General features: G+C 60.4%; 47 protein-coding genes and 1 tRNA gene. 16 read left to right on the forward strand and 32 right to left on the reverse strand.

Annotated elements, in window-relative coordinates; genetic code table 11:
* From acs to BMZ42_RS13440, 6 genes are all read right to left on the reverse strand, one after another.
* Positions 1–1,949: acetate--CoA ligase (gene acs / locus BMZ42_RS13415; RefSeq protein ID WP_091523342.1), on the reverse strand; the 1,949-nt coding region annotated here is incomplete at its 3' end.
* Between the two features lie 107 nt (positions 1,950–2,056).
* Positions 2,057–2,806 (reverse strand): ABC transporter ATP-binding protein, encoded by a 750-nt coding sequence (locus tag BMZ42_RS13420; RefSeq protein WP_175556728.1) that lies wholly within the window; start codon positions 2,804–2,806, stop codon positions 2,057–2,059.
* A gap of 8 nt (positions 2,807–2,814) precedes the next feature.
* A complete protein-coding gene (locus BMZ42_RS13425; protein WP_091523346.1) occupies positions 2,815–3,588 on the reverse strand; it encodes an ABC transporter ATP-binding protein in 774 nt (257 codons plus the stop codon).
* A 12-nt stretch (positions 3,589–3,600) separates the two neighbouring features.
* Entirely contained in the window at positions 3,601–4,743 is a 1,143-nt protein-coding gene (locus BMZ42_RS13430; RefSeq protein WP_091523349.1) for a branched-chain amino acid ABC transporter permease, read from the reverse strand.
* 6 nt (positions 4,744–4,749) lie between these two features.
* Entirely contained in the window at positions 4,750–5,778 is a 1,029-nt protein-coding gene (locus tag BMZ42_RS13435; RefSeq protein ID WP_091523352.1) for a branched-chain amino acid ABC transporter permease, read from the reverse strand.
* A gap of 89 nt (positions 5,779–5,867) precedes the next feature.
* The gene (locus BMZ42_RS13440; RefSeq protein WP_091523354.1) at positions 5,868–7,214 is read right to left on the reverse strand and encodes a substrate-binding protein; all 1,347 of its coding nucleotides are present in this window, start codon (positions 7,212–7,214) and stop codon (positions 5,868–5,870) included.
* A 155-nt stretch (positions 7,215–7,369) separates the two neighbouring features.
* Between BMZ42_RS13440 and BMZ42_RS13445 the strand changes: the two genes are divergently transcribed.
* The gene (locus tag BMZ42_RS13445; RefSeq protein ID WP_091523356.1) at positions 7,370–8,899 is read left to right on the forward strand and encodes a helix-turn-helix domain-containing protein; all 1,530 of its coding nucleotides are present in this window, start codon (positions 7,370–7,372) and stop codon (positions 8,897–8,899) included.
* On the opposite strand, the gene BMZ42_RS13450 is transcribed toward BMZ42_RS13445, so the two are convergent.
* The 9 genes from BMZ42_RS13450 to BMZ42_RS13500 all read right to left on the reverse strand — a co-directional run bounded on the left by BMZ42_RS13450 (position 8,881) and on the right by BMZ42_RS13500 (position 18,820).
* Entirely contained in the window at positions 8,881–11,619 is a 2,739-nt protein-coding gene (locus tag BMZ42_RS13450; RefSeq protein ID WP_091523359.1) for an ATP-binding protein, read from the reverse strand. The genes BMZ42_RS13445 and BMZ42_RS13450 overlap by 19 nt on opposite strands.
* A complete protein-coding gene (locus BMZ42_RS13455; RefSeq protein ID WP_091523361.1) occupies positions 11,619–11,903 on the reverse strand; it encodes a hypothetical protein in 285 nt (94 codons plus the stop codon). The genes BMZ42_RS13450 and BMZ42_RS13455 overlap by 1 nt, the downstream gene beginning before the upstream one ends.
* On the reverse strand, positions 11,896–12,270 hold the full coding sequence (locus BMZ42_RS13460; RefSeq protein ID WP_091523363.1) for a response regulator transcription factor: 375 nt from the start codon (positions 12,268–12,270) through the stop codon (positions 11,896–11,898). Before BMZ42_RS13460 ends, BMZ42_RS13455 begins: the two co-directional genes overlap by 8 nt.
* A gap of 790 nt (positions 12,271–13,060) precedes the next feature.
* The gene (locus tag BMZ42_RS13475) at positions 13,061–14,335 is read right to left on the reverse strand and encodes a TRAP transporter large permease (protein ID WP_091523371.1); all 1,275 of its coding nucleotides are present in this window, start codon (positions 14,333–14,335) and stop codon (positions 13,061–13,063) included.
* Positions 14,336–14,346: 11 nt separating this feature from the next.
* Positions 14,347–14,856, reverse strand: a complete 510-nt coding sequence (locus BMZ42_RS13480) for a TRAP transporter small permease (protein WP_091523372.1) — start codon at positions 14,854–14,856, stop codon at positions 14,347–14,349.
* 22 nt (positions 14,857–14,878) lie between these two features.
* Positions 14,879–15,862 (reverse strand): TRAP transporter substrate-binding protein, encoded by a 984-nt coding sequence (locus tag BMZ42_RS13485; protein WP_091523375.1) that lies wholly within the window; start codon positions 15,860–15,862, stop codon positions 14,879–14,881.
* Positions 15,863–15,882: 20 nt separating this feature from the next.
* Entirely contained in the window at positions 15,883–17,268 is a 1,386-nt protein-coding gene (locus BMZ42_RS13490) for an amidase (protein WP_091523377.1), read from the reverse strand.
* A gap of 198 nt (positions 17,269–17,466) precedes the next feature.
* A complete protein-coding gene (locus tag BMZ42_RS13495; RefSeq protein WP_091523378.1) occupies positions 17,467–18,477 on the reverse strand; it encodes a LysR family transcriptional regulator in 1,011 nt (336 codons plus the stop codon).
* A 157-nt stretch (positions 18,478–18,634) separates the two neighbouring features.
* On the reverse strand, positions 18,635–18,820 hold the full coding sequence (locus tag BMZ42_RS13500) for a DUF3008 family protein (protein ID WP_091523381.1): 186 nt from the start codon (positions 18,818–18,820) through the stop codon (positions 18,635–18,637).
* Between the two features lie 232 nt (positions 18,821–19,052).
* Between BMZ42_RS13500 and BMZ42_RS13505 the strand changes: the two genes are divergently transcribed.
* Together BMZ42_RS13505 and BMZ42_RS13510 are read left to right on the forward strand one after the other, a co-directional pair.
* Complete coding sequence (locus BMZ42_RS13505; RefSeq protein WP_478209663.1) at positions 19,053–20,993, forward strand: autotransporter assembly complex protein TamA; 1,941 nt, start codon at positions 19,053–19,055, stop codon at positions 20,991–20,993.
* Positions 20,993–25,606 (forward strand): translocation/assembly module TamB domain-containing protein, encoded by a 4,614-nt coding sequence (locus tag BMZ42_RS13510; protein ID WP_175556721.1) that lies wholly within the window; start codon positions 20,993–20,995, stop codon positions 25,604–25,606. The genes BMZ42_RS13505 and BMZ42_RS13510 overlap by 1 nt, the downstream gene beginning before the upstream one ends.
* Here BMZ42_RS13510 and BMZ42_RS18445 read toward each other — a convergent pair.
* Positions 25,600–25,959 carry a hypothetical protein gene (locus tag BMZ42_RS18445; RefSeq protein WP_342028955.1) on the reverse strand — a complete coding sequence of 120 codons (360 nt, stop codon included), beginning with the start codon at positions 25,957–25,959 and terminating at the stop codon, positions 25,600–25,602. The genes BMZ42_RS13510 and BMZ42_RS18445 overlap by 7 nt on opposite strands.
* 310 nt (positions 25,960–26,269) lie before the next feature.
* On the opposite strand from BMZ42_RS18445, the gene BMZ42_RS13520 reads away from it, so the two are divergent.
* The 6 genes from BMZ42_RS13520 (at position 26,270) to BMZ42_RS13545 (ending at position 33,265) form a co-directional block, all read left to right on the forward strand.
* The gene (locus BMZ42_RS13520; RefSeq protein ID WP_175556722.1) at positions 26,270–27,619 is read left to right on the forward strand and encodes a GGDEF domain-containing protein; all 1,350 of its coding nucleotides are present in this window, start codon (positions 26,270–26,272) and stop codon (positions 27,617–27,619) included.
* Between the two features lie 177 nt (positions 27,620–27,796).
* Positions 27,797–27,872, forward strand: a tRNA-Lys gene (locus tag BMZ42_RS13525).
* 496 nt (positions 27,873–28,368) lie between these two features.
* On the forward strand, positions 28,369–29,769 hold the full coding sequence (locus tag BMZ42_RS13530) for a cadherin domain-containing protein (RefSeq protein ID WP_091523385.1): 1,401 nt from the start codon (positions 28,369–28,371) through the stop codon (positions 29,767–29,769).
* 210 nt (positions 29,770–29,979) lie between these two features.
* Positions 29,980–31,347: an efflux RND transporter periplasmic adaptor subunit gene (locus tag BMZ42_RS13535; RefSeq protein ID WP_091523387.1), complete on the forward strand. Its 1,368-nt coding sequence runs from the start codon at positions 29,980–29,982 to the stop codon at positions 31,345–31,347.
* The gene (locus BMZ42_RS13540) at positions 31,344–32,057 is read left to right on the forward strand and encodes an ABC transporter ATP-binding protein (RefSeq protein WP_091523389.1); all 714 of its coding nucleotides are present in this window, start codon (positions 31,344–31,346) and stop codon (positions 32,055–32,057) included. Before BMZ42_RS13535 ends, BMZ42_RS13540 begins: the two co-directional genes overlap by 4 nt.
* On the forward strand, positions 32,057–33,265 hold the full coding sequence (locus BMZ42_RS13545; protein ID WP_091523391.1) for an ABC transporter permease: 1,209 nt from the start codon (positions 32,057–32,059) through the stop codon (positions 33,263–33,265). The genes BMZ42_RS13540 and BMZ42_RS13545 overlap by 1 nt, the downstream gene beginning before the upstream one ends.
* Positions 33,266–33,370: 105 nt before the next feature.
* Here the strand turns inward: BMZ42_RS13545 and BMZ42_RS13550 are convergent, their stop codons facing one another.
* Positions 33,371–34,093, reverse strand: coding sequence for a hypothetical protein (locus tag BMZ42_RS13550; RefSeq protein ID WP_091523393.1), 723 nt, complete (start codon positions 34,091–34,093; stop codon positions 33,371–33,373).
* Positions 34,090–35,202 (reverse strand): endonuclease/exonuclease/phosphatase family protein, encoded by a 1,113-nt coding sequence (locus BMZ42_RS13555; protein ID WP_091523395.1) that lies wholly within the window; start codon positions 35,200–35,202, stop codon positions 34,090–34,092. Before BMZ42_RS13555 ends, BMZ42_RS13550 begins: the two co-directional genes overlap by 4 nt.
* Before the next feature lie 197 nt (positions 35,203–35,399).
* On the opposite strand from BMZ42_RS13555, the gene BMZ42_RS13560 reads away from it, so the two are divergent.
* The gene (locus tag BMZ42_RS13560; RefSeq protein WP_091523397.1) at positions 35,400–35,891 is read left to right on the forward strand and encodes a BA14K family protein; all 492 of its coding nucleotides are present in this window, start codon (positions 35,400–35,402) and stop codon (positions 35,889–35,891) included.
* Positions 35,892–35,977: 86 nt separating this feature from the next.
* Here BMZ42_RS13560 and ilvC read toward each other — a convergent pair whose 3' ends face one another.
* The 4 genes from ilvC to BMZ42_RS13580 form a co-directional block, all read right to left on the reverse strand.
* Positions 35,978–36,997, reverse strand: coding sequence for a ketol-acid reductoisomerase (gene ilvC / locus BMZ42_RS13565; RefSeq protein ID WP_091523399.1), 1,020 nt, complete (start codon positions 36,995–36,997; stop codon positions 35,978–35,980).
* A gap of 42 nt (positions 36,998–37,039) precedes the next feature.
* On the reverse strand, positions 37,040–37,693 hold the full coding sequence (locus BMZ42_RS13570) for a TetR/AcrR family transcriptional regulator (RefSeq protein ID WP_091523512.1): 654 nt from the start codon (positions 37,691–37,693) through the stop codon (positions 37,040–37,042).
* Positions 37,694–37,796: 103 nt separating this feature from the next.
* Positions 37,797–39,725 (reverse strand): potassium transporter Kup, encoded by a 1,929-nt coding sequence (locus tag BMZ42_RS13575; protein WP_091523401.1) that lies wholly within the window; start codon positions 39,723–39,725, stop codon positions 37,797–37,799.
* Positions 39,726–39,901: 176 nt separating this feature from the next.
* On the reverse strand, positions 39,902–40,642 hold the full coding sequence (locus BMZ42_RS13580; protein WP_091523515.1) for a pyridoxine 5'-phosphate synthase: 741 nt from the start codon (positions 40,640–40,642) through the stop codon (positions 39,902–39,904).
* 114 nt (positions 40,643–40,756) lie between these two features.
* Between BMZ42_RS13580 and BMZ42_RS18035 the strand changes: the two genes are divergently transcribed.
* Entirely contained in the window at positions 40,757–41,155 is a 399-nt protein-coding gene (locus tag BMZ42_RS18035) for a SpoIIAA family protein (protein WP_175556723.1), read from the forward strand.
* Between the two features lie 3 nt (positions 41,156–41,158).
* Here the strand turns inward: BMZ42_RS18035 and BMZ42_RS13590 are convergent, their stop codons facing one another.
* The 7 genes from BMZ42_RS13590 to BMZ42_RS13620 all read right to left on the reverse strand — a co-directional run bounded on the left by BMZ42_RS13590 (position 41,159) and on the right by BMZ42_RS13620 (position 46,746).
* Positions 41,159–42,286: an ATP-dependent DNA helicase gene (locus BMZ42_RS13590; protein ID WP_091523403.1), complete on the reverse strand. Its 1,128-nt coding sequence runs from the start codon at positions 42,284–42,286 to the stop codon at positions 41,159–41,161.
* 44 nt (positions 42,287–42,330) lie between these two features.
* Complete coding sequence (locus BMZ42_RS13595) at positions 42,331–42,543, reverse strand: type II toxin-antitoxin system VapC family toxin (protein WP_139207928.1); 213 nt, start codon at positions 42,541–42,543, stop codon at positions 42,331–42,333.
* A 181-nt stretch (positions 42,544–42,724) separates the two neighbouring features.
* Positions 42,725–42,970, reverse strand: a complete 246-nt coding sequence (locus BMZ42_RS13600) for a type II toxin-antitoxin system VapB family antitoxin (protein ID WP_091523407.1) — start codon at positions 42,968–42,970, stop codon at positions 42,725–42,727.
* Positions 42,971–43,073: 103 nt separating this feature from the next.
* The gene (locus tag BMZ42_RS13605; RefSeq protein WP_091523410.1) at positions 43,074–43,571 is read right to left on the reverse strand and encodes a hypothetical protein; all 498 of its coding nucleotides are present in this window, start codon (positions 43,569–43,571) and stop codon (positions 43,074–43,076) included.
* A gap of 36 nt (positions 43,572–43,607) precedes the next feature.
* Complete coding sequence (locus tag BMZ42_RS13610) at positions 43,608–44,204, reverse strand: LysE family translocator (protein ID WP_091523413.1); 597 nt, start codon at positions 44,202–44,204, stop codon at positions 43,608–43,610.
* Between the two features lie 125 nt (positions 44,205–44,329).
* Positions 44,330–44,902 (reverse strand): acetolactate synthase small subunit, encoded by a 573-nt coding sequence (gene ilvN, locus BMZ42_RS13615; RefSeq protein ID WP_091523415.1) that lies wholly within the window; start codon positions 44,900–44,902, stop codon positions 44,330–44,332.
* A 56-nt stretch (positions 44,903–44,958) separates the two neighbouring features.
* A complete protein-coding gene (locus tag BMZ42_RS13620; protein ID WP_091523417.1) occupies positions 44,959–46,746 on the reverse strand; it encodes an acetolactate synthase 3 large subunit in 1,788 nt (595 codons plus the stop codon).
* Positions 46,747–47,102: 356 nt separating this feature from the next.
* On the opposite strand from BMZ42_RS13620, the gene BMZ42_RS13625 reads away from it, so the two are divergent.
* From BMZ42_RS13625 to BMZ42_RS13635, 3 genes are read left to right on the forward strand one after another with little or no spacing between them, the layout of a single operon-like run.
* Complete coding sequence (locus BMZ42_RS13625) at positions 47,103–47,642, forward strand: SspB family protein (RefSeq protein WP_091523419.1); 540 nt, start codon at positions 47,103–47,105, stop codon at positions 47,640–47,642.
* Positions 47,643–47,651: 9 nt separating this feature from the next.
* Positions 47,652–47,846 carry a DUF4169 family protein gene (locus BMZ42_RS13630; protein ID WP_091523421.1) on the forward strand — a complete coding sequence of 65 codons (195 nt, stop codon included), beginning with the start codon at positions 47,652–47,654 and terminating at the stop codon, positions 47,844–47,846.
* Positions 47,843–48,061 (forward strand): ribbon-helix-helix domain-containing protein, encoded by a 219-nt coding sequence (locus BMZ42_RS13635; protein ID WP_091523424.1) that lies wholly within the window; start codon positions 47,843–47,845, stop codon positions 48,059–48,061. The genes BMZ42_RS13630 and BMZ42_RS13635 overlap by 4 nt, the downstream gene beginning before the upstream one ends.
* Positions 48,062–48,133: 72 nt before the next feature.
* Here the strand turns inward: BMZ42_RS13635 and BMZ42_RS13640 are convergent, their stop codons facing one another.
* Both BMZ42_RS13640 and BMZ42_RS13645 read right to left on the reverse strand, forming a co-directional pair.
* On the reverse strand, positions 48,134–52,048 hold the full coding sequence (locus BMZ42_RS13640; protein WP_244523263.1) for an AsmA-like C-terminal region-containing protein: 3,915 nt from the start codon (positions 52,046–52,048) through the stop codon (positions 48,134–48,136).
* 151 nt (positions 52,049–52,199) lie between these two features.
* Positions 52,200–53,618 (reverse strand): FAD-binding oxidoreductase, encoded by a 1,419-nt coding sequence (locus BMZ42_RS13645; protein WP_091523426.1) that lies wholly within the window; start codon positions 53,616–53,618, stop codon positions 52,200–52,202.
* A gap of 133 nt (positions 53,619–53,751) precedes the next feature.
* Between BMZ42_RS13645 and BMZ42_RS13650 the strand changes: the two genes are divergently transcribed.
* The gene (locus BMZ42_RS13650) at positions 53,752–54,240 is read left to right on the forward strand and encodes a thioesterase family protein (protein WP_091523522.1); all 489 of its coding nucleotides are present in this window, start codon (positions 53,752–53,754) and stop codon (positions 54,238–54,240) included.
* Positions 54,241–54,339: 99 nt separating this feature from the next.
* Here BMZ42_RS13650 and BMZ42_RS13655 read toward each other — a convergent pair whose 3' ends face one another.
* Positions 54,340–54,885 carry a glyoxalase superfamily protein gene (locus tag BMZ42_RS13655; RefSeq protein WP_091523429.1) on the reverse strand — a complete coding sequence of 182 codons (546 nt, stop codon included), beginning with the start codon at positions 54,883–54,885 and terminating at the stop codon, positions 54,340–54,342.
* A 208-nt stretch (positions 54,886–55,093) separates the two neighbouring features.
* Between BMZ42_RS13655 and BMZ42_RS13660 the strand changes: the two genes are divergently transcribed.
* Positions 55,094–57,622, forward strand: coding sequence for an ATP-dependent helicase (locus BMZ42_RS13660; RefSeq protein WP_091523430.1), 2,529 nt, complete (start codon positions 55,094–55,096; stop codon positions 57,620–57,622).
* The last annotated feature ends 49 nt before the right edge of the window (positions 57,623–57,671 follow it).

The raw sequence follows: 57,671 nt of genomic DNA on the forward strand, positions 1-57,671 counted from the left end.
CGCTTGTTCTGGCGATGTTCGACGAGGTCGTCGACGACGGTGGGGTCGGCGAGGGTTGAGGTGTCACCGAGCGCGCCGAAATCGTCCTCGGCGATCTTGCGCAGGATGCGGCGCATGATCTTGCCCGAGCGGGTTTTCGGCAGGCCGGGCGCGAACTGCAACAGGTCAGGCGTGGCGATCGGGCCGATCTCCTGGCGCACATGCGCAATCAGCTCCTTGCGCAGCGCGTCGCTTGGCTCCTCGCCCTCCATCAGCGTGACATAGCAATAAATGCCCTGCCCCTTGATGTCGTGCGGATAGCCGACGACGGCGGCTTCCGACACCTTGTCATGCGCCACCAGCGCCGATTCGACTTCCGCCGTGCCCATCCGGTGCCCGGAGACGTTGAGCACGTCATCGACGCGGCCGGTGATCCAGTAATAGCCATCCTCATCGCGCCGGCAGCCATCGCCGGAAAAGTAGAGGCCCGGATAGGTAGCGAAATAGGTCTCGATGAAGCGCTTGTGATCGCCATAGACGGTGCGCATCATGCCGGGCCAAGGTTCGGCGATACACAGATTGCCATCGGCAACGCCGTCGAGCACCTTGCCGTCATTGTCGACCAGCACCGGCTCGACGCCGAAGAATGGCCGTGTCGCCGAGCCCGGTTTCAGGTCGGTCGCGCCGGGCAGTGGCGAGATCAGGATGCCGCCATTTTCGGTCTGCCACCAGGTGTCGACAATCGGGATCTTCTTGTCGCCGACCTTGTCGAAATACCATTCCCAGGCTTCCGGATTGATCGGCTCGCCGACCGAACCGAGCAGCTTCAGGCTCTGGCGTGACGACCGCTTGACCCACTCCTCGCCCGCGCCCATCAGCGCGCGGATAGCGGTCGGGGCGGTGTAGAAGATGTTGACCTTGTGCTTGTCGACGACATCCCAGAACCGGCCGGCATCGGGATAGTTCGGCACGCCCTCGAACATCAGCGTCGTCGCGCCATTGGCGAGCGGGCCATAGACGATGTAGCTGTGGCCGGTGACCCAGCCCACATCCGCGGTGCACCAGTAGATGTCGCCATCATGGTAGTCGAAGACATATTGATGCGTCATCGACGCATAGACGAGATAGCCGCCGGTGGTGTGCAGCACCCCCTTCGGCTTGCCGGTCGAGCCGGAGGTGTAAAGGATGAACAGCGGGTCTTCCGCATTCATCTTTTCGGGTTCGCACACAGGTTCGACCGCGCGCACTTCGGCATGATACCAAAGATCGCGCCCCTCGACCCAGCCGATCTTGCCGCCGGTGCGGCGCACCACCAGCACATTCCTGACCGTGATGCCGTCACGGGCGGCAATGTCGACGGCCTTGTCGGCATTGACCTTAAGCGGAATTCCCTTGCCGCCGCGCAGGCCTTCATCGGCAGTGATGACGAAGGTGGATTTGCAATCGACGATCCGTCCGGCGAGCGCGTCGGGCGAAAAGCCGCCAAACACGATCGAATGGACCGCGCCGATGCGGGTGCAGGCCAGCATCGCATAGGCAGCTTCAGGGATCATCGGCATGTAGATGGTGACACGGTCGCCCTTCTTGACGCCGTGCTTCTTCATCACATTGGCAAGCCGGCAGACATGCTCGTGCAGCTCTCTATAGGTGATCTTCTTGTCGTCGAACGGATTGTCGCCTTCCCAGATGATCGCGGTCTGGTTGCCGCGCTTTTCCAGATGACGGTCGATGCAATTGTAGGAAACGTTGGTCTCGCCGTCCTCGAACCATTTGATCGAGACATCACCCTCAAACGAGGCGTTCTTCACCTTGGTGTAAGGCTTGAACCAGTCGATCCGCTTGCCATGCTCACCCCAGAACGCATCCGGATCGGCAACACTTGCTGCATACCAATTCAGATACGTCTCGTTGTCGACCAGGGCGTTCTCTTTCCAAGACGGCTGAACGTGATGAACAACTGGACCGGTCATGCTTCGTTTCCTTCCATATCGATAAAGCAGTGCGCATCGCAGCTTGCTTGAGCGAGCGATGCGCACTTCATAGACGCGCTTGCGACAGCGCCGCTGACATCATCCGGTCAGATGGCGAGATACTCGTTTCGCAATTCCGCGTTGTCGAGAAGCTCTTTCGCCGTACCGGTGAACACGATCTGCCCGGTATCCATGATCACAGCGCGATCCGACAGCCGCAACGCAGCCACCGCATTCTGCTCCACGATGATTGTCGTGATGCCGCGCGCCTTGATGCTCTGCACAATGCGCTCGATCTCCTGCACGATCACCGGCGCAAGCCCTTCATAAGGCTCATCCAGCAAAAGCAGCTTGACCTCACGCGCCAGAGCACGCGCCACGGCGAGCATCTGCTGCTCTCCGCCAGACATCGTCACTGCTTCCTGGGTACGCCGTTCCGCAAGCCGGGGAAAATGTTCGTAGAGTTCTTCGATGGACATGCCGTGACCGGGAGCCACCTGCGCCAGGACGAGGTTCTCTTCGACCGTCATGCCCGGAATGATCCGGCGATCTTCGGGCACAAGCTGAATGCCTGCACGCGAGGCCTGCCACGACTTCTGGTTATGGAGTGGATTACCTTCCAGCCAGATTTCGCCCGACTTGAGCTCCGGATTGTCCATCCGGGCGATTGCCCTGAGTGTCGACGTCTTTCCAGCACCATTGCGGCCCAGAAGCGCGAGGATCTCGCCCTTGTTCACATCGAGGCTGACGCCCTGCACGATGTAGCTCTCACCGTAATAGGCGTGAATATCCCTGACCGCAAAGAACTCGGCTGCCGCTGCAGAGCCTGCTGGCGTCCCCGCTGCAGGATGGCCCATGATGACACTCATTCCACGCTCCCGCCCAGATAGGCTTCTTTCACACGGGGATCTTCCTTGATCTCCTGCGGCAGTCCGGTTGCGATGATGCGCCCCTGCGCCAGAACCGAGATCTTGTCCGCCAACGAAAACACGACATGCATGTCATGTTCGATGATGACTTTCGTCATCCCACGCGACTTGATCTTCTTCAGAAGGTCGATGGTCGTGTTGGTATCATGACGGCTCATGCCGGCGGTCGGCTCGTCCAGCAACAGCAGGCGCGGTCGCTGGATGAGGCACATGGCAAGTTCGAGGCGTCGCTTGTCACCGCGCGAGAGCGCGCCGGCAGTATGGTCCAGACGATCGACCAGGCCGATATCCTCAAGCAGGCTCAGCGCCTCATCGCGGATCTCGACTTCTGAATCCACCGACCGGAACATATTGGCCTTGAATGCGCCATCCCGGCGGGCGAATGCCGGCGCCATCACGTTCTGCAACACTGACAGGTCCGGAAAGATCTCTGGCGTCTGAAATACGCGAGAAATGCCCAGCTGATTGATCTCATGCGGCGCTTTTCCGGTGAGAACCGCGCCGTCGAAGATGACTGCCCCGCTGCTGGGGGGCAGTCTGCCGATGATGACATTCAGCAAGGTCGACTTACCGGCACCATTCGGCCCGATAATAGCATGCGTCTTGCCCTCTTCGATCTGCAGATCGATGTCCGACAGCGCGCGCAGGCCCCCGAAATTCTTCTGAATGTCTGCGGCGTGAAGGATGATGTTTGGTACAGCCTGTATCATGGTTCAATCATCCTATTCTGCTGGTTGCGGCGCGCGCGCCGGTCCGGCATTCGGTTTTTTCACCCTGCTGAACTTCGTGAACAGACGCTTTGCTCCCTCCACCAATCCACCCGGCAGGAAGACGACGATCAGCACGAACATCAGGCCCAGCGTCAGATGCCACCCCTCGCCGACAAACTTGGACGAGATCGTCACCATCACCGACTGCAGCCAATCCGGCAGGAAGGAAAAGAAGTTATTGAGCATGTTGGTGTTGATCGCCGAGAAAATGTTCTCGAAATACTTGATCAGCCACGCTCCGATGATCGGCCCGAACAATGTGCCCACGCCACCCAGGATCGTCATCAGCACGACGTTGCCGGATTCGGTCCATCTCATGCGCTCCGTTCCGGCAAGCGGATCGGTCACCGAAAGCAGCGCGCCTGCGAGGCCCGCAATCATGCCCGAGACGACGAATGCCGCGAGCGTATATGGCTTGGGATTGAAACCCGTGTACATCATCCGTGTCTGATTGGACTTGATGCCACGCAGGGCCATGCCGAAAGGCGACGCAAAGATCTTCTGCGACAGGAAGAATACTGCGATCAGAATGACCGCCGTCAGATAGAATCCGCCGTACCCACCCAGAACATTTCCAAAAAGTGTCGGCTGCGGCAATCCCGAGCCGTAAGTGACGCCAAACAGCTTGTCGAAGTAGCGTAGATCATTGCCGGCCAGCAGCAGACCGGTTTCGCCATTCGTCAGCGGTGTCAGCACAGAATAAGCCAGACTGTAGCTCATCTGCGCGAACGCCAGCGTCAGAATGGAGAAATAGATCCCGGTCCGGCGCAAACTGAAATAGCCAATGATCAGGGCGAACAGCCCAGAGATGATGACGGCAAAGACGATCGCCGGCAGAATATCCATCGTCAGCAGCTTGAACGACCAGACCGCGGTGTAGGAGCCGACCCCCACGAACGCTGCATGGCCAAAGGAGAGGTAGCCGGTCAGTCCGAACAGAATATTGAAGCCGATGGCGAAGATTGCGTAGATTGCGAATTTCTGCATCAGCCCTGGATAGGCCGCTCCAAAGGGAGCGAGCCAGATCGGCATGGTCAGGACGACCGCCGAAAGCACCAGAAGCGAGATGAGATCCTTGCGAGATATTGAGAACATGGTGGATCAGCTCTCCATGACGCCGCGACGTCCCATCAGGCCGCGCGGAAGCACGAGCAGGATGACGACTGCCACAAGATAGATAACGACTTGGTCGATGCCGGGTATCAGGGATTTCACCTCGGTCATTGACGCAATGGACTGGAGAATTCCAAGCAGGAATCCTGCCACCACGGCGCCCGGCAAAGACCCCATACCGCCGACAACCACGACGACAAAGCTCAGCACCAGGAAGTCCATGCCAAGATGATAGTTGGGCGGCAGCAGCGGCGTGTACATCACGCCGGCGACACCTGCCACGACGGCAGCAAGGCCGAAGACGATAGTGAACCGCCGGTCGATATCGATCCCCATGAGCCCGACCGTCTCACGGTCTGCCATGCCGGCGCGAACCACCATGCCAAAGGTGGTAAATTGCAGGAACGCAAACACCGCGCCTATGACAAACAGCGAGAATGCCAGATAGACCAGACGCCACCAGGGATAGGTCAACATATGCGGATCCATCCCCAGCCAGACGCCGATATCGGCCGCGCTGCGCAGGTCGGATGGGATCGGCTGCGGATATGGATTCGCCCCGAAAAACGCCTTCACCACCTCCTGCAGGACGATCGCGAGACCGAAGGTCACCAGGATCTGTTCCGCGTGAGTTCTCTTGTAGAAATGCTTGATAAGACCGCGCTCCATGGCGATGCCAATGAGAAGCATGGTCGGCACGGCAAATAGCAGCGAGATCGGAACGGAGTAATCAACGATGATCGCTCCGAAATCTCCGAACCAGTTCTGAACCAGTGGCGTCCTCACCTCGACCGGCGCGCCCCACGGCGTCAGCTTGGTCGGATCGACAGTCACTGTTTCGATCGTGATGAGATATCTGAAAGCCACGGCACAGAAGCAACCGAGCATGAACAGCGCGCCATGCGCAAAATTCACGACTCCGAGCGTGCCGAACACAAGTGTGAGGCCAAGAGCGATGAGCGCATAAGCGCCGCCCTTATCCAGCCCATTCAGCAACTGGGCTAAAAACGCGGTCATTGATTTTTCCCCGATACGAGTTGCGACGCTCAGGCGTCGGACGTGCGGTTCAACCCGGCGACCTCGTGGCCGCCGGGTGAACTCTCACATCAGCACTGATTGGGCTCGTAAGGGCCGAGTTCCCCTTCAAAGATCGACGGGTCGTAGGTAACCTCTTCACGCGGCGTCTTGCCGATGAGGTTGAGCACGTCGAAGCGGCTGGTCGGGTTCTCATTGCCACGCACCACCAGAACTTCCTTGATGCACTGGTGATCGTCGGCGCGGTACAGCGTCGGGCCGTTACCCATTCCGTCGAACTCAAAGCCTTCGAGGGCCTTGATGACTTCCGGCGGGTAGAAGGTGCCGGCACGCTCGACAGCGTCTGCATAAAGCAGCGCCTGGACGTAACCGGTGTGAGCGGACTGCGACGGCGGGACACCGTATTCTTCACCATAGGACTTGGTGAACGCCTTGCTGCCCTCATCCTCGAGCTGCCAGTTCCAGTTCTGGGTGCCGACAATGCCCTTCACTGCATCGCCCGCGCCCACGGCCATCAGCTCGGAGAACATCGGCACGACGATCTCGAACTGCTTGCCGTTGGCCATACGCTCGCGCAGGCCGAACTGAACTGCCTGTGGCAGTGAGTTCACCATGTCGTGGCCATAGTGGTTGATGATGAGGATGTCTGCGCCCGAATGCGCAACAGGCGTGAGGTACTGCGAGAAGTCACCAAGCCCCAGCGGCGTGCGGACTGCGGCAACCGTTTCCCAGCCGAGAGCTTCAGTAGCGGCCTTCATCGACGCTTCCTGAGACCAGCCCCAGTTATAGTCGGCGGTGATGTGATATGCGCGGCGGTCCTTGCCGTATTCACGCTCGAGAATCGGCGCGATGGCGATACCGGTCTGGTGCGCGTTGAAATAGTGGCGGAATCCGTAGCGACGCTTGTCCTTGCCGGTGGTCTCGTTGCCGTGCGTAAGGCCCGACATGTAGATGACGCCCATTTCCTGGCAGAGCGACTGCTGGGCCACGGCTTCACCGGTGGTCACGCAACCTGTGACCATGATCACGCCGTCGCGCTCGATCATGCGGCGGGCACCGTCGCGGGCGGCGTCGGTATTGGTCTGGGTATCGCCGGTGACGTATTCGACCTTGCGGCCCAGAACGCCATTGCCCTTGAGTGTTTTCGGGCTGAACGTGTTCAGCAGCCCGCCGTCCCCCTCACCATTGAGGTGCTTGATCGCAAGCTTGTATCCGCTCAGCTGCTCCATGCCCTCCTCGGCATAGGAACCTGTCTGCGGCACGTTGAAGCCAAAAACGATCTTCCCGACGCTATCGGGATTGTTGCAGAAATTGTCGGCCCATGCGCCCTTGGTAAAAAAGTGCGGTGTGCTCAGCGTGACCAACCCGGCGCCTGCTCCCTTCAGGACACCACGTCGGTTCATTTGAAATTTAGTCATCTCAGTTCTCCTCCACGAGTAACCAGTTGATCCGCAAAGGAGAGGAGATCGTGTACAAATATGCAACAGCCTATTGTTTTATAATGACAAATTTGTAATTTACCCACTTAATGTAAAGCAATATCTGTAAACGTTTGCACTTTCCGGGGGAGATAATGCGAGCACCTACAGGCATTCAGATCCGTCGCAAGAGGCTCGAGACCGGCCTGTCACAGGCAGCGCTTGCCCGGGCCGTCGGAATTTCAGCGACCTATCTCAATCTCATCGAGAACAATAAGCGAGCTATCGGTGGAAAGTTGCTGGTGCGCATCGGCGAACGGCTCGGGCTCGACCTCGACCAGCTGTCAGGTGTGAGCGAAGCGCGCTCCATTCAGGTGATCGAGGAATTACTGGGCGACCCGGCAATGCGCGGCATTGTTTTCGAACAGGCAGCGATTCGCGATCTGGTCGCCCGCTTTCCGGAGGCCGGAATTGCGATGACCCGGCTCTACCGGCTGTATCAGGACGCAAGCGCCAATATCGAATCCTACATCAATCGCCTACGCTCGGACCCGCTTCTGTCTCAGATGCTGCACCAGGTGCTCAATCGGATATCGGCCATCCGGTCGGTGGCAGAGATTCTGGAGCATGAGCCTGATATCCCGCAGGCCGATGAACGACGGTTTGTGGTCACGATCAGCCGTGAAAGCGAAGGTCTGACCGATGCCTTGAAAAGCCTCGTCGAATATTTCGACCGGACTGCCTCGACACAACGTCCGGTATCGCCGCTGGCCGATCTGGATGAAGCGATCATTGCGCATCGCAACCATTTTCCGGAGCTGGAAAATGTTGCAGATGACCTGCGCAAGCTGTTTCCGGAAGAACTGTCCGCGCGGACATTGGCACAGGCGCTGGAAGCAGATTTCGGCATCAGCTGCGAAGAATTGGAGCCTGAAACGCAGACGGCCCAGCGCTATTTCTTTGACAAGGCGTCAAACCGGCTTTTGTTCAGGACGTCGGTGTCGAATTCCACGCGACTGTTCCAGATGGTCCAGCTCTACGCGCAGATGGCTGCTCGCGATGCCATCCTCGAGACGGTTGGTTCCCTCAGGCTCCACTCGCCCGAGGCGAACGCGCTCGCCGAGCGGGCGATGGCAGCCTATGTCGCCGGCGCAATGATGATGCCCTACGAGCGCTACCTCCAGGACGCAGAGCTCCTTCGTTATGACATCGATGCCCTTGGACGGAGGTATGGCACCAGCTTTGAACAAGCCGCTCATCGTCTTGTGACCATGCGCAGAAAGGGCGCGGAAGCGGTCCCGTTCGGCTTTCTGCGCGCCGATCGCGCAGGTCGTCTGAGCAAGCGATATCCCTTGCCCGGCCTCTCGCTTCCGGTCTCCGGCTATGGCTGCCTGTTGTGGCCGATTTACAGGACGAATGGCGACAACACCTTCGTGCGACAGGTCGCGGAGTTTCCCGGCGGCGAACGTTTCCTGCTCATCGCAAGGACCGTGGCCAAGAACTCGCATAGTTTCAGGGACGACGCGCCCACCTACTCCGTGATGCTGGCCTGCGACCTCATGCACGCCGACCGCACGGTCTATGCGGATGCCATCGATCTGCGACACCGGGGTGTTCCCGTTGGCCCGTCATGCCTGCTCTGTCCGCGACAGGATTGCGGCCACCGTCAGGAGCGCAACGCCTGAACGTGTTCGCATTGCGCATGCAGCGGAAGACTGACCCGGAAACAGGCGCCGTTCAGCCGTCCTTTGACCAGCGATAATGTGCCGCCCAGACGCTCCACGATTCTGTAGCTGATGTTGAGGCCCAACCCCAGCCCGACACCGGCACCAGACTGCACCGAGCTTCCTGCCCTGACGAACTTGTCGAAAATGCTCTCGCGATAGGCTTCGTTGATGCCGCTGCCATTGTCGGAAATCTCCACGATGTAACATCCGTTCTCGATGAACGAGGTCACGTGAACTCTCGGATCCGAGGCATCATTGTGAGAGATTGCGTTGGCAATGATGTTGATGAAAACCTGACTGAGGCGACCCGCGTCTGCGAGCACCCAGCCACAACAGACGCGCGCCCCCAATTCGATCGATATCATACGCCGCCTTGCCAGCGCCTCGCAGACGGCGATCGACCGATCCAGAACGGCCTCGCCATTGCTGGGTGCGTTCTCCCAGTTGCGCTCGCCATGTTCAAGCGCGCTGAGGTCCAGAATTTCCTCGATCAGCCTCGTCAAGCGCACGCTCTCATTGTGGATCGTGGAGATGAAGCGATCGATCTGTTCCGGAGAAAGATCCTGTTCTGTCATCAGGATCTCAGAGAAGGAACGGATCGACGTCATCGGCGTGCGAATTTCATGGCTCACCTGCGACAGGAAGTCGTCCTTCTGCCGATGCAATTCCTGCAACTTGGCATTGGCCTCCTGCAACTGCTGGGCTGCAATACGAAGTTCTCGCGATTTTTCTTCCAGTTCGTGCGAATATTCGATGGCTTGCTGGGTCTCGTCGGCCATCCGCATCACCTCTTCAAGCGAGATGCTGTCCTTGGCCACCACTGTGGTCAGCAGGATGTGCGCAGACGCTGACCCGATGGAGCCAGCAAGCTCCTTCTCCAGCTTCGTGATGAAATCTGGCGGAACATCGGCGTCGCCATTTGATGGACCACGGTCGATACCCGACGCTTCAAACAGTGCCGTGGCCTGCTTCCAGCCCAGCACGCGCTCCGCCACCAGGAACAGGTCGCCCGTCGTCACCGAACCCCTGGCAATATGCGGCTGCATGGAGGCGCGTCGCTGAAACGCGTCGACAAACAACGTAGCCTGTATCCTCTCCATCGCCTCTTGCGAGGTCGACATCGAAACGACCACCAGCACGGACACGTTGACGAGCAGGCTCCAGAAGACCGAATGGACCAGCGGATCAATATCGGTCAAACCGAACATTGCCTCCGGCCGAAGCGAGGTAATCCCCCAGGGCCCATGCTCCATGAGAACTGCAATTGCCGGGCTGGTCGTTTCAAAACTGGGCATGAAAAGCGTCCACGCCCACACGAAAAACCCGAGCAGCGTGCCATAGAATGCGCCCTGGACAGTGGCGTGACGCCAATAGAGCGCGGCCAGCAGCGCCGGCAGGAATTGCGCGACGCCTGCAAACGAAATCAGGCCGATGGGTGCGAGCGCATCCGAATCCTTGGCAAACCAGAAATAGAGGAAACCCAGCAGCAGCATCACCGCGATCGACACGCGCCGCGCGCGCAGCATCAGCCGCGCGATCCCCCTCTCGCCCGTTTCTTCGGGAAAACGCGCTCCGCGCAGGAGCAATGGCAATACAACGTGATTGGAAACCATGATCGACAGCGCGATTGAGGCGACGATGATCATCGATGTCGCGCTGGAAAAGCCCCCGATAAACGCAAACAACGCCAGCGCATCATACCCTGCCGACATTGGCAGGGTCAGCACGAACATGTCCGGGTTGGAGCCTTCAGGCATCGTGGCGAGGCCGTAATAGGCAATCGGCATCGTGAAGATGCTCATCAGCAGAAGATATGCAGGAAAGGCCCATCCGGCCGTGCGCAAATGATCTTCGTTCGAATTCTCGACGACAGTGATCTGAAACTGCCGCGGCAGGCAGATAACCGCACATGCCGACAAGGCAAGGACTGCCACCCATCTGCTCCCAAGAGGCTGCTGCTCATGAATATCGAGGCCTGCTTCGACCGCTTTGGTGAAGATGTCGCTTGCCCCGCCACCAAGACCGAACACCACGAAAACTCCGACCGCCAAAAGTGCAATCAGCTTGACCACCGCCTCGAACGCAATCGCGGCAACGACACCGGGATGCTGTTCGCGCGCATCGACATTTCGCGTGCCAAACAGGATGGTGAACAGCGCCATGCCCACCGCGACACCGAATGCCAGCGTCAGCTCGTCAAGACGCGCAAGATGGTCTTCGCCACCCTTCGCGACAGAAACCGCCTGGATTGACGTCGTGATGGCCTTCAGCTGCAGCGCGATATAGGGCGTGATGCTGACGACCGCGATCAGGGTCACCAACACTGCAAGCCGGCTGGATTTACCAAAGCGCGACGACAAAAAGTCGGCGACCGAGGTGATGCGTTGCGCATGACTGATATGGATCAGCTTGCGAAGCATGAACCACCAACCGACAAAAACGATGGTCGGCCCCATATAGATGGCGAGGAACTCCAGCCCGTTACGTGCAGCGGTGCCGACAGCGCCGTAGAACGTCCAGGAGGTGCAATAGACCGAGATCGACAGCGTGTAGATCGCCGGCGAGCGCAGAAAATGAGCATAGCCGCTATGGGCGTGCTGTTCCGAAACCCAGGCGATCAGAAACAGAAGCCCGACATAGGCAACGCCGGTCAGAATCACGAAATCCGGAGAAAGCATCAGACGATGCCTGTCCGCTTGGCGCGTGGGTGCTTGTCATCCATCCCGGACCCGCCCGGCCCGGCAGATGGAAGCAGAAACGCCAATGCGACAGCTGCCCCAACCAGAAACAGCCATACGCCAAACAGATAGACAATTTCGAGAGGAATCCCGAAGACGCGCACGCGCACGATGAAGAGGTTGGCGAGCAACGGCATCAACAGAACGACACCGAAGGCAGGGATTATCACGGATAGATTTTGACGCTTGCCGTCGGCCTCGCGCGACCATCGCCTCTCAGGCATGATGAAGCGCCAGCATCCGCCGCACCTCGGCGACGACGTCCGTGTTGGCATAGGGCTTGGTTATGAAGCCATCAGCGTTGAGTTCAGCGGCAAGTTCACGGTCATATTGCTGGCCCCGCGCTGTCAGAACCACGACAGCGGTCTTTGTCATGCCCGGGTCCGCGCGGATCGCCTTCAGGACGTCAAGGCCGCTTTTCTTCGGCAACATGATATCGAGCAGAAGCATCCTGGGCTTGAGCCGCCTGACAGCTTCTAAAGCAAGATCCCCATCCCTGGCCGAAGCCACCGTCCATCCGTTCCGCCCGAGTATAAAACTGAGCGAATCGAGAATAGCTGGCTCATCTTCGACAATCAAAATGTCGGTCATAGTCACTCCCCCAAATCTTGACCCGTTGATCGGGCTCTTTTTCTGTTCCTCCTGCGACCCTGCATTCATGGCGGTCGATGTCGCCGCCCTTTTCCAGTCTCAGGAGCAGATCGGTCCCCTCCTCAAGGAACTCGATCCTGACAGATCAGGTGCTGATAAAAATGCAGCATCGGCGCACAGGTTTCGCAAAGGTCTTTGACAAAGACTCTTGTTGCCAACCTGCGCAAATTGCACGGCACCCGCCTTGAAAGCCTCCTCGGATCTAAAAGTTCGGCAATTCTTGCTCTTCTTGCTACGGAAAAAACATTCTCCAGCAGCGGCTGGTTCTGCCGACACCATATTCTTGAGATTGCCAGCTAGCGTGCAATTGTCAACTCGCATCGCCTCGGTCTTGCGACCGGTTCCCGTCCGGATCGGAAAGCGCAGGCACGCCCTGAAACCATTCCGGCAGTTCAGGAGCGCATTTCCCTCGTCGGGACGGCGTCGACGAACCGCAGCCAGGTCATCGCTTCCTCGGAAGCAACGAGCCCGACTTGATGGCTGCAGCCATTTGAGAGCGGAGATGGAGGTAGAATATGTCGCCGACGGCGGTTCGCACAAATTGCGTGCTATGGGCTGCCTGCGCGGAGCAATGCCGCGCAGGCAGTCGGTCGTTTCCGGCTTCCGGCAGGCCGGAAACCCGTCATTTCTGGAGCATCGGACCGAAAAGTGTACCCGGTTTTCGGATTATTCCGATGCTCATTCAAAGTGTTAGAGCGTCCTTTGTGCGTCCAATTGGACGCACGGCGCTCTAAAACATCAGCTTTGGCAATGTGGTGCTGATCGCCGGAACGTAGGAGACGAGCATCAGGGCCACCACCATCAGGAGAATTGTCGGGATAGCTGCCTTGAACACCTCGCCAAGCGTCATCTTGGAAATCCCCATGGCGACGAACAGATTGAGGCCGACCGGGGGCGTCAGCATGCCTACCGACAGATTGACCAGCATGATGATACCGAAATGGATCGGGTCCACGCCAACCGAAGCTGCAATTGGCTGCATCAGCGGTGCCAGGATGATGATCGCAGACGCACTGTCGAGAAAACAGCCAGCCACGAGCAGGATCAGGTTGAACAACATCACGATCACGACCGGATTGTCTGTACCTGACAGTATGTATGCCGCCAGCTGCGATGGCGCACCGCTATTTGCCAGAAGCCAGGAGAAAGACGACGCACCGGCGGTAATCAGCAGCAACGGCCCTGCCAGCAACCCCGTATTGCGAAGAATTATCAAGGTTTCCTTGGGTGAAATGGTCCGATAGACGAACGCGCCGATGAAGTAGCCGTAAAGACAGGCAGCTGCCGCAGACTCGGTCGGGGTGAACACCCCGCTATAAATGCCGCCGAGCAGAACCACTGGCAGCCCCAGTCCCCAGGCCGAGCGCTTGAACGCTGCCGAGATCGAGGCCAGCGTCGGAAACGGATCACGCGGATACTTCTTGATGGCGGAGTACCAGCTTGCATAGAGGATCAGCATCCCGCCGATGAGAAGCGCCGGGAACAGCCCGGCCGCAAACAGCTGCCCGACAGATGTCGCCGTGACCGATCCATAGATGATCAGCGCGATTGAAGGCGGGACGATCGGCCCGAGCGTTCCCGATGTCGTGATCAGCCCGATGGCGAAATACTTGTTGTAGCCGGCAGCAACCATCGCCGGATACATGATCGTTCCGATCGCGATCACCGTCGCGGGACTTGAGCCGGAAATCGAGCCGAACATCAGGCAGGCGACGACCGACGCGGCAGCAAGGCCGCCCGGCAACCAGCCGATCAAGGCGCGCGCCAGTCCGATCAGCCTGTCGGACAGGCCGCCAATCCGCATGAGTTCCGCAGCCAGAATGAAGAACGGAATCGACATCAGGGAGAAGTTGTTCATCCCCGAGAACATGCGCATGGGTACAACCAGCGGATCCACGCCGCCGTTGAAATAAAGGACCGCGACCACTGCCAGTGCAAGGCTTGCAAAAATCGGCAAGCCGAAGAACAGGATCACAAAAAAGGTAGGAAGAAGCGATGCGACCATGATGTCTGAGCCTATGCGTTCTTGATTTCAGATTTTGGGGGCTCGTAGTCGCGACCCGCCCCAAGCTCGCTCAACACCAGGCAATAGCGCAGTGCCATCAGCAGGCCCGAGATTGGGATGATCAGATACACATATCCGACCGGGATTCGCATGGCGGGCGACAATTGTCCCATGCGAAGCGTGTTCTGCGAAAGGCGGTAGCCGTAATAGATGAGGATGACGGCAAACCCGACGCCCATCAGCGCCGCGATCACATGCATGGCACGCGCGGCTTTGGGGCCGACAAAAGCAAGTCCGGCATCCACGCTGATATGAGCTGCGTAGCGCACACCCATGCCCATGGTCAAAAAGCTCATGGTGATGAGCGAATACAAGATCAGCTCTTCAGACCAGTACAGCGAATTGTTGAACACGTAGCGAGCTGCAACCTGCACGATCGCTGTAACGGTAGCGATCAGCATCAGCGCAGTGACGAGGATGTTTTCCACCCAGTCAGCAATGCGATTAATCGAACTTATCATTCTGTCGACCCCCCGTGCGCTCTTAGCCGCGAGCCGTCGAAATCGCCTTTTCAAGCAACTCCGGCGTCACCTTGTCCTTGAACTCTTCATAGATCGGCTGCGACGCTTCGATGAAAGCAGCGCGACCTTCCGGGCTCAACTCGATGATCTGGATCTGATCCTTGATCTCGTCGTGGACAGTTGCCTCATATTCGACGGTGAACTCGCGACCGGCATCACGCCCGACAGCCATCGCATCTTCCACCACCTTCTGCAGGTCTTCCGGAAGGCTCTCCCAGGCCTGCTTGTTCATCACCGCGGCATAGGTGTGATACGTGTGATTGGTGAGCGTCATGTACTTCTGAACTTCGTAGAAGCGCATGGAGTTGATGTTCGAGTAAGGGTTCTCCTGCCCCTCAACGACACCCTGCTGCAAGCCGTTGTAGACTTCGGTGAACGCCATTGCGGTCGGATTTGCGCCATAAGCCCGATAGGTCGCAAGCACGGTCGGAGCCTGCAGCGTGCGGAACTTGATGCCCTTCAGGTCGTCCGGCCCGTTGATCGGACGGATATTGTTGGTCATGTGGCGGAAGCCCGCCCCCCACATCGAAATGCCCTTGAGATTGTTGTCACCCAGCGTGCCCAGCACTTCCTTGCCGACTTCGCCGTCGAGAACGCGCTTCATCGACTCCTGGTCGGTCATCAGGAAAGGAAGGTCGAGGAGATAGAACTTCTCGTTGAAATTGGTCAGGTTCGCGGTCGGCGGAATTGCAAAATGGACCAGTCCCATCTGCGTCTGCTCGATGATCTCCACGTCGCCGCCGAGCATCGCAGCAGGTCGGATTTCGATCGCGATACGGCCGTCGGAGTTCTTCTCGACCTCGGCCTTGAACACTTCGGCGGCGCGGGCGACTGGCGTCGATTCATTCAGCACGTGAGCGAACGTGAACGTGAACTCCTGAGCAAGGAGTGTGCTCGTGCCGCTGAAAAGCAAAGCGGATGTCAGAGCGAGGATAGTTTTCTTCATGGTCGTGTTTCCCTTCCTAGTTATTGTTGAGTAAGACCAGCAGGTGTCCCGACAAGTTCTCGGGATCCTCCAATTTTTGTTTCGATGGCGTGCGCGATGGCCAGCAGCGACTCTTCGGAGCGCGGCGCCGCCATCAGCTGCATGCCCGCAGGCATGGCATTGCCGTCCAGCCCCATGGGCATTGTCAGGGCGCATTGGCCGAAGAGGTTGGCGATCACCGTATTGCGCAACACCTTCATGTTGATCTGTGCGTATACGCCCGGCTCGGCGAGTTCATGGAGCGCCGGCGCGGAGATCGCGACGGTCGGCGTCGCGATGACGTCGCAGCGCTCGTAAAGCTTCGTAAATTCTCTTCCTCTGACAGCCAGCTCCTCGCGCCGGCGCAGATACTCGATGACCGACATCGAATGGGCGCTCTCGACACGGAGTTTGACGAGAGGATCGAGCGTGTGAATCTTTTCGGGAAAATTGCGCTCGATAAAGCTGCGCAGCTCCGCCGCCGAAAGGCCGCCTTGGCGGAAGATCTCAAACCCTTCATCGCAGCCCGGTGTATCAAGGCTGACAAGAACTGCACCCGCCTGTTCCAGCACCTGAAGCTGTTTCTGGAACAACGCGGCGATCTCAGGATCGACCCCATCCAGAAAAAAACTGTCGGGAACACCGATGCGCAGTCCGAGCAACTCGCGCGGGCGAATGGTGGGAGCGTGAGGATCGATCGCGGCGAAGGCATAGGCGACGTCCTGCACGCTGCGCGCCAAAATCCCCGGCGTGTCGAGCGATGAGGAAAGCGGCACAATGCCGTCATTCGACCAGCGTCCAAAGGTGGTCTTGAGCCCGACCATACCGGTAAAGCTTGCGGGCACCCGTACCGAACCCGCAGTGTCGGTGCCCAGCGCCAGCATGGCACTGCCTTCAAGCAACGACACACCGGCCCCGGAACTCGATCCACCCGGTACACGCAGCTCATCATCCCGCGACCACGGGTTGAAAGGCGTGCCCCAATGGTTGTTGATGCCGATGCCGCCAAAGGCGAACTCCACCGTATGCGTCTTGCCTGTCACAAGCGCCATCTGCGCAAGCAACCTCGACACAACCGGACCAGAACGGCTCCATCTGCCGGGAAGTGCTTCAGATGTACCGGCGAAAACGGGCAGCCCCGGCACGCCGTAGAGATCCTTGACTGAAACGGGGATGCCCATCATCGGGCCGAGATCGACACCTGTCGCGATCATGCGGTGGAGCGCTTCGGCCTGTTCCCGAACGCGTGGGCCGTCCCACGTCTTGTAGGCGTTCAGGCGCGCGCCATGCCTGTCGTGAGCATCCAGTGCCAGATCAACGAGATCGAGAATCCTCCCGTCCCTGATAAATGCCGCTGTCTGCTGCAATGTGTCTGGCAAGCGCCGCATCAAACCCTCCCTGTTTGGCGGCAACTTACGGAGAGAGATGCGAAAATCCAGATGTCGACTTTGTGACAGGGGCAAGCGCCACGCCGTCAAGGGGGAGCAGCCCGCCGCTGGCCGGTCCCATATCATTGATGTTGAATGTGTTTTGCCGACGATGCCAAATCAGCAAACCCCTGTTGCCATTTGGGCAACAGTGGGAAACTACACTTCCGGCAAAGAGAGCGCGGCGAGAATATCTCGATCCTCCTGCTCACCATCGACAAATGCATCGACAACTTGCTTGAGAAACGCTGAGGCAGCCGGAGGTATTATCTGCTCTCTTCTGACCACAGCATATATATATCTGTACTTGAACTCGGCGCATTCCAGATTAAGCGGTGTCAGCTGACGGTTTATTACCTGAGTTGTTGCGGCCTGTAACGGCAGGAATGTTATTGCACCGCTACGCTGCGCATTATCACACAAAACCGCAAGATTATCGCTGAAAAAGTGGCAGTTCGGCTTGGCGCCCAACCGTGCATAGGCTCGCTTCACTATATGATGAATACCGTATGATTCATCCGGCAGCACACAGGCATAAGGAACTAGGTCGCTCAACTGCAACCGGACGCCTGTTGCAAGCGGGTGATCGGGACGCGCCAACGCCAGCAGCGGCTGGCGCCAGCGCCCGACCTCAAGCAGCGCCGGATGAGAAAAATGATCATACAGGAAGCCGATATGGCTGACCCTTTGCTCCAGTGACTCGATCACCATCTGGCGGCCGCGCGAACGCAGTCGAAAAGTGACCGCCGGATGCGCCTCCCGAAACCTTGAAATCTGCTCGGACATGAACGGACGCGTGATCCCCTCCACCGTCGCGATCTGCACCGTCCCACGTCGCAGCGCGGTGAGATCGGCGATATCGCCGGAAATCCGCTCGACGAGGCTCTGAATGCCATTGAGATGGTCGCGCAGAACCTCACCCGCCTCGGTCAGCGCCACGCCCTCGGGCCGCCGCTCCAGCAAAACCGTGTTGAGGTCGGCCTCCAGCTTGGAAAGTTGACGGCTGATCGCCGACGGGGCGACAGACAGGCGGTCCGCCGCTTGCCGGATCGAATGCGAGCGCGACACTTCGAGGAAATAGCGGGCAGCGCTCGGCATGAGCTGTTCGCCAAAATGCGGTTCCGACAGATCGCCTGAAATCGTCGTGGGGTTGCGAGGTGTCCGGGACATGTTCCATCCTTTGCGCTTGACCAACGCTTCAGACCGACATCCACAGCGCCGAGATCTGGGATATCACATCCTCTCATCGCCGCGTCCAGCGATGAACGCTCTGGCGAACCACCCTCCCTTGTCGTCATCGCAACTATTCCGAGCCAATCGCAAAGGCTCAGTCGCCTTTCTTCTCCGGAAGCCCCTTGCGCTTTGTCTCTGCAAGCTCCTCCAGCTCCTCTTCGGTCATGGAGTCGTACATCTCGCGGGAGGCTCCCTTGAGTTGCGACTTTTGCGTCTCGCCACGTTTGGCCGACAGGGCCGCGCCAGCAGCCTTTTGCTGCGCTTTTGATCGTGCGGGCATGGCTGTTTTCCTCCTGTTGGTGCGTCACGGAAACGCTGCAACAATCGGGCAGTTCCGCCCGCTTTGCGTAACACAGTGTGACCAGGGCCGGGTTGGCTCAGACCGGCCTGCGCGATACATTGCCGCAAATTGAGCGCGCCTAAAGCGCTTGTTAAGGTTATGACATCGATAATCGCGCCGGGGCGGAAGAGCCGTTTACTGGCGCTATTGTTGTGATGTGTATGGTGTTCACTTGATCTGGCGCAGATCGTTTTGGCGGCACAGAAGCCGTATTCTTGCCGGTAGTGTTTGCGCTGCGCTTGTCGCGGCTCCCGCACCTGCATCCGCTTTTGAGCTTTTTGGTATCAAGCTCTGGGGTTCCAGCGACGACGCCTCTGACGAGGATATGGTCATTGGAACGCCGCAGACCTACAACGCGGAACTGCAGGTCACCGGTGCTGACGCCGACGACGTGAAGGCGACGTTGGAGTCGGCCTCGACGCTTCTGGCAGACAGCGACAAACCTGCATCCGGTGCCGCCGGGCTGATCGCGAAGGCGCGCGGCGATTACCGCCGTCTGCTGGCGACACTTTATACGCAGGGGCGGTACGGCGGAACAATATCGATCACCATCGACGGCCGCGAAGCTGCCAGCATCCCGCCGGATGCAACTCTGGCCGAGCCTGCAATCGTGGTTGTGACGGTCACGCCCGGCCCACTGTTTCATTTCCGTGAAGCCACGATCCTCAACCGTGCCCCTCTGGCCGAGCATCGCCGCGACTTTGTCGCCGCACCCGAAACAGAGGGGTTTGCAACTGGCGAAGTCGCGCGCTCGGGAGCAATCCTGCGGGCCGAAGGGCTCGCCGTCGAGGCCTGGCGGCAACAAGGTTACGCCAAGGCGGAGATCGCCGAGCGAACAGTCGTCGCAGCGCACGACGCCGATGTCGTCGACGCCCGGCTCGAGGTTCAGCCGGGGCGTAAGGCCCATTACGGCCCGGTCACGGTTGAGGGCGAGAATGCCGTCGACGAAGAATGGCTCGCCTGGATGACGGGACTTCGCGAAGGCGAGGAATACGACCCCGACGATATCAAGCAGGCAAGCACGCGCATTGCGCGCCTCGACGTATTCAGCGCCGCCCGTTTCCAGGAAGCAGATCAGATCGACGAATTCGGTCGTCTGCCGATCACCTACATCGTTCAGGAGCGCCCTGCCCGTCGTATTGGCGCCGGCGCCACCTATTCCACTGTCGATGGTCTCGGACTGGAAACTTTCTGGCTGCACCGAAATCTGTTCGGGCGCGCGGAGAGATTGCGCGTGGAGGGCAAGGTCGCAGGCCTTGGCCAGACCTTCAAGGTCAATGAACTGACCTATCGCGTTGGCTCAAGCTTCGTGAAACCCGGCGTCTACACGCCGGATACCGACTTTTCGGCCTCCCTCTACGGCGACCGCGAAGTGCTCAAAAGCTATACCCGGACAGCCGTCACCGGAACGGCAGGTTTCAGCCATGTCTTCAACGACCAGCTTTCTGGCGGCCTGTTCCTCAATGGCGGCCACGCGCAGTTTGAGGACAAGGAGTTCGGCAAAAGAACCTTCTCCACCGTCGGGCTCCAGGGAAAACTCACCTACGACACGCGCGACAACCAGGCCAACGCGACCCAGGGGTTCTTCCTCGAAGCCAATATCGAGCCCTTTTACGAGTTCCAGTATTCCAACATGGCAGCCAAGGCGACTATCGAGGCGCGCGCCTATCAGGGCTTCGGCCGCGACAATGATGTTGTGCTCGCCGGCCGTGTGAAAGTCGGCTCGTTGACCGGTCCGTCTGCCGACCAGTTGCCGCCCGACCTGCTATTCTTTGCCGGCGGTGGCGGCTCGGTTCGCGGCTATGCCTATCGCAACATCGGTGTACCAACGGCGAGCGGAAACGTCATTGGCGGGCGCTCTCTGCTCGAAGCTTCTGCAGAAGCGCGCGTGCGGGTCACCGACAGCATCGGCGTCGTCGGCTTTGTCGATGCCGGCTATGTCGGCGCTGACACGATGCCTGGCTTCACGGAAGATCTGAGGGTTGGGGTCGGCGCGGGCGTCAGATATCTGACGGGTCTTGGGCCCATTCGTCTTGACGTCGCAACTCCGCTGAACCGGCGTGCAGGCGATCCAACAGTCTCCGTCTATGTCGGCATAGGGCAGGCATTCTGATGCGCAAATTCTTTGGCCTTCTGGCCCTGTTCCTGGTTGGCGTCACCGCCTATGCAGTCGCGCAGAACGAAACGCCCGAAGAAGAGCGCGGCCTTTTCCTGTCTTTCATCGAAGACAACTTGTCTGCGCCCAACCGGCAGATCAGAATTCAGAACATTGAAGGCGTTCTGTCCTCCAATGCCAGAATTGGCCTGATCACCGTCGCCGACCAGGAAGGCGTCTGGCTCCGCATCGAAAATGCGGCCATCGTCTGGAGCCGTTCCGCGCTGATCTTCAGCCAGCGGCTGCAGATCGACACGCTGTCTGCCGATCTGATCGAAATTGTACGTCAGCCCATGGCCGACGAAAGCCTCCCTGCTCCCGAGGCAGGTGGTTTTCGTCTTCCCGAACTGCCCATCGCGATCAATCTCGATGAACTCAACGCACCGCGTATCAGTTTTGGACGCGACGTCTTCGGATTGCAGTCCGAACTGTCGGTGACGGGTCGCATTCGTCTGGAAGACGGCTCCCTCGACACGGCTCTCGAAGTCGATCGACTGGATGGGCCCGGTGGTCAGCTGTCCCTGACCGCGACCTATGCGAACGCGAATGAACAGCTGGAACTTGATCTCAGCCTTTCCGAGCCCGAAAATGGCATCGTTGCCAATCTTCTCAACATCGACGGTCGCCCGCCGGTAGCGCTTCAGGTTGCAGGCAGCGGACCGCTTTCCGCACTTGACGTGAACCTGGCGCTGGACGCAGCCGGTCAACGCATCCTGACCGGTGCGACCCAGTTGCGCCGTCAGTCTGAAGGCCTCGCCTATTCAGCGCAGTTTGATGGCCCCATCGCCCAGATCGTTCCCCAGCAATTTCGCGACTTTTTTGGTGCGGAAACCAGCTTGCGCGCCAACGGACTGGTCAAAGACACCGGCGCGGTTCTGCTCGAAGCGCTCAACCTGCAAAGTGCGGTCCTGAAGCTTGCCGCGAGTGCCGAAACCGCGCCGGATGGCTTCCTTCGCCGGCTCAATCTGGACACCACCATCGACAATGGTGCGGACAATCGCATCATCCTGCCGGTCCCGGGGGGTGAAACAACGGTTGGCCGCGCCCGTGCCGTCGTCGCCTATGGCGAGGCAGGCAACGACAACTGGTCCGGCCAGATCAACGTTGAAGATCTTGCGACCAGCGAATTTTCCGCCTCCCGCGCAAGGTTCGATCTCGGCGGTCTGGCGCAGAACCTCGACCAGCCGGCCGCGCGCCACCTCACCTTCGCCGTGGATGGCGCTCTGACCGGTATCGTGGCCAAGCGCGCCGACATCGCCGAGGCTTTGGGAGATACCATCAAGCTTGATGTCGATGGCGCATGGCGGACGGGACAACCCATCGATCTGCCCAACGCGATTGTCTCGGCAAACGGCCTCGAAATGTCTCTGGCTGGCAAGATTGCCGAATTGGCTTTCAACGGCGACATCGCCTTGCGCGCTCGCAGTCTTGCCCCGTTTTCCGGTCTCGCCGGACGCAATCTTGAGGGTGCTCTCGATCTGAAGGCCACCGGGCGGGTGGAGCCGCTGACGGGTGCTTTTGACCTGACGATCGACAGCGCGGCAGACGGCCTGCAGCTCGGCATCGAGCCGGCTGACAATCTTCTGGAAGGGCACTCCACCATCACCGGACGTGTCGCCCGCGGTGAGACAGGGCTGGTGGCGGACAAGCTGCGCATCGGCAATGAGCGCGTCGAACTCTCGGCCGACGGCAATTTCGCCACCGGCACGGCGGATTTCGATTATGCGCTGGTCCTCAGCGACCTGTCTCTGGTTTCGCCGCAAGCTGCGGGGCGGCTGGAGGCAAGCGGTCGGGCAGCAGGCACCGACGGCAACATCGCCCTCACCACACTGGCAAATCTTCGCGACGGCCAACTGGTCGGAAAGCGCCTGACCGATGGCGCGATCACCTTTGACGGCACGCTGCAAGCTGGCGACCTTGCTGGAACGCTCGGCGGCAACGCATTTCTCGATGGCGTCCGTGTCCAGCTTTCCGCTGGTCTTGGCATCGCCAAGGGTGTCCAGCGTCTGACCGATCTGGATTTCAGCGCGGGTGGCGCACGTGCCACCGGCTCGCTCAGCCGTGGCCCGACCGGGCTGATCGACGGCAAGATCGACATTGCCGCAGCTGACATCTCGACCGCCGCTGCCCTTGCGCTGCTGGAAGCTACCGGTGCGGTCAATGCAACGCTCGACCTTTCCTCGACCGAAGCTGGCCAGCAGAATGTCAACGCCGACGCGACTATTCGCAACCTTCGCCTGGGAGAGACCAGGCTCGACACTGCCGATGTGCAGGCTGTCGTGCACGATCTGTTCAAGGTTCCGGCGATTGATGGCTCGGTGCGCGCTCACGGATTGGTGGCTGGCGGTGTGACGATCAATGCGCTCGACGCCACCGCGCAGAGCACCGACGGCGCCACCCGGTTCGAGGCCAATGCGGATCTCGATCAGAACACCAAAGCTTTTGCAAAAGGCTCGCTCAGCCCGGAAGGTAACGGCTATCGCGTGAACCTCAGCGAGGCATCGCTGGGCCAGGGCGTTGTGGGCGCACGTCTGCTGGAAGCAGCCTCCCTGCTGGTCGTCGGCGACACTGTAGAAATCGACAGCTTGATCGTCGATGTCGGCGGCGGTCGCGTGTCCGCTAATGGTCGCGTCGCGCAGAAAATCGACCTCTCCGTCGATGTCTCCAAGTTGCCTTTGTCGATTGCAAATCTCGTCCGGCCCGATCTGGCGCTTGGCGGTGTGGTGGACGCGCAAGCCCGCGTTACCGGCGAGCGGAGCACGCCTGACGCCAATTTCACGCTGCGCGGAACCGGTATCACCGCCGCAGCGCTTCGTCAGGCAGGACAGAGCGAACTCACCGTGTCGGCCACCGGCAACACGAGCGGCCAGCGCCTGAACCTCGACGCCAGCGTCTCCAGCCCGGAAGGTCTGCGTGCTGCCGCGCGCGGCGGCGTCCCGCTCGGTGCAGGCCAGATCGCCATCGACGTCGATCTTGGCACGTTTCCGCTTGCCGCGCTCAATGCGGTGGCGCAAGGCCAGAATCTTGGCGGAACCATCGCCGGAACCGCGCGCGTCACCGGTACCACCAGCGCCCCGCAGGCAACCTTCGATCTCAACGGACAGAACCTGAGCGCGCAGCCGCTTCAGGCAGCCGGAATTGACTCGCTGCAGGCTGTCGCAGCCGGCAGCTTCTCCGGCAATGCGATTACGCTGTCCTCGGCCACGATCAATGGCTCGCAGGGACTTGGCCTAACGGCAAACGGCACCATCCCTCTATCCGGCAATGGCCTTGCGTTGTCGCTCAACGGCTCCGCGCCCCTCGCCCTCGCCAACCGCTTCCTCATTGATCGCGGCACCCAATTGTCAGGCCTCGTAGAGTTGAATGGCAGCGTGTCGGGCAACCTGCAGCAGCCAGTCATTCGCGGCATGGCGTCGACCAGCGGCGCGCAGGTGGTTGACCCTGAAACCAACGTCCAGATCCGCGACATCAACGTCATGGTCTCGATGGAAGGTGAGACCGTCACGATCCGCTCGGCCAATGCAGCCCTTGCGAGCGGCGGCTCCTTGAGCGCCAGCGGCACGGTTTCGACCAACGCCAGCGCCGGCTTCCCGGCAGATCTGCGCGTCAATCTCAATCAGGCACGCTATGCAGACGGTGATCTGGTGGTGGCAACGGTCAACGGCAATCTGGCGCTGACCGGTCCCCTCGCCCGTGATCCCCTGTTGTCGGGTGAAGTGAATGTCGAGCGTGCTGAAATCACTGTCCCGGATAATTTTTCCGGCAGCGCCGCCGCCATCGACGTGATCCACCGCAATGCGCCCCGAGCCGTGCAGGAAACCCTGACAAGGGCGCGCGCAAATGATGGCACACCAACGCCGACCGCCCGCCCAAGCGTGCTGCGGCTGAATGTCGGCGTGAACGCGCCGGCTCGCATCTTCGTGCGCGGTCGGGGACTGGACACCGAACTCGGCGGCCGCCTCCAGTTGACCGGCCCGGTGACCGATATCCAGCCGGTGGGTGGTTTCGAGCTGATCCGTGGTCGTCTTTCGATCCTCGGCCAGCGGATCACCTTTGACGAAGGCCGTGTCAGTGTCGTCGGCGATCTTGACCCCTACCTCAATTTCGTTGCGCGCTCCGTGAGTGGAGACACCACCGTGTTCATCACTGTCAGCGGTCGCGTCTCATCGCCGACAATCGCCTTCTCCTCGCAGCCAGAACTCCCCGAAGACGAAGTCTTGGCTCGGCTGATTTTCAACCGCGGCATGAGCGAACTTTCGCCGATGCAGATCGCGCAGCTGGCAGCAGCCGCGGCCGAACTTGCCGGCGGTTCAAGCTCGTCGCTTCTTGGCAGCCTGCGCGGCGCAGCCGGCCTTGATGATCTGGATGTTGTCACCGACAGCGAAGGCAACGCCGCCGTTCGCGCCGGGCGTTACATTCAGGACAATATCTACCTCGGCGTCGAAGCCGGCGCGCAAGGCTCAACGAGAGGCACGATCAACCTCGACATCACTGACGACCTGAAGGCGCGAGGCAGCATCGGCAGCAACGGCGAAAGCTCCCTCGGCGTGTTCTACGAGCGAGACTATTGAGTGGATGACACTTTTGGCGGAGCACCGGGCGTCGTCGTCGTTGTCACGGATACGGGATCGCTCGCGGGAAACGTATCTTCGAGCCCTTCTTCCAACTCATCCGGCTCATCGGCCTGGCGCTGCTGTTCCGCGCGCAAAGAGCGCGTCGCAGGCGTATCGCGGTTGCGCGCGGTGTCAGCCATCGTTGCAGGCCTGTCGATCGCGTCGTCCTCATAGAGGCGATCGATCGCGCTGCGTTGTTCGGCTGTCTCGCGCTCCGGCGGCTTTCGCCTCATGAAAAGTGCATATGCAATGGCCGCGCCAAGAACGATCGGTCCACCCGCGACCAGCAGCATCCATAGGAATTCCGGCATTTGCGTTCTCCTCAGATATTGACTGGTTTTGTAAGAACGCGCTGGTCGCGTGTTTGCTCCCTCGAATGTGCCGCGGATCAGACGGCTTGTAGCCGCTTCCCCTCGCCGCTAGAGCAATTCCAGTAACAGTTCGAAGCGTTTGCGTTCGAATTTTCGTAAAAGCAAAAGGCCAGTGCCTGGAGATCTAGCGTATGTCTCCCGAAGGTGAGAACCGGTGTCGGGAGAAGACATGCGCGAATACAGCAACTTAAAGCGTGTGAGCGAACCCGAAGGATCACGCTTTAGCGCATCAGGAATCAGTGAGTTTCAAATGGACGTTGCAAATCAACCGGGTCTTCTTTTCTGGCACAACTCCTCCCCCGAGATCCGTCTGGCAGCGCGGCAAACACTTCAGCAGCTCGTCACTGAACACGTCGATGAGCTGGTGGCGACCTTCTATCGGCTGTTCCTTTCCCACGAAGAAGCGTCTGACTTTCTGAATCACTCGGTGGTCAACGAGCGATTGAACCAGTCGATGAGCCAGTGGCTGCTTGAAACAGTCCGGATGGACCCAGGCTCGGATTTGACTGATTTCGACGCGCGGCAGATCAAGATCGGCGAGGTCCACGCGCGCCTGAAGATCCCCAACAACCTCGTTATGGAAGGCATGAGCCTGCTGAAATCCGAGATCGCAACGAAAGTGGCGACCCTGGATCTTCCGGTTTCCCAGACCACGCACACGATCATCATCCTGGGTGAAATCATCGACTACGCGATGCGCCTGATGACGTCGGCCTATGTCAACGACACCAACCGCCGCGCCCAGACCGATGAAGCGTTCCGCTTTTTCTCTCTGGGTCAGGACATTTCTCTTGAACGGAAAATCCAGCGCGCCGCACTGATGGAATGGAGCCAGAACGTGCTGTTGTCGCTGCTCGGACATGGCTCGGAAACGCCCGCCACCCTTGCCAGTTCGCCATTCGGTCTGTGGGCGCGTCACCGCGCGGCGATCCTGTTTCAGGGTTCGCCGATACTCGACAGCATCGAAAGGGTGATCGCGGAGATCGACGGCGAGGTGTTGTCCTCTGTCATCGCCGACAAGCCCAACGGTGTCGTGACGCTCCAGCGGCGAATCGATGAAATCCGATTTCTGCTGAACGACCTGTTCCAGGCCGCCTCGGCGCTGGAGAACGGTCGCGATCCGCTGACCCGCACATTCAACCGCAGGTTCCTTTCCTCTGTTCTGCGACGCGAGGTCAGCCTTGCAACGCGCGCCAAAACGCCGCTCAGCGTGCTGATGGCCGACATCGACCATTTCAAGCACATCAACGACCGCCACGGTCATTCCGCCGGCGATGCTGTCCTCAGCCACACCGCCGACATCCTGCTGCACTGTGTGCGGGCCACCGATTTTGTCTTCCGCTATGGCGGCGAAGAGTTCCTCATCGTCCTGGTTGAAAGCGACCATGATCGCGCGCTGACCATCGCGGAACGTATCCGCCAGCAGATCGCCGCAAAGCCGGCCGTCATTTCCAACGCCGGTCAGATCCCCTTCACAATGTCGATCGGCGTCGCGACATTCGAAGGCCATCCAGACTACCAATATCTGATCGACGCAGCCGACAAGGCCCTCTATCGCGCCAAGGAAAGTGGCCGAAACCGCGTTGTTTCGCATGGCTGAACAACGCCACCGGCCCGAACCCCCACCTCCCCTTGCGTCACGAAAGCGTTGAAAACCCACTATTTTAGGGTGTTTTGAAAATTATTTGGTCTTGGCTCAATTTCGGTCTGGACAGGTCGGAAAGACCCCCTTATACGGACCTCACTTGCAGCGACACAGACCAAGTCGCCGCCCGGCGGGTGATTAGCTCAGTTGGTAGAGCAGCTGACTCTTAATCAGCGGGTCGTAGGTTCGATCCCTACATCACCCACCAAATCAATGATCTGGCAGATCAATTTCTCGGTCATTTTACAAACTGTCATTCATTTTACAGTTTGGCGCCAAGATGTTCTTTCCTGCAATTGACCGGCCACAATGTCTGGCCGGCGACAGCGGCCCCGTCGCAGCTTGCCATGGGAGAGCCCAATGCGTGTCGCGTTCTACAGGATTCGCTTCACACGCTTTAAGTTGCTGAATTCGCGCATGTCTTTATCCAGGCACCGGTTCCCACTTTCGGGAGACGTGCGCCAATCCCATCGACGCTCCAGTCCCATATGTGCCATTTGCCGCGCACGAACTTGGTAACAGTTTTGGTGAAGTTCATGCCTCATTTTTCGAGAAAAATGACAGCAATCGACAATAAACCATCCCCCGAGAACATCAAAACTCTGCTGGCACGCCTAACTTGCTTCTATTAGAGGTCACCACTAGACAACAATTGACAATAATTTGCTCCGATTCCTTAGAGAAGAACCGGCGAGGAGAACTGCATGCCTTTGAACGGAAAAGAACTTCACTTCGATCACACCGCTGCATCGGGGTCCGTCCATTCAGTGAATGCGGTGGTTGGTTCCGGAGTGGAGTTTACGTACGGATCGTATTTTTCGATCAATGTAACCGGACGTGACATCCAATTTACTGCACAAACCGCAGGGACGTTCAATCCTGGCGCTTTCAACGGCATGGTCATCACCGATCATCTCGACACTTTGCCTAATTTCACTGGGATTTCTATTTTCGTCAATGGAACCGCCGGCCCAATAGACCTGTCCCGTTACTGGGTCGAAGACGATAAAATCCACCTCAATTTCCAGGGCCTCAATCTCAGCGACCTCCATGGAATTACATTCCGTGTCGTTCTTGGTGATGAGCCCACCGATATCGGGCTGTCGAACGACGCAGTGAACGAGGGGGCGGTCGGCGCAATCATCGGCGACCTGACAACAGTTGACGCGGATCAGTCATCCGGACACGTCTACAGGATCGACGACCCGCGCTTCGAGATCGTTGGAGGGCAGTTGAAGCTCAAGGACAGCGTCGCGCTCGACTACGCCATTGATCAAACTATCTCGGTGATCGTGACGTCAACCGACGAGTGGGACAATGAGCTCGCGCAGACCTTTACGATCAGAGTTCTCGAAAACTCCCCTCCGCCCAATACCGCACCGGTTTTCACCAGTCCGGCGGGTCTGACCATCAGAGAAAATCAGACTCTGATCGGCCCTCTCACAGCACACGATCCCGATGGTGACGCGCTGACATTTTCGATTATTGGCGGCGCCGATGCTGCCCTTTTCACTATCAACCGCAAAAACGGGACACTGTCTTTCATCGAGGCCCCCGACTACGAGGCGCCTCTGTCTGCTGATGGCAGCAACAGCTACAATGTACGCATCAGCGTCTCAGACGGCACGGCTAGCGCCTCGCAACTCTTCACGGTCAATGTGCTCGACACTGTAGAAATCGCGCGCTTTTATAACATCAAGAACGGATCCCATTTTTATACTTCCGACACCAATGAGCGCGACCAGCTGATCGCCACCAGCACCGATCATATCTTTGAGGGTGAGACATTTTCCTCGGCCGCAACGACGGCGGATGGCGTTTCCGTACATCGGTTTTACAATGAAGTTACTGGCGGCCATTTTTACACGGCCGATTCCGCTGAGGCCGCTTTTGTTCGCGCTAACTTGCCGCAATTCTTGTCTGAAGGCGAAGCCTTCACTGCCTATGAGCATGATCAAAATGATCGTCAGGCAGTTTTTCGTTTCTACAACACTGACACCCGAGCGCATTTCTATACGAGCGATGAAGCCGAGCGCGACAAGGTCCTCGTGACCTTGCCGCAGTTCAACTATGAAGGCGTCGGATTTTACGTCGACCTTGCGTAGCCGGTACAGATTATCTCCTGAAGTCATAGCGCTTGATGCGCATCGACGCGCCTGAACTCCACACCTCAACATCGGGAAAATCCATCCGCTTCTCGGCAGCTCCGCACCCCCTCTACCCGCCAACATGGCGAAACTTTAATTTGAATTCCGCGTCCATATCCCCGAAGTGTCACGCAAGGGACCGACGGATTATCGAGGGCTAGGACAGGTATGGACCAGAACGCGGGGCGCGCCGACGCGGCAGTTGCTGCGCCGGAATCGATTGAACAGGCACTCGGCCTGAATGCGCGCGGCAAGCCCGCAGGCGGGCCAGCGCGCAGGACTATCCGCAAATGGCTGCCCTTGCTCGCCGTGCTCGTCATCGCCGCGGGTGCAACCGCATATTGGCGGTGGAGCAGTGAAGCCGCCGTTGCGCCTGTAAGCTACCGTTCTGTGCCGGTCGAGCGCGGATTGCTGACCGTTGAGATATCTGCCACCGGCACGCTGCAGCCCTTGACCCAGGTCGAAGTGTCGAGCGAGCTGTCGGGTGTCGTGCGCACCGTTCGCGTCGATGAGAACCAGCGCGTTGCCATGGGCGATGTGCTCGCTGAGCTCGACACCACACGCATTGCCGCGCAAGTTGAACGGGCGCAGGCGAATGTCTCGGCGGCATCCGCCCGTATTGCCGACGCAGAAGTAACCTTGAATGAAACCGAACAGGCTCTTCAGCGCGCCCAGACGCTGTCCGGCCGTGGCATGACGACCGAACAGGCGCTCGAAACCGCGCGGGCAGCGCGAGACCGTGCCGCCAGCGCAGTCACGATTGCCAAAGCCAATCATGAGGTCGCGGTCGCTGATCTGAAATTGCAGCAGGCCGATCTTGCCAAGAGCACCATCTATGCGCCCATCGACGGGATTGTGCTGAGCCGTTCGGTCAATCCCGGCCAGACCGTCGCCTCATCCATGCAGGCGCCCATCCTGTTCGTGATTGCCGAGAACCTCGAAACCATGGAACTGAAGGCGGCGGTTGACGAGGCTGATATCGGCGCTGTCACCCCCGGCCAGACCGCCCGCTTCACGGTCGACGCTTTTCCCGGTCGCCGCTTTGACGCAGCGATCCGCGATATTTCCTATGCCTCGTCGGTGACCGAAGGTGTCGTCACCTATCAGGCGCGGCTCAACGTCGCCAATGACGAGCTGTTGCTGCGGCCCGGCATGACCGCGACGGTCGACATCGTCACGCGCGAAGAAGACGGCGTACTGCTGATTCCGGCCACCGCCCTTCGCTTCACCCCGCCCCAGCAAAGCGAACGCGGCGGCTGGTCGCTGCAGCAACTGTTCATGCCTCGGCCCCCCATGGGCATGTTCCGCCAGCGTGGCGGCAACGCCACGGCAAATGATGGCACCCGCCCGGTCTATGTTCTGCAAGACGGCCAACCGAGCATGGTGCGCGTGTCGATCGGCGCATCGGCAGGCGATTCTGTAGAGGTTCTTTCGGGCCTGAAAGAAGGCGATCAGGTCATCACCGGCATTGAACAGGCCCGCTCAGGCGCGCGAGGCAGTCAGGGCCGTCCCGCGCGCGGGGGTTCGCACCCATGAACGGGTCTGCGCCGCCTCTCCTGACCTTTCGCGACATATGGAAGACATACGGAGACGGTGAAACCCGCGTCAATGCTCTGGCCGGGGTGAACCTTGCCATAGATCAGGGCGAGTTCGTCGCAATCATGGGGCCATCGGGCTCGGGCAAATCGACCTCGATGAACATCATCGGCTGCCTCGATACGCCGACAAAGGGCGTCTACAGCTTCATGGGTGTGGATGCTGGCGCTCTCGACCGCAGCCGCCGCGCGGTGCTGCGCAACCGCTATATCGGCTTCGTGTTTCAGGGCTACAATCTGTTACCGCGCACGACCGCGGCAGAAAATGTCGAGCTGCCGCTGGTTTATCGCGGCGTGAATTCGCGCGACCGCAGGGATCTGGCGATGAACGCGCTGGCACAGGTCGGCCTTCAGGGACGCGAGCACCATACCCCTGCCGAATTGTCTGGCGGCCAGCAACAGCGCGTCGCGATCGCCCGCGCCATTGTCACCCGCCCTACCCTGCTTGTCGCTGACGAGCCGACGGGAAACCTTGATACCGCCCGCAGCCACGAGATCATGAGCCTCCTGACGGAGCTCAATGGCCAGCAGGGACTGACGATCGTGATGGTCACCCACGAGGCCGACATCGCTGCCTATGCCCAGCGCACGATCCATTTCCTCGATGGCAACATCGCGTCCGACACCGCTGCTGCGATGGAGGCAAGCTGATGCTGTTCGAGACAATTCGCCTCGCGCTGCGTTCGGTCCGCCGCAACGCCTTGCGCTCGTTTCTGACGCTGCTGGGCATCGTGATCGGCGTTGCTGCCGTGATCGCGATGATCACCATCGGCACCGGCACAACCGAGAAGGTGAAGCAGGACATCACCAAGCTGGGCAGCAATTTGCTGACGGTTCAGGCTTTGCGCCCGATGCGCGGCGGCGACACCAATTTCACGCCGCGCCCGCTGGAAGCGTCCGATCTTCGCGGCCTTGTTGACGGCATGGAGAACGTCAACGCCATTGCTCCGACCGCGCAGCGCACCGTCCGCGTCGTGTTCGGACCGGATAATCTGTCCGCGCAGGTCACCGGCACCGACAACGAGTTCTTCACCGCACGCAACTGGGCGATTCTTCGCGGCCGGGAGTTCTCGGAGTCCGAATTGCGCAGCGGTGCCAGCGCCTGCATCATCGGCCAAACGGTTCGCAACCAGTTCTTCGGCTCCGGCGATCCGGTTGATTCACTGATCCGCGTCGGTCGCATGAGCTGCCGCGTGATCGGTGTTCTTGAAGCCAAGGGCACGTCCGGCTTCGGACAGGATCAGGACGCGGTCGTGATGATGCCGCTGACGACTTTCCAGCGCCGGATTGCGGGCAACCGCAACATCGGCCAGATTTACATCGCCGTGCAGGAAGGCGCATCGACGAGCGACGCCGTTCTTGCAGCCCAGAACATCCTGCGCGACACCCGCCGCCTGACACCCGGTCAGGAAGACAATTTCGACGTGCGCGACATGACCCAGATCGCCGACGCCATGACAAGCACGACGACGGTCATGACCGGCATGCTTGGCGCTTTGGCCGGCGTCAGCCTGCTGGTCGGCGGCATCGGCATCATGAATATTATGCTTGTGTCAGTGACCGAGCGAACGCGAGAGATCGGCATCCGGCTTGCCATCGGTGCGCATGAAAAGCACATCCTGATCCAGTTTCTTGTCGAGGCGACCGTCCTGTCGCTGCTCGGCGGTCTGATCGGGATCGTGCTGGGCCTGTCGCTGGCGGGTCTTGCCAGCTACACGCTCTCCATTCCGTTCGTCCCCAGTCTCACCGTCATCGGCACGGCGGTCGGGTTTTCAGCGCTGATCGGCATGGTGTTCGGGTTTTTCCCGGCCCTTCGGGGCGCGCGGCTGGACCCGATTGATGCACTTCGGCACGAATAGAAGCAATTCCAGCAAAAGTGCGAAGCGGTTTTGCGTCCGGAATTGCGCAGGAAAAAAGAGACCAGCGGTTGTCTCCCGAAAGTGGCAACCGCCGACGCGCGCCGGTCATCCCGAAGCTGGCCTGGAAAAGTGCCAGTCGATCAATGCCGGCATCTGCGGCGCCAGATTTTCAGGCAGATCCCGAAGATTCCTGATGACCACCGGTCCCTCGATCTCGGGCTCTGCTTCGCCTGCGACGTGCGCTGAAATCGCGGCGACCAGTTCTTCCGCCGTGCGATCCAGAAAATAGCGTCGAAAAATGACCGTTCCGGTCGCCTTCGACAGGATCTGATAGTCGTCATCGTGCGGTGCGGACGCCAGATCGAGACCGGTTTCCTCAACAACCTCGCGAAACATGTTGCGCTCCAGATCAGCCTTGCCGTCGCGAAAGTCGGCTGGCTCGAAGGAGCCGGCGGCAAAGTAGACCCGCCCGGCATTCAAAGTGTGCTTGGCCATGCGAACGGCGATCAGCGCGCCATCGGAACTGACCAGCATCGGATGTGCATAAAAATGCCCGGCCCCGGCGATGGCCCGCAACTTGCGCCAATAGACGAATGTCGCATAGCGCACGATATGGCAGCGACCGACCAGAATGTCCCTGTCGATGCCGAGCCGGGACAAAAGCGCGACCTCGCCATTGAACAGCGCCGGGTATTCCTGCGTGATTTCCTGCCAGTACGCGGCAATCTCGTCTTCATGTTCCAGCGCAAATGGGTGCGCAGACGGGTCCAGCGTTACGTCGACGGCGCGCACCGTGACGATGATGTCCCGCTCCAGATCGATGCTCATACGATGTCCAGCTCGACCACCACCGGGCAATGATCGGATGATTTGGGTCGGTCCCATCCGGTCCGGGGATAGCGCTCAACCTCCTGACCAGGTGGAAACGGAGTGCGGAACGGCTGCCCGGCGCGAATGATCTCCGGCACCGCATTGGAATTGCTGCGTGCGAGGCTGCGCGACAGCAGGATATAGTCCAGCTGGCACAGATGGCGCTCGGCGGGGCCGCGGGTGTGGTAGAGGGTCCAGCGGTCGATTTCCGGCCGGCGCTGAACGACGTTCTCGCTGAACCCGTCCGCAGTGAGAATGTCGAGGCACGACCCCGCTTCCTGCACCGGCTCGAAGTTGAAGCCCTCATGTTGATCGCCGGAGATCAGCACACGTTCGGCATAATCATTGAAGTCGCCGCATATCGCCCAACGGCGTTCGGGTGCCTGCTCTACGCCGAAGCGGTCTTCAATGATGCGACGCACGGCGGCCGCCTCCGCCATACGGATCGCAGCCGTGCCCAGCCGTCCGTCCAGCCCGTTGCGCGCACCGCCCATCGACTTGAAGTGCACGCTGTAGATGGTGAACGGCTTGCCATCGACGCGCAGGTCGAGTTCGAGGCAGTCCCGGCGAAAAATGCGCTCATGGGGCTTTTCACCGATCAACGCCAGTTCGGCATTGAAAAGATCGATATCCGCATAGGTCAGATGCGCATGGCTCTGCATCCGCACAAACTCGATGGCCTGACCATGCCGGGTCACGTCACGCGTCAATACGGCAACGTCGATGCCGCGCCCGTCATTGCCCGGCGTCGTGTATTTTTCGCGATAGCCAGAGCCGATCATCTTGAACAGATAGCCGTATTCGAACGCCTTCAGCGCCTCCATATTGTCGACTTCCTGAAGGCAGATGATGTCGGCCCTCGTCGCCGCGAGGGCCAGCGCAGTCAGCTGTCGCGTATCGTCCGTATGGGCGATGGTGCGCGCGCGCTCCAGCTGCTTGTATTCGGTTTCGTCCTTGATCTCGTACAGCGCCAGAACCCGGTCCTGGTACAGCTGGTTACGAAAACCGGTGAAATCGAACCTGTTCATCAGGTTCTCGACATTGAACGTGGCCAGGCGCAAAGACATGCAGGCAGATCAACTTGTTCACGCGAAAATTGCAAGCTGTTAGCGCATCTCTGCCGAAAGAAGCGCATAAAGCGAATCTAAAAACTCGCGGCGCGCTTCAGCCCGTTCATCCGCCGTTCAGCCTGAATTTTGCAAACTATGGAACAGGCTCAGGGGGCTTGTCGTTCGAATTGGGCGAGAACCCAAGGAGGTTTGAGATGAAACACAGGATTACAGCACTCGCCGTCGCAGCGTCATTGGCGCTGGGGTTCGGCATGGCCAGCTCGGCCTCGGCTGCCACCGCTGGCGGACAAGCCCGCGATCTGACAGCAAGTCAGCAGACTTCCGTCGTGCAACAGGCGCAGTTCTGGGACGATCGTGGTCGCGACCGGGATGATCGCCGCGACTGGCGCGAACGCCGCGGCGATCGGGACTGGCATGATCGTCGGGGCGACAGAGACTGGCGCGATCGTCGTGACCGCCGCCACTATCACCGCCCGCCGCCCCCGCCGCGCAGTGGCATCTACTTCGAGTTTGGACCGCGTTACGCACCACCGCCGCGTTATTACGCCCCGCCGCGGCAGGTCTATCGCCTTCCGGCCTCGCATGTGCGCTGGTGCGAAAACCAGTATCGTTCCTACCGCGCCTGGGACAATACGTTCCAGCCCTATAACGGGCCGCGCCGCCAGTGCGCTTCGCCGTACATCTGACGGTAAACCCGGCACAGGGATGACATAAAAAACGCCGCGCATTCGTTTGAATGCGCGGCGTTCTTATTCAGTAAAGTTAAACCGGATCAGTTGCGGGCCTTGTCGACCAGCTGGTTCTTGGCGATCCACGGCATCATGCCGCGCAGCTTTGCACCGACTTCCTCGATCTGGTGGGTGTCGTTCATGCGACGGATACCCTTGAAGCGCGCGCCGCCCGAGCGGTATTCCTGCATCCACTCGGAGGTGAACTTGCCCGACTGGATGTCGGCCAGAATGCGCTTCATTTCCTTCTTGGTGTCCTCGGTGATGACGCGCGGACCCGAAACATACTCGCCCCACTCAGCAGTGTTGGAGATCGAGTAGTTCATGTTGGCGATGCCGCCTTCGTAGATTAGGTCGACGATCAGCTTCACTTCGTGCAGGCACTCGAAATAGGCCATTTCCGGGGCGTAGCCGCCTTCGACCAGCGTCTCGAAGCCAGCGCGGATCAGTTCGACCAGACCGCCGCAAAGAACTGCCTGCTCGCCGAACAGGTCGGTCTCGCACTCTTCCTTGAAGTTGGTCTCGATGATGCCCGAACGGCCGCCGCCAACGCCGCAGGCGTAGGACAGCGCCAGGTCAAGCGCGTTGCCCGAAGCGTCCTGATGGACAGCGACCAGGCACGGCACGCCGCCGCCCTTCTGGTATTCGCCGCGCACGGTATGGCCAGGGCCCTTCGGCGCGACCATGACGACGTCGAGGGTCGACTTCGGCTCGATCAGGCCGAAATGCACGTTGAGGCCGTGGGCAAACGCAATCGCTGCGCCGTCGCGGATGTTGCCGGCAATCTCGTCCTTGTAGATGTCGGCCTGCAATTCGTCAGGAGCGGCCATCATGATCAGGTCGGCCCAGGCGGCTGCCTCGGCAACGGTCATGACCTTGAAGCCGTCTGCTTCGGCCTTCTTGGCGGTTGCCGAGCCGGCGCGCAGCGCGACAGCGACATTGGCAGCGCCCGAATCCTTCAGGTTCAGCGCATGTGCGCGACCCTGCGAACCGTAGCCAACGATGGCAACTTTCTTACCCTTGATGAGATTGAGATCGGCGTCGCGATCATAATATACGCGCATGGGACTATCCTTCTCTTGGCCTGTGGCCTGCCTTGCTTGAATCTAACCGGCTTTCACCGGCACCTGACTTGCCCCGTAAAGGGCGAAGAACTGTCGCGTCGCCAAAGCGGCATCGCTTTTCATCTCTGTTTCGGTCATTGCGAGCCCGTCGCCCAGCAACAGCCGGATCTGGACGTCCCGGCCGATGAGCCCGAAAAAGGTGCGGAAAACGGCCTCGGAATCATCGAACGAAAGCAGGCCCGCAGCGCGCCCGGCCTCGAGCACCGGCTTCAACCGTGCTCCCAGCGCAAATCTGCCATTGGCCAACAGGATGGCACCGAGATTGCTCTTGCTCGAACCTGCATGGCCGATCGCAACCCGGTTCAGCGCAATCGAACTTTGCGAGGAAATCACTTTCAGCCAGTTGACGGCGAACCGTTCAAGGCTTTCGCGCAATGCCGTTGCATCGAGCCGCTGGCGGTCATACTCGCCTGCCCTCACCTTGGAAGCCTGCCAGCGCACCGTCGCGGTCAAAAGGCCGTCGCGGTCGCCGAACCATTTGTACAGCGTTTCCTTGGAACAGCTCGCGCGGCGCGCCACGGCGTTCATCGTGACGGCGTCACCACCCTCGACCAGCAACTCCAGCACGGCGTCGAGAACCTCGCCCTGCCGGGGCGTCAGTGTGTCATCGCCATAATCTGCCAGTTCTGCCTGCACGAACCGATCCTGCCCAAAATCCGAAATCACCGTACCGTACGTTACGGTTCGGTGATATTCCGTAATTTGTAGCCAATTGCAAGCGGGTTTTTCGCGGACGCGCCTAGATCAGCACCTGCGTGCCGATCTCGACCACCCGGCCGGTGGGGATCTGGTAATAGGCAGTGGCAGGCGAGGCATTGCGCGCCAGCGTGATGAACAGCTTGTCCTGCCACAGCGGCATGCCCCGATCCGCCGAAGCTTTCAGCGAACGGCGCGACAGGAAAAACGACGTCGTCATGATGTCGAATTTCAGCCCCTGCTTGCGCACCTGTGCCAGCGCCTTGGGAATGTTGGGATCGTCCATATAGCCATAGTTCAGCGTCAGGCGCGTGAACAAGTCGTTGAGCACCTCGATCTCGGCGCGCTCCGACAAGGGCACGCGTGGCCGCTCGGCAGTGACCACCGTGAGGATGATGTTCTGCTTGTGCAGCACATGATAGTGCTTGAGGCTGTGCAGCAGCGCTGTCGGCGTGCTGTCGCGGTCGCCGGTCAGAAAGATCGCCGTGCCATCGACCAGCACCGGAGGCTTGGCGGCCAGATTGTCCGTCAGCAATGTCAGCGGCACCTCGCTGCGACGGGTCTTTTCGAACAGGATGCTGGTGCCGCGCCGCCATGTCAGCATCACCACCAGCACCGTGGTGGAGATGAGGATGGTGACCCAGCCGCCATCGGTGACCTTGAGCATGTTGGCGCCAAGGAAGGTCAATTCAATGATGGCAAACGGCACCATCACCGCAAAAGCCAGCCACAATGGCCGCTTCCACACCTTCCAGATGACGAAGAACAGCAGCGCGCCCGTGACCACCATCGCACCCGACAGGGCAATGCCATAAGCCGTTGCCAGCGCGCTCGATGAGCCGAAGGACAGCACCAGCACGACGACGCCGACCAGCAGGAACGCGTTGATCTGCGGCACGTAGATCTGGCCGGACTGTTCCGCCGAGGTGTGCTGCACGGCGAAACGCGGCAACAGATTGAGCTGGATCGCCTGCCTTGTGAGCGAAAACGCCCCGGTGATTGCCGCCTGTCCGGCGATGACGGTGGCCATCATTGCCAGCAGCACGAACGGAATGCCGGCCCAATCGGGCATCATTTCAAACAGAGGCTGGTTGGCATCGTGATGCTGCAATGCATAAGCGCCCTGCCCGAAATAGTTCAGGAGCAGCGCCGGGAAAACCAGCGAAAACCACGCCAGCACGATCGGGCGGCGGCCAAAATGGCCAAGGTCAGCGTAAAGCGTCTCAGCGCCGGTGATGGCCAGAAACACCGCGCCAAACACCGCCATGGCGACAACCGAATGCTCGAACAGGAAGTTGAAGGCGTAGTATGGGTTGAGCGCCAACAACACCATCGGGTTATGAATGATCTGGTAGAGCCCCGCGCCACCCAGCACGAGGAACCAAAGCATCATGACGGGGCCGAAAACGCTCGCGACCTTGGCGGTGCCGAACTTCTGCACCGAGAAAAGTCCGATCAGGATCGCCACCGCAATCGGCACAACCCATGCGTGCAAGGCGGGTGAGACGACCTCAAGCCCCTCAACCGCGGACAGGACGGAAATCGCCGGCGACACCATGGCGTCGCCGTAGAACAGCGCCGCCCCGGCCATGCCGAGCAGCAGCACGAAGCCGCTGAAACGCCCGGCATCACGCCGCGCCAGCGCCATCAGCGACAGGACACCGCCCTCGCCGCGATTGTCGGCGCGCAGCACGATCAGCAGATATTTGACGGCGACGATCAGCGTCAGCGCCCACACGATCAGCGACAGAATGCCGAGAATGTCAGAATCGGTGTTCGGCCCGTCCCCCGTCGCGACGCGCAGCGCCTCACGGAATGCGTAGATCGGGCTGGTGCCAATATCGCCGTAGACGACACCGAGCGCGCCCAGGGTCAGGGCTGCAGTGCTCGATTGTGCGGGAGTATGGGGGTCCTGATCGCCATCCGTCGGCGTCCGTTCCGCTTCAGATGAAGCTTGCCGGTCGAGATCCATGTGTTACCTGCCACTCGAATGCGGGGGAACTGCTTCTAGCGTCAAGCAGAGGTTTTTGCAACGACGCCCGGAACGCACGCTAGCCCTGTCGGAAGCTTATCAACGCAGAACGCGTACTTCCGTTCAAGACCGAACTACTTATTCTTGCAGACCACAATGAACTGGCGGGCGTGAGGCTACCAGCCGCACGCCCTCAGGAAGCGGCGAACGGTTTCCGACATGCCGAATTCCAGCGCGTCGGCTGTCAGGCCGTGCCCGATCGAGACTTCGACAAGGTCTGGAATACGGCGCGCAAGAGCAGGCAGATTGGCGACCGTCAAATCGTGACCGGCATTGACGTCGAGCCCTTGCGCGCGCGCCGCCTCCGCCGCTTTGCCCAACAATTCCAGTTCCCTGGCAGCGTTTTCGGAATCAATCTCGCAACCGCCGTAAGGCCCGGTGTAAAGCTCCACCCGGTCGGCACCTGTCGCCTTGGCCGCGTCCATGCCGGCGACGTCGGGATTGGCAAACAGCGAGACCCGGAAGCCGCCCTGTTTCAGCCGCTTGACGACCGGCGCAAGCAAATCGAACTGCGCTTCGAAATCCCAGCCATGGTCCGAGGTCGGCTGCGCCGGATCATCGGGAACCAGCGTCACCTGATCGGGCTGGTTGGCTTCAACCAGACGCAGGAACGCCTCGTCCGGATAGCCCTCAATATTGAACTCGGCGCTCGGGAATTCGTCATCGATCAATGCGCGCAGTTCCGGCAGATCGGAGCGACGCGTGTGCCGTTCATCGGGGCGCGGGTGTACCGTCAGGCCGTGCGCCCCGGCTTGCAGCGCAACCCGTCCCAGATGGGTTACACTGGGCCACGGCAGGTCGCGCCGGTTACGGAGCAACGCAACAGCGTTGAGATTGACGGAAAGCTTCGCAGCCATCTGATCGTATCCAGTCTTCATGCACACGTCTTTCCTCTCCTATATCGCCTCTTCAGGGAACAGACACGGTGTTTCGTGTGTTCCAGTAGCAGAGCAGCGCGAAAGGAGTTGACGATGCACCCACTTGAGCGTGTTCCGGCGGTGAAACGGCTGGAAACCAACCGAGCGGATGTGTTCGCGCTGGAAGTCAGCGGCGAGTTCACGTCGGCAGACGCCGAGAATCTGTGCGGACTTCTGCAAGGCGAGTTGTCGCTGATCGACCGGATCGACCTGCTGATTCGCCTGACCGGTGTCGACAGCACGGATCTTTCGGGCCTCAGCGAAGACACGGTCGAGACCATGCGCGCCCTCGTCAACGAACACGTGACACGATGCGCCGTCATCGGTCAGACCAGCCGGGCCGCCCGCGTCGAGCGGTTGTTTTCGGCCGGCACCAAAGCGGAGCTGCGTCATTTCACCGACGATGAAGAAGCGCAGGCCTGGGCATGGATTGACTCACACGAGCTGAAATGACGTTCAGCGCACAATCGTCAGCCGCTCAGCCGCACGCGTGATCGCTGTATAGAGCCAGCGCTGGCGGGTGTCCTTGAAAGCATAGCTTTCATCGAACAGCACGACCTCGTCCCATTGCGAGCCCTGCGCCTTGTGGACGGTCAGCGCATAGCCATAGTCGAAATCGTCAAAGCGCTTCTTCTGCTGCCACGGAATGTCCTGATCGGGATTTTCGAACGCGGCTTTCAGCAGCTTGATCTTGGCGACGCCGCGATCCGGATCGTCCTCTTCGGGCGAAACCAGCAGGTTGATCCCCGGCTTCACCGTCTCGCGCGACGAGGTCATCACCTTCCACAGCGAACCGTTGAGCAGCCCCTTGGCCGGATCGTTGCGCAGGCACACCAGCTTGTCGCCGGCCTGCGGATAGGACGCATCGAAGCCCTTCAACTGGCGCAAACGGGAATTGTAGCGGCGACGCGTGCGGTTGGTGCCGACCAGCACCTGATCCGCCGACAAGACCAGATCCTGATCCACCTCGTCGCGACCGATCACCTGCGCAGCGCCATAGTCGCCATAAGCGATGTCCCTGCCCTCGCGCACATCCAGCGCGAGGCTGAGGATCGGGTTATCGCGCGCCTGTCGGTGCACCTCGGTCAGCAAATGGTCGGGCTCGTGCTCGGTGAAGAAGCCGCCCCCGGTGATCGGCGGCAGCTGCGCCGGGTCGCCCAGCACCAGAATCGGCGTGCCGAAGCTCATCAGGTCGCGCCCGAGCTGCTCATCGACCATCGAGCATTCGTCGACGACGACGAGCTTGGCCTTGGAGATCGGGCTTTGCCGGTTGAGCGAGAAGGTCGGGCTCATCGACGTCTTGCCCGTCGTCTCGTCCTCGATCGCCTCCTCGCCACGCGGGCGATAGATCAGCGAATGAATCGTGCGCGCATTGGTGGCGCCCTTCGAGCGCAGCACCTGCGCCGCCTTGCCGGTAAAGGCGGCGAACTGCACGCTGCCATCGACATGCTCGGCGAAATAGCGCGCCAGCGTCGTCTTGCCGGTGCCGGCATAGCCGAACAGGCGGAACAGTGGGCTGCGCCCTTCGTTCAGCCAGCGCGAGACAGCCTTGAGGGCTTCATCCTGTTGTGGGGAAAACTTCATGAGGTGTTACTGGGGGATTCGGCCGCTTTGGGCAAGGGGTGAGGTCACCCGAGATCCGTGTGCCGGAAATCCGATCCTTTATAAAGCAACTCGCCGCTGGTGGATTTGGCCATGGCATAGGAAAAGCAGTCGCCCATGTTGAGTTGTGCGGGATGGCCCGTGCCCTTGCCGTAAAGCTGGTGTGCGTTGAGCGCGAGCAAATGCATTTCCGGGCCAATCGAAACCATCTCGACCCTGGCGGCTTTCACAAACTCCAAGAACAACACCTGCGCCGACTCTTTCGGAATGCCATAAATGCGGGATAATGCGAGCACCGTACAAAAGCGACAATTGACGAGGTTACGGGTTTGCGCGCCCGCTCCAGTCTGGCCGTTAGTTGCTCTGCATCGCCCTCACCAGTCATCATGGCAACAATCGCAGAGCGGTCGACGAACATGCTTAGTCGTCCCCTTGACCGGAAAGATCGTCATAAAATTGCTTGTCTGCAACGAGGCCTGTCTTGGGGGTCGCAGCAAGACGCCCTCTGACACTCGCGGTCCGTTCCCACAGCGACTGAACGTGATCTTCGGCTGCCAAAGCTTCCGTGACCGCGTCACGCACCGCCTCCGTGATCGTCACACCACGCTTCTGAGCCAGCTTGCGAACAAGTCGATCCATCTCTTCATCTTTAGAGCGCAAAGCCATATCGGCACAATCTTAGATTGCCAACACAACCATCATACGGCACACATAAAAGAACACAAGAAGAACATGAAGAGGAGTGGAAACACACAACGCCCATCTTACGCTATTCCGCCTTTGGATTTCGCGCATAGCCGGGGCCGATCGTCAGCGGCTCTTTTGGCACGATGTCATCGTCAATCTGGCTGACATACGTCTTCTCCACCGACCAGAAGGGCTGCTCTGTTTTGCGGCCAAGCAGTCGGATGGTGACGTGATACTCCCGGCCGGCCCTTACGCCGCGCACCGGTGGCGAGCGCATTGCAAAACGCGTCATCTCCGCGCCGCCCATCCGCTGCCGGACGACCAGCGGCGGACCACCGCCCGGATTTTCAAAGGCGGCTTCGACAATCGCACCGGTCGGTATTGGCTTCAAAACGACGGCGGTAAATCCGTAATAGACATCCGAAACGCGGTAATTATAGATGAAACCGCCGCCGATGATCCGCAGATAGGGCAACTCGCCGACATCCTGCCGCGTCATCCAGCCAAGCGCGAACAACACCGCGATCAGCGTCAGCACCGCTGCGAGCACGCGCCGGGTCGAGAACAGGCTGTCCCACATGGACGCAGTTTACCACTGCGCCCAAATTCCGTCGATTCAGCGCAGCATCGGCCACAGGCTGACGGCGAGCGCGAGGCCCATGGCAATGTTGAACCATTTGAGCCGAACCGGGTCGGACAGGAACCCCCGCAAGGCCACGCCAAACCCTGCCCAGGTCGAGACGCTGGGCAGATTGACGAGCGCAAATGCGACCGACACGAGAATGACGGACAGGAACGGTGCGGCCGGGTTGGTGTAGATTGCCATCGCCGTGACCGCCATCACCCAGGCCTTCGGATTGACCCACTGGAACGCCGCCGCCGCCATGAACGACATCGGCTGGGAAGAACTTCCTTCGCCACCGGACATCGAGCGTGACGAGCCGATACGCCATGCCAGATAGAGCAGATAGGCACCGCCTGCGATCTTCAGCCCCACATGCAGCGCCGGATAGGCGGTCAGAACAGCGCCCAGCCCAAACCCGACACCGAGCAACAGGCTGAGGAAACCCGCGCCGATCCCCAGCATGTGCGGAATTGTGCGCACAAAACCAAAGTTCACGCCCGAGGCCATCAGCATGAAATTGTTGGGACCAGGCGTGATCGACGTAACGAACGCAAAAACCAGCAGCGCCATGAAGACGTCATACTGCATGAGTCACCTTGTGGTGTGTTGTTGCAGCGGCACCGGCGCGCAGACAATGACGCACGCTACCACCATTAAAATATCGGCACAGGCTGCGGCGGGGCGCGGTTATTCGCCCCCCCGACACACACATTTTACATGCCCTGCGGTCCGCGGTTCATCGCCGCGACACCGGTGCGGCACACCTCGACCAGACCGAGCGGCTGCATGATCGCGATGAACTGGTCGATCTTGCTGCTCTTGCCGGTGATCTCGAAGACGAAATGCTCCGTCGTCGCGTCCGACACCTTGGCCTTGAACGCTTCCGCCAGACGCAGCGCCTCAACGCGGTCGTTGCCTGCGCCGGCAACCTTGACCAGCGCCAGCTCCCGCTCGAGCGGCGCTTCCTGGCCTTGGCTGCGCGAAATCACGGTCAGGTCGTTGACGCGGTGAACCGGCACAAGGCGTTCAAGCTGGTGCTTGATCTGCAGCAGCACATGCGGCGTGCCGCGCGTTGCGATCGTGATGCGCGACAGGTGCTTCTGGTGCTCGGTCTCCGACACCGTCAGGCTGTCAATATTGTAACCGCGTCCGGAAAACAGGCCGATCACGCGCGCAAGGACGCCCGGCTCGTTGTCGACGAGCACCGAAAGCGTATGGCGTTCCGAAGTTTCTGTTTCACTGGCGATGAAGTAAGCGGAGCCGGTGGGCTGTAGCTGGGCGTTCATATGGTCCTCATCCAAATTCATTGTCCCGTGCAAGGCGACGTCGCCTGATCTTTCGATCAGACGAGCTGCCTGCCCGCGGCATCAATTGCGTTCGCCACCACTTCGTCGGTTGCCTCATCCGGCAGCAGCATCTCGTTATGCGCCTTGCCGGAGGGGATCATCGGGAAGCAGTTGGCCAAATTCGCAACGCGGCAGTCGAACAACACCGGCTTCTTGACGTCGATCATCTCCTGGATCGCCGCATCCAGATCGCCTGGCTTTTCACAGCGGATGCCGTGAGCGCCAAAGGCCTGTGCCATCAGGACAAAGTCGGGCATCGCTTCGGTATAGGAACTCGACAGGCGATTGCCGTGAAGCAGCTGCTGCCACTGGCGCACCATGCCCATATACTGGTTGTTGAGGATGAAGATCTTGATCGGCGCGTTGTACTGCACCGCTGCCGACATCTCCTGCATCGTCATCTGCACCGACGCATCGCCGGCGATGTCGATGACCAGCGCATCCGGGTGTGCGATCTGCACGCCCAGCGCCGCCGGCAGGCCATAACCCATCGTGCCAAGACCACCCGACGTCATCCAGCGATTGGGCTTTTCAAAGCCGTAATGCTGCGCGGCCCACATCTGATGCTGGCCAACCTCGGTGGTGATGTAGGTGTCACGCGTCTTGGTCAGCTCATACAGACGCTCGATCGCGTATTGCGGCATGATGACATCGTCATTCTTCGTATAGGCCAGCGAATCGCGCGAACGCCACCGATCGATCAGTTCCCACCAGGGCTTGAGCACGTTCTTGTCGGTCTTGGTCGTGGCACGCCACAGGCGCACCATGTCTTCCAGAACCATGCCGATATCGCCAAGGATCGGGATATCGACCTGAACGTTCTTGTTCAGCGAGGATGGATCGATGTCGATATGGATCTTCTTCGAGTGCGGCGAAAACGCATCCAGACGTCCGGTGATGCGGTCGTCGAAACGCGCGCCGATGCACACCATCACGTCGCAATCATGCATCGCCATATTGGCTTCATAGGTGCCGTGCATGCCCAGCATGCCGAGCCAGTTCTTGCCGGATGCGGGATAGCTGCCCAGCCCCATCAACGTCGAGGTGATCGGGAAATCCGTCAGCTGCACCAGCTCGCGCAGCAGATGGCTTGCCTCGGTGCCTGAATTGATCACGCCACCGCCGGTATAAAGGATCGGGCGCTTGGCCGAAGCCATCAGCGCAACCGCCTGACGGATCGCCTCCATGTCGCCCTGCATCTTCGGTGCGTAGGACGTGCGCGGCGCCTGCTGCGGCGGCGTGTACATGCCCTTGGCAAACTGGACGTCCTTGGGGATGTCGACCACGACCGGGCCGGGACGGCCCGTGGTTGCCACATGAAATGCCTGATGCAGAACCTGCGACAGTTCGTTGACGTCGCGAACCAGCCAGTTGTGCTTGGTGCAGGGGCGCGTGATGCCGATGGTGTCGCATTCCTGGAACGCATCGGAGCCGATCAGCGATGTCGGAACCTGTCCGCTGATGCAGACCAGCGGGATCGAGTCCATCAGCGCGTCCTGAAGCGGCGTCACCGCATTGGTTGCGCCCGGCCCGGACGTGACCAGCATCACGCCGGCCTTGCCGGTGGAGCGCGCATAGCCTTCCGCGGCGTGGCCCGCACCCTGCTCGTGGCGAACAAGGATATGCTGCACATCTTCCTGCTGGAACAACTCGTCATAGATTGGAAGAACCGCACCGCCCGGATACCCGAAGATGTGCTCGACACCATTATCCTTCAGCGCCTGCACCACCATCTCGGCGCCTGTCATCTCGCGCCTGCCGGTGTCGTTTCCTGCGTTACTCATCCGTCTCTTCCCGTCTTTGTCGTTCGCTACTACGTTTGAACGTCTAGCTGTGTTGAAGGCAATAAAAAAGGCCCCCTTTTGGGAGCCTGTCATTTGCGCATGGGGTGCTTTCGCCCGGCGGTTACACCGCCTTGCCCACGCGCCTGCATACTACGAGAATGATCATCTTGTTCATAGGCGCGCAACCTAAGGAGCGAAAAGCGGTGCGTCAATAAAAAACTGAAGTTCACGCGCGCGTGACCCGTAAAAGATCGGTCAGCCGCTTTTCGGCGGCCCTTCGGGGCGCTATATCCGGTTTACGAAGCGCGTAAGCTTGACTACACCACCCAAATTCGATTCACGGGAACTGTGGCCCCATGGCGGACGATCATATCCGGTACGACATCCTCGCACAGGACGCCCTGCGCGGTGTGATGCGCAAAGTGCTCAGCGAGGTTTCGCGCACGGGCTTGCCGGGCAACCACCACTTTTTCATCACGTTCCTCACCGGCGCGCCGGGGGTTCGTGTCTCCAGCCGCCTCAAGGAACGTTATCCCGAGCAGATGACGATCGTGCTTCAGTTCCAGTACTGGGATTTGAAGGTCACCGACGCCGGGTTTGAAGTCAGCCTTTCATTCGCGGACATCCCGGAAAAGCTCGAGATCCCGTTCTCCGCCGTTCGCGGTTTCTACGACCCTTCCGTCAACTTTGAGCTGGAGTTCGACGTCAAGCCGCCGGTCGAAGATGAGGTCGACGACGAAAACGGTGCTGATGACGCGCCCGTATCGATCAAGCCATTGCATGTCGAGAAGAGCAGCGAAGAGACGGCCGCAAAGGCGTCAGAGGACGACAATGAGAGCGGCGACGCGACAAAGTCTGCCGATGTCGTCTCGCTGGACGCATTTCGCAAGAAATAGGTCAGCTATTTGGGCGACATCGTCAATCTCCGCACGGCGCGCAAGCGCAAGGCTCGCGAGCAGGACGCAAAGGTCGCCGAACAAAATCGTATCCTGCATGGGCTCAGCCGCGCGCAGAAACTGGCTGAATCCAAAGCCAGTGAACGCGCTGTCACTCAGCTTGAGGGACACCGGCTGGACGACAACGGCAAGGACGAGACGTGACCGCTGTCGTCAAGCGCTCCGTCTCGATCCGCGGCCACCGAACCAGCTTTTCAATCGAGCAGCCCTTCTTCGACGACCTCCTACGCATTGCCGCGCAGCGCGAGATTTCCCTTGCCCGTCTGGTCGGAGAAGTCGACGAGGCACGCCCCAGAGAGACCAACCTGTCATCGGCCCTGCGGCTGCATGTGCTGGACTGGTATCGCCAGCAGGTCTAGCGCAACTCCAGCAAAAGTGCGCAGCATTTTTGCGTTCGGAATTGCGCAAAAACATAGAGTTAGAGACGCGCTCTAATCCCCGAAGATCATCCGAAAAAAGCCATCGCTGGAAGGTGACGGAACAGGCGCTTGCGCTGCGGGGGATGAAGTTTCGCTTCCGATAGACTGCGCTGCACGCGGAGACGGACGCGGTGTCGGGACAGCGTCCAGCGTATCAGGCGTCGGCGTCGGCGCTTCGAGCAGTTCCTCAATACTGTCGAAGAAGCGATCTCGCGGCTGTGCGCCGTCCGTCACGGCCTCGGCAGGCGGCACCGCTTCGAGGCGCGTTCGCTCTTCCTGCTCCTGCCGCCGCTGGTTCTCTTCGCGCTCGCGCCGCAAACGTTCCGCTTCCTGTGCGGCTTGCTTTCGCGCCGCTTCTTCCTGCTCGGCCTGCAATTCGCGACGCAATCTTTCCGCCTGTTCTACAGCGCGTCGGGCGTCTTCGGCAGCCTTTTCCCGCTGCTCGGCCAGCCCGGTATAGTAGCGCACCTCCCGCCGATGGCGCTGGCGCTCCAGCAGCGCGGCCTGCATCGCCTCGACACGCTGCTGCTCCAGTTCCAATGCGCGCTGCGTCAGGAATTGCGTCAGCATTTCCGTGTCCACGTCGATGGCAGGCGCATCGAGCGGCCCGGCGGCCGTGATGCGAACCGACGGCTCGGAGCCGACCAGCGCCTCCTGGCCAGCCGCGTAGGTCAGCACCATGTTGGCCCCGACCGTCGCCGCGCCCAGATCGGCCCGCAATTCACCTGCAAGAACCGCCGTCTCGCTTGCGATACGGATCGGCGGAACGCGCGCGGTGCCATTGGCAATCGTAAAGGCAAAATCCAGCGCGTCGGTGCTGAACGCACCCTGGCGAACCAGTCCGCCGGCAAAACTGTCGGTAGAATTTGCGTCGATATCAGGCCCGAACCGGTCGGCGGCAACCAGCAGTGCCGGAAACGCATCGGGGTTGATGCCCGTGATTGACAGATCGCGCGCAGCAACAGTTCCCGATCCTGCCAGCGAGGCCATCAGCCCCTCCACGGTCTTTCCACTGCCGCTGACCGTGCCTGTCACGTCGACGTCGGCCTTCACGCCGACGTCGCCCAGAAGGTCCTGCACCCTGCCCCCGTCCAGCCGGAACTGGCTCGACAGGATGCCGGTCCCCCTGTCGTTGCGGACATCGACCAGACCAGACAGAGTGCCGCCGAATGCCTGCAGCGTTGCGTCGGCCAGCGTCACGGACTCTTGCGCAATGCGCAACGTCATCTGGCCCCGCTCGCCCGTTCCGAAACTTCCCAGCTGCAATCGCTCAGCGGCAATGTCCAGATCGGTGGTTACCGGCGTATCGACCGAGCCTGAAAACGGAACCGTCGGCCACGTCTCGCCCCCGCTGACTGTCGCCTCTTCGCCCACGATCAGGTCGGCCAAAAGCGCCACATCGAACGACGCAACGGACAGCGACCCCGTCAGGTGCGGTCGTCCGTCGCGCATCTTTGCGTTGATGTCTCCCCCGACCGCGCTGCCGCCAATGTTCCCTTTGAGGCCTGAGATCAGCAACAGCCCGTCATCGAGGTCGAGCTGGCTGTCCAGCGCGACGGGAAGTCCGAGGCCAAAGCCGGGCAGCGACAGCCCCGCCACCGCCAGCCAGGGCTCGACATCGTCAGCGCGCAGCGATGCGGAGCCACTGCCGCTCAATCCTGCGTCGGCACGAGCCACCTCGCCTTCATAGTCGAGCGTCAGGCCGTCACCGGAAAACGCGAACCGCGTCTGCCCGCCATCGGCCAGCACGCCCTCAAAGCTGATTTGCGTCTGCGCAGGCCCCACCAGGCCGAACGGCAAGCCCGGAACGCCAAGCATGGCATAAAGGGCAGCCGCTTCATCGTTGTGGGCCGAAAACCGGGCGCTGATCGGGGTCTTGTCGAGCGCCTCCGTCAAGGCGTTTGCTTTGGCCGAAAAGTCGAGCGTGGTGCCGCCCACCGTTCCGGACACTTCGAGCGCAGCATTCTGCTTCCGCTCATCTCCCCGCTGCGCCGTCGCCACGAACTGAAGATTGGCGTCCTCCAGCAACCCCGGATAGAAGCTGGCGCGGTTCGCAAGCCCGGTCGCAATCACGCTGTCGGGAAACCGGGCCGCCAACTCATCGACCAGCGGCGCCAGATCAGACGCGATGACACTCGCATCCAGGGTGCCGACAGGTAGGCCAGCAAGGTCCGAGACAATGCCGGTCGCGCTGATATTGGCGCCCGCGAGCCCACCGATCGACAGCCGGTCCACATCCAGCTGGCCATCACGCAAACGCAGTGCAGTGTCGAGCGTCTCCGCGCTCAGTCCACCCGCCGAGACCGGACCAGCCTTGATCTGGAATTCCAGATCGCGTTCGGCCAGCCTTGTCTGCCCGCCCTCGCCCAGAAACAGCGAAGCGAACGCAGACATGCCTTCCATATCGAGGCTGTCGCCATCGAGCCGGAGCGTCATCGACGGCTTCGCCACCGCAGGCGTGCGGCTGTCGATCTCACCGCGAAATCTGGCTGTGCCGAGGATCAGTTCCAGATCGCGGAACTGCTGGCGCTCTTCCTGCAAATCGACCCTGGCGCTGAACCCGGCGGCTGGCAGACGACGGATCGCCTCATCGACATCCCTGGACAGCCACGCGGCAAAACCGGAAGGCTGGCCAATCGCCAGAAGCAGATCGCCGGCAAACCCGATGCTTTCGGCCAGCAGCAACTCGCCCTGTGCCTCCAGCGTCGTGCGGCCGGGCAGCGTCGCCTTCAACGAAGCGATGCTCCAGCCCTCCTTCGACGGGTGCGCCGACAGCCTCACATCACGCACTGTAGTGTCGCCGGCTACGATCGCCGGCAGCGCTACTTCGATGCTGCCGGGAATGGTCGGGCGCGGCAGATCGAACAGCGCCTCGCGAATTGCGCTCATGCGATCTGGAAAACTGGCCCCGCCCCCTTCAGCGCCGCCATCGCCATTGTCGAAGCGGAACTGCGCCCCGTCGGCGCGTATCTCGAAACGCGGCTGTGTGCCAAGATCGAAACGCGCCGAGCCCTCAGCGGTGTAAGGGTCTTCCGGCGATCCCGTCTCGAAGCGGAATTGCTCGACGCCCAGCGCGGCATGGCCAAAATCGAAGGCGCCGCTGATGCGATATGCTGGCGGCGGCGCGTCGCGCGCCGGCTGGCCGCTGTCTTCCTTCAGCGAAATGGTGCCGCCGTCGCCGGTGCGCAGCCGGTCCTCGGTGGTGGACGCGTTGAGACGGAATTGCCCGGAATAATGCGGCACGCCCGCTTCGACCCGCGTCGCGCCGTCGGTCTCGACCACCAGCGGGTAGAGATCGGGCTGAACCCGCAGCCGCAGCCGCATCGCGCCCGTATCGTCCACGGCCCCGGTCGAGGCGGAAACCGTCGAGCGCAGGCCGTCGAAGCGCAGTGTACCATCCATGCGCCAGGGGCCGGTCAGTGCGCGGGCGGACAGATCGGCGTTGATTTCCGTGAGCCGGTGGGTGCGGCCGCTGGCATCGTGGCGCAGCGCCACCTGACCCTCGGTGATCGTCAGCTTCTCCAGCGAAATGTGGCTCGCGTCGAGCGGAACAGAGGGCCGAACAGCCCAATCGAGCGTACCATCAGCCGCAATTTCGACAGTCGCAACCGGACGCACGAGCCGCATGTCGAAGATGTGGAAGTCGCCGCGCATCGCCGGTGCCAGTTCCGCATCCATCGAAAATGTCTCGATGGTCATCGCCGGCTCTTCACTGTCCCGCCCTGCCACGATGACATCGGTGAATGTGACCGACGGAAACGGCAAAAGCCGTGCGCTGGCGGTGCCTTCAACCTTGACCGCGCGCCCCAGAATCCGGCTTGCCTCGCGCTCGAAATCGGCACGATAGGAGGTCCAGTCGATGAAATATGGAGCCACCAGCGCCGTGGTCAGCGCCAGCACAATCAACCCACCGATGGCGACGAACAACCGTGCCAGTGTTTTTCTCCGCCTAATTCGCCAAGCCTACCGGCAGTCTAGCGCATGTCTTTCGAAAGTGGGAACCGGTTTGGCGATCAAGACCTGTGATAATACAGCAACTTGGAGAATGTGACGCGGACCCGAAAATTCGCGACGCGCCTTAAGTCGCCACACGTGAGAAGATCTTGCCGGGGTTCATGATGTTGTGCGGGTCAAGTCCCTGCTTGATGGCGCGCATGACATCGACCGCGTCGCCAAGTTCCCGCGGCAGGAATTCCGCCTTCCCCTGACCGATGCCGTGTTCCCCGGTGCAGGTACCCTCCATGCCGATCGCCCGCATATTGAGGCGCGCGACGAACGCCTCCGTCGCCTCGACTTCGCGCGGATCGTCCGGATTCATCAGCACAAGCACATGGAAATTGCCGTCACCGACATGGCCGACAATCGGTGCGACCAAGCCTGAAGCGGCAATGTCTTCTTCGGTTTCGTGGATACACTCGGCCAACCGCGAGATCGGCACGCACACATCCGTCGAAAGCGCCTTGCATCCCGGACGAAGCGACATCCCCGCCCAGAAGGCATCGTGCCGCGCCTTCCAAAGCCGGGCACGCTCCTCCGCGACGCTGGTCCACTGGAACGGCCCGCCGCCGAACTCGGCGACAATCTCACCGAACGTTTCGGCCTGCTCCTTCACCCCCACATCGCTGCCGTGAAATTCCACGAACAGATGGGGCGTCTCCGGCAGGCCCAGCTTTGAATAATTGTTCAGCGAGCGTACCGACAATGTGTTGACGAGTTCGATCCGCGCCACCGGAATTCCCATCTGGATCGTCGCGATCACCGCCTGACAGGCAGCATCGACGCTTGGAAACGGGCAGACGCCACCTGAAATCGCCTGCGGAATGCCGTAAAGTTTCAATGTCAGTGACGTGATGATGCCGAGCGTGCCCTCCGCGCCGACCATCAGCCGGGTCAGATCATAGCCGGCAGAAGATTTACGCGCCCGTGTTGCCGTGGTGATCGAATTGCCGTCTGCCGTGACCGCAGTGACCGACAGCACATTGTCCCGCATCGTGCCATAGCGCACGGCATTGGTGCCGGAAGCGCGGGTCGAAGCCATGCCGCCAAGGCTGGCATTGGCCCCCGGATCAATCGGAAAGAACAGGCCGGTGTCGCGCAGATAGGTGTTGAGGTCTTCGCGGGTAACGCCCGCTTCGACCGTGCAATCAAGATCTTCGGCGTTGACGCTGATAATCCTGTTCAGCCCCGTCAGATCGATCGAGATCCCGCCACCGGGTGCATTCACCTGCCCTTCCAGCGACGTGCCCGTTCCAAACGGGATCACCGGCACGCGATGGGCCGCGCAAATCCGCACGACGTCCTGCACTTCTGCGGCCGATTGCACGAACGCCACGCCGTCAGGCAGCTGCGCGGGAATGTAGGTGGTGGTGTGCGCATGCTGGGCGCGAATTGCCTCACCGGTCTGAAAACGCTCCCCCAGGCGCTGCTTGAGAATACCGAGCACCATCAGAATGCCGGCATCGTTCCTTGCCACCGCCTGAAGTTCGGCCAAAGCCATGCTCTGTTCCTCCTTGCAAGGGATGGCTCTCAAGCTTGTGCTCGGCGACCCCTTGGTCTTTAACTCGCAGCAGTCTGCAAATGGGCGCGGCTTTGTCCAGCGCGTCCGAACATCGAATTTGAAAGAAGTCGACATGACCGACCCGACCCCTTTTCTTTCCCGCGTTCTGGAGATCGAAAAAGAGTGGATTGATTATAACGGCCATCTGAACATGGCCTATTACAACGTGCTTTTCGATCGTGGCGTCGATGAGGCTTTCGCGCGACTCGGCATGGGGCCGACCTACTCCGCCCAACGCCAGCTCACCACCTACACCGCTGAAATCCACGTCTGCTACGTCCGCGAACTGCACCTCACCGACAAGGTGCGCTGCTCGTTCCAGCTGCTCGATCACGATGACAAGCGCTTCCACGTCTTTCAGGAAATGCGCCACGTCGATGGCTGGCTCGCCGCAACCTGCGAGAGCGTCGGCCTTCACATCGATCAGTCCGGGCCCAAGGTCACTCCGTTCCCCGCAGACATTCTCGCCAATCTCGAGGCCATGCGCGCAGAGCACGCATCCCTGCCCATTCCCGAGCGCGTCGGACGCGCCATCGGCATCCGTCGGCGGAAGCCTGCCTAGCGCATGTCTCCCGAAACCGAGAACCGGTTTCGGGAGACAGACATGCGTAAAACAAGCAGCTAAAGCGCAAGGCGCGATCCCGTAAGATCGCGACACGCTCTAAGCTTCGCTGCGTTCCATGAAACGGATGCGGTTGTTGAACGGGTCGATGACCTGCATCTCCGGTCCCCAGCCCTCCTCGACGATGCCGGGGCGCATATAGGGATAGTTCTTGTCGAGCAATTCGCGATTATAGTCGCGGATACCCGTCATATAGACGACCATGTTGCCGCCCGGTGTCGCATCGCCCGCATGTTCGGACAGATGTAGCACCAGCCCTGCCCGCGACACCTGCGTGTACAGCGGCGCTTTGGGGTGGAAACGATGTTCCCAGTCGACGCTGAATCCGAGAAAGCCGAGATAGAATTCGTGCGCCTTGGCAACGTCGAAGATACGCACGATCGGGACCGCCTGCTCGAAAGCGATGGCGGGCTGCTGTTTGGGTTCAGGCGCGTCGATCCTGGCCGACAACACGTTCCACGTCGCCACACCGAACTGTCGCGCGACGATTTCGAGCGCCTGACTGTGGCTGATGTCAATCTGATTTTCGCTGAGTGCCTCGCGCATGGCTTTAGCCATGGCCTTGGCGTCGAGATAGGTACGCATAAGCGGTCTCCTGCCGGCACACGAAGATCAGCGTCCGCATTGCTGACGTTGCGCCGGACTGGACAGCCGGTTTGAACGTTGGCCCCGACATTCGCCAAACCCGAAGGGCGCGGACTGCAGGTCGTCGGAAAACCCTGAAAACCTAATAGTGCAAACCGTGAACATTGCAAAGCTGGCCTTTTGCTCCCGAATCACTACATGCCGGGATATGTCTGGTTTTCCTGACGATATTCCGTTCTTCGACGAGGACGATCTGCCACCTCGGCAGTCACCGGCTGCGCCTGCGCAGGCTCCCGGCGGCATTGCCGCGCGCGCCATGGCGGCCCGCGGTCCCCAGCATCAGGTTCCCGACTATCTGAGCGGGCTGAACCCGGAACAGCGTCTGGCGGTGGAAACCACCGAAGGCCCGGTACTGGTTCTGGCCGGGGCCGGCACGGGCAAGACCCGCGTCCTGACCACCCGCATCGCGCATATCCTTGCCAGCGGTCGCGCCTACCCGTCGCAGATTCTCGCCGTCACCTTCACCAACAAGGCCGCGCGCGAGATGAAGCAGCGCATCGGCGTTCTGGTTGGCGAAGCGGTCGAGGGCATGCCATGGCTCGGCACGTTCCACTCCATCGGCGTCAAGATCCTGCGCCGCCATGCCGAACTTGCCGGTCTGCGCTCCGATTTCACCATCCTCGACACCGACGACGTCATCCGGCTGATCAAGCAGTTGATCCAGGCCGAGGGGCTAGACGACAAGCGTTGGCCCGCGCGCCAGTTCGCGCAGATGATCGACGGCTGGAAGAACAAGGGGCTCGGGCCGTCGGAAATCGCCGAAGGCGACGCCCGCGCATTCGGCAATGGCAAAGGCCGCGAGCTCTACCGCGCCTATCAGGAGCGCCTGACGACGCTCAACGCCTGCGATTTCGGCGATCTCCTGTGCCACCCGATCCGGATTTTCCGCAATCACCCGGACGTGCTGAAGGAATATCACCGCCGATTCAAATATATTCTCGTCGACGAGTATCAGGACACCAACACCGCCCAATATATGTGGTTGCGCCTGCTCGCCCAGCGCCCGAGCGCCGATAGTGGCCCCATCAATATCTGCTGTGTCGGTGATGACGACCAGTCGATCTATGGCTGGCGCGGCGCCGAAGTTGACAACATCCTGCGTTTCGACAAGGATTTCCCCGGCGCGACCGTCGTTCGGCTTGAGCGCAACTACCGGTCGACCGCGCATATCCTTGGCGCAGCGTCCCATCTGATTGCGCATAATGAAGGCCGCCTCGGCAAGACGCTGTTCACCGAAAAACCCAACGCTGACGATTCCAAGGTGATGGTGCATGCGGCGTGGGATTCCGAAGAGGAAGCCCGCGCGGTTGGCGAGGAAATCGAAGCCGCCCAGCGCAACACCAAGCACAACCTCAACGACATGGCGATTCTGGTGCGCGCGTCGTTCCAGATGCGCGAGTTCGAAGACCGCTTCGTCACGCTTGGCCTGAACTACCGCGTCATTGGCGGCCCGCGCTTCTACGAGCGCCAGGAAATCCGCGACGCGATGGCCTATTTCCGCGTCGTTGCGCAAGGTGCCGACGACCTCGCCTTCGAGCGCATCGTCAATGTGCCCAAACGCGGCCTTGGCGAAGCGGCGATCCGTCAGGTCCACGACACCTCGCGCGCATTGCGCATTCCGATGCTGGAAGCAGCTGCACAGCTTGCCGAGAGCGACGAGATGAAGCCGAAGCCACGCGCGGCACTGCGTCAGGTTGCGGCGAACTTCGCCCGCTGGAAGGAACTGCTCGACAACACGCCGCATACCGAACTTGCCGAGATCATTCTCGATGAGTCCGGCTACACGGCAATGTGGAAGAACGACAAATCGGCGGACGCGCCGACGCGGCTGGAAAACCTCAAGGAACTGATCCGTTCCATGGAGGATTACGAGTCGCTGCGCAGCTTCCTTGAGCATGTCGCACTGGTGATGGACGCCGAGCAGAACGAAGACCTCGATGCCGTCAACATCATGACGCTGCATTCGGCCAAGGGTCTTGAGTTCGACACCGTATTCCTTCCCGGCTGGGAAGAAGGCTTGTTCCCGCACCAGCGCTCGCTCGATGAAGGTGGCCGCTCCGGCCTCGAGGAAGAGCGCCGCCTTGCCTATGTCGGGCTCACCCGCGCCAAGAAGAACCTGCATATCTGGTTCACCTCCAACCGTCGCATCCACGGACTGTGGCAATCGACGCTGCCCTCGCGCTTTCTGGAAGAACTTCCTGAGGCGCATGTCGAAGTGGCCGAATCCGGCTCCGGCTATGGCGGCTATGGCGACCGCCAGAGCGGACGCAGTCCTTACGGCGCGTCGCGTTTCGACAATGTCGGCAGTTCCGGCGGCAGCTCATTTTCCAACGCCTACGCCACCCCTGGCTGGCAGCGGGCGCAGGCCAACCGCACCGAGGCAACCGACCGCAACTGGGGCTCGCGCTCCGGGCATTCTGTCGAGCGCATCGGCTATGGCGAGGTGGATTCCGGCTATGGCGCGGGACGCAGCAGCGTCAAGGGTCGCACCATCGATGGCGAACTGGTTGCCAAGAGCGTTTCGGACACCCCGTCGGCATTCAAGGTCGGCAACCGGGTGTTTCACCAGAAGTTCGGCAACGGCACCGTGGCTGCGATCGACGGCAACAAGCTGACGATCGACTTCGACAAGGCCGGCCAGAAGCGCGTGCTTGACGGCTTCGTGAACCCCGTCTGATCGCCACAACCTGAGAGCAACCAAAGGTTGCATTCTCTCTTTGGGCAAC

This window comes from Aquamicrobium aerolatum DSM 21857 (genome assembly GCF_900113935.1).
In the GTDB taxonomy this organism is placed as follows: Bacteria; Pseudomonadota; Alphaproteobacteria; order Rhizobiales; family Rhizobiaceae; genus Aerobium; species Aerobium aerolatum.

Coding starts and splice junctions, on each gene's coding strand:
- BMZ42_RS13420 (WP_175556728.1), bottom strand. CDS start 2,806: ATGGGCCATCCTGCAGCGGGGACGCCAGCAGGCTCTGCAGCGGCAGCC.
- BMZ42_RS13425 (WP_091523346.1), bottom strand. CDS start 3,588: ATGATACAGGCTGTACCAAACATCATCCTTCACGCCGCAGACATTCAG.
- BMZ42_RS13430 (WP_091523349.1), bottom strand. CDS start 4,743: ATGTTCTCAATATCTCGCAAGGATCTCATCTCGCTTCTGGTGCTTTCG.
- BMZ42_RS13435 (WP_091523352.1), bottom strand. CDS start 5,778: ATGACCGCGTTTTTAGCCCAGTTGCTGAATGGGCTGGATAAGGGCGGC.
- BMZ42_RS13440 (WP_091523354.1), bottom strand. CDS start 7,214: ATGACTAAATTTCAAATGAACCGACGTGGTGTCCTGAAGGGAGCAGGC.
- BMZ42_RS13445 (WP_091523356.1), top strand. CDS start 7,370: ATGCGAGCACCTACAGGCATTCAGATCCGTCGCAAGAGGCTCGAGACC.
- BMZ42_RS13450 (WP_091523359.1), bottom strand. CDS start 11,619: ATGCTTTCTCCGGATTTCGTGATTCTGACCGGCGTTGCCTATGTCGGG.
- BMZ42_RS13455 (WP_091523361.1), bottom strand. CDS start 11,903: ATGCCTGAGAGGCGATGGTCGCGCGAGGCCGACGGCAAGCGTCAAAAT.
- BMZ42_RS13460 (WP_091523363.1), bottom strand. CDS start 12,270: ATGACCGACATTTTGATTGTCGAAGATGAGCCAGCTATTCTCGATTCG.
- BMZ42_RS13475 (WP_091523371.1), bottom strand. CDS start 14,335: ATGGTCGCATCGCTTCTTCCTACCTTTTTTGTGATCCTGTTCTTCGGC.
- BMZ42_RS13480 (WP_091523372.1), bottom strand. CDS start 14,856: ATGATAAGTTCGATTAATCGCATTGCTGACTGGGTGGAAAACATCCTC.
- BMZ42_RS13485 (WP_091523375.1), bottom strand. CDS start 15,862: ATGAAGAAAACTATCCTCGCTCTGACATCCGCTTTGCTTTTCAGCGGC.
- BMZ42_RS13490 (WP_091523377.1), bottom strand. CDS start 17,268: ATGCGGCGCTTGCCAGACACATTGCAGCAGACAGCGGCATTTATCAGG.
- BMZ42_RS13495 (WP_091523378.1), bottom strand. CDS start 18,477: ATGTCCCGGACACCTCGCAACCCCACGACGATTTCAGGCGATCTGTCG.
- BMZ42_RS13500 (WP_091523381.1), bottom strand. CDS start 18,820: ATGCCCGCACGATCAAAAGCGCAGCAAAAGGCTGCTGGCGCGGCCCTG.
- BMZ42_RS13510 (WP_175556721.1), top strand. CDS start 20,993: ATGCGCAAATTCTTTGGCCTTCTGGCCCTGTTCCTGGTTGGCGTCACC.
- BMZ42_RS18445 (WP_342028955.1), bottom strand. CDS start 25,959: ATGCCGGAATTCCTATGGATGCTGCTGGTCGCGGGTGGACCGATCGTT.
- BMZ42_RS13520 (WP_175556722.1), top strand. CDS start 26,270: ATGGACGTTGCAAATCAACCGGGTCTTCTTTTCTGGCACAACTCCTCC.
- BMZ42_RS13530 (WP_091523385.1), top strand. CDS start 28,369: ATGCCTTTGAACGGAAAAGAACTTCACTTCGATCACACCGCTGCATCG.
- BMZ42_RS13535 (WP_091523387.1), top strand. CDS start 29,980: ATGGACCAGAACGCGGGGCGCGCCGACGCGGCAGTTGCTGCGCCGGAA.
- BMZ42_RS13540 (WP_091523389.1), top strand. CDS start 31,344: ATGAACGGGTCTGCGCCGCCTCTCCTGACCTTTCGCGACATATGGAAG.
- BMZ42_RS13545 (WP_091523391.1), top strand. CDS start 32,057: ATGCTGTTCGAGACAATTCGCCTCGCGCTGCGTTCGGTCCGCCGCAAC.
- BMZ42_RS13550 (WP_091523393.1), bottom strand. CDS start 34,093: ATGAGCATCGATCTGGAGCGGGACATCATCGTCACGGTGCGCGCCGTC.
- BMZ42_RS13555 (WP_091523395.1), bottom strand. CDS start 35,202: ATGTCTTTGCGCCTGGCCACGTTCAATGTCGAGAACCTGATGAACAGG.
- BMZ42_RS13560 (WP_091523397.1), top strand. CDS start 35,400: ATGAAACACAGGATTACAGCACTCGCCGTCGCAGCGTCATTGGCGCTG.
- ilvC (WP_091523399.1), bottom strand. CDS start 36,997: ATGCGCGTATATTATGATCGCGACGCCGATCTCAATCTCATCAAGGGT.
- BMZ42_RS13575 (WP_091523401.1), bottom strand. CDS start 39,725: ATGGATCTCGACCGGCAAGCTTCATCTGAAGCGGAACGGACGCCGACG.
- BMZ42_RS13580 (WP_091523515.1), bottom strand. CDS start 40,642: ATGGCTGCGAAGCTTTCCGTCAATCTCAACGCTGTTGCGTTGCTCCGT.
- BMZ42_RS18035 (WP_175556723.1), top strand. CDS start 40,757: ATGCACCCACTTGAGCGTGTTCCGGCGGTGAAACGGCTGGAAACCAAC.
- BMZ42_RS13590 (WP_091523403.1), bottom strand. CDS start 42,286: ATGAAGTTTTCCCCACAACAGGATGAAGCCCTCAAGGCTGTCTCGCGC.
- BMZ42_RS13600 (WP_091523407.1), bottom strand. CDS start 42,970: ATGGCTTTGCGCTCTAAAGATGAAGAGATGGATCGACTTGTTCGCAAG.
- BMZ42_RS13605 (WP_091523410.1), bottom strand. CDS start 43,571: ATGTGGGACAGCCTGTTCTCGACCCGGCGCGTGCTCGCAGCGGTGCTG.
- BMZ42_RS13610 (WP_091523413.1), bottom strand. CDS start 44,204: ATGCAGTATGACGTCTTCATGGCGCTGCTGGTTTTTGCGTTCGTTACG.
- ilvN (WP_091523415.1), bottom strand. CDS start 44,902: ATGAACGCCCAGCTACAGCCCACCGGCTCCGCTTACTTCATCGCCAGT.
- BMZ42_RS13620 (WP_091523417.1), bottom strand. CDS start 46,746: ATGAGTAACGCAGGAAACGACACCGGCAGGCGCGAGATGACAGGCGCC.
- BMZ42_RS13625 (WP_091523419.1), top strand. CDS start 47,103: ATGGCGGACGATCATATCCGGTACGACATCCTCGCACAGGACGCCCTG.
- BMZ42_RS13645 (WP_091523426.1), bottom strand. CDS start 53,618: ATGGCTTTGGCCGAACTTCAGGCGGTGGCAAGGAACGATGCCGGCATT.
- BMZ42_RS13650 (WP_091523522.1), top strand. CDS start 53,752: ATGACCGACCCGACCCCTTTTCTTTCCCGCGTTCTGGAGATCGAAAAA.
- BMZ42_RS13655 (WP_091523429.1), bottom strand. CDS start 54,885: ATGCGTACCTATCTCGACGCCAAGGCCATGGCTAAAGCCATGCGCGAG.
- BMZ42_RS13660 (WP_091523430.1), top strand. CDS start 55,094: ATGTCTGGTTTTCCTGACGATATTCCGTTCTTCGACGAGGACGATCTG.